The sequence below is a fragment of the Telmatospirillum sp. J64-1 genome (assembly GCF_006980715.1).
Lineage (GTDB): Bacteria > Pseudomonadota > Alphaproteobacteria > Rhodospirillales > Magnetospirillaceae > Oleiliquidispirillum > Oleiliquidispirillum nitrogeniifigens.
The window spans coordinates 1-48,254 of sequence record NZ_SBHN01000029.1; the positions used below are offsets into that span (position 1 = coordinate 1).

Below are 48,254 nucleotides of genomic sequence, written 5' to 3' on the forward strand. Positions count from 1 at the left end.
AAACGTAGACCGCCGCCAGAGATCAAGCTCTGGCGGCGGTTTTGTTAAGGGCAAAGCAGCCTCGATTTGCCACCTAAAAGGCCGATCCTCCCCCGCGCAAAGGTCTCCATGCTGAGGAGGCCCGCAGGGCCGTCTCGAAGCATGGCCGCTTTTCAGACTATGATCCACAGTAAGAGCATCACGATCTAGTGATCCGAGCCGTGCAGGATCACGTCACGCAGGCCGGTATCATATTCCAGCCCTTCCTTGGTCATGATCAGCGCCATGGGGAAACCCGAGCGGATCAGGCCCTTGCGCTCCAGCGCCAGCCACACCGACTGGTTCTGCAAGCCGGTGGCGTCGCGCGACAGCACCACGCGATGGCCCACATGGAAATGATCGCCATGGGGACGGGGCAACTGCGACAGCACCACCTCGCCCGTTTCCTCGTTCCGGCTAGACATGTCGGGATGACGGGCGAGTTCCTGGAACAGGGTCAGGGTCTTGAGCTGAAGCGGATTGAGCTTGAGCGGATTCTTTTTCGGAGCCATGAAGTCTCACCCTTGCAAAGCGGGATCGTGGGCCGACCTTCCTAGCCCACTCCCCCTTCGGCGTAAAGCAAGACAAACGGGAAGTTCCGCCCTTTGTTCACCGCCGTCCCGCCCCGGCCCGCCTTCCCCTGTCCGCACCCGACGAAAAGAGCGGGAACCGGCCCCAAAGCCCTCGCTTCACTGCCGGCTGGCCATATTCCGCTTCTTAGATAATAAGAATCATAATCAGAATCGTTTACACGGCGCCCTAAAGTTGATAGTGAGAATTGCTATCAGATAGCCTTTGCTCCGTGGGGAGACGGAACAAGGGCTGCCAAGGGGGGTAACGGCGGGCCCGAGGCGCTGCCCGAGGTTGTCGATCCGAAGACGCCGCTCAATCCCTGAAACGTGAGGACTAGCCGCCCCGCCTCCCGGCTGCGGGGTTTCACACAAGAGGGTATCGATGCATCCGATGTTCAAATTCCGCCGATGCGCGACAGCAATCGGCCTTGCCCTGGCTGCGATGCCGCTGACCGTCCATGCGCAGGAAGCGCCGGTTCCCGGTATCGAGGCGAACGGGGAAGACGGAGTTTACGTGCTGGAAGGGATCGATGTCATCGGCACCGCCGAGGAAACCCTCAAGCAGGCTCCGGGCGTGTCGACCATCACCCGCCAGGACATCGAGAAGACCCCGCCGACCAACGACCTGTCCGACATCATCCGCAAGATGCCCGGCGTCAACCTGACCGGCAACAGCGCCAGCGGCCAGTACGGCAACAACCGTCAGATCGACTTGCGCGGCATGGGACCGGAAAACACCCTGATCCTGATCGACGGCAAGCCGGTGATGTCGCGTAACTCCATCCGCATGGGCCGCAGCGGCGAACGCAACACGCGCGGCGATACGAACTGGGTGCCGGCCGAGGCGGTGGAACGCATCGAGGTTCTGCGCGGACCGGCGGCGGCGCGCTACGGCTCCGGCGCGGCCGGCGGCGTGGTCAACATCATCACCCGTCCGCCGGCGGACAAGACCACCGGCTCGGTGAGCGTCTATACCAATCAGCCGCATCATGACGAGGAAGGCGATACCCGGCGCATCAGCGCCCATCTGGCCGGGCCGCTGCTCGAGAACCTGTCCTACCGCCTTTACGGCAACCTCAACCGTACCGATGCCGATGCCTTGGGCATCAATCCCATCGATCCCAATGCCACCGACCCGGATGCCGTGCCGCCGGCCGGACGCGAGGGCGTGAAGAATCGCGACATCAACCTGATGCTGCGCTGGGATGCGACGCCCGACCATGTCTTCGAACTGGAAGGGGGCTACAGCCGCCAGGGCAACATCTATGCCGGCGACCGCGCCGTCAGCGCGAACGGTACGCCCCTGCTCAACCAGTTGGCCGAGGAAGGCGCCGAGACCAATATCATGCGGCGCCGGACGATCGCCCTGACCCATCGCGGGACATGGGATTTCGGCACGTCGCGGATGCTGTTCCAGTACGAGAAGACCGACAACACCCGCCTCAACGAGGGCCTGGCCGGCAGTGTCGAGGGCAGCATCAACACCGATGGCGAATTCTCGACCTCGACCCTGGACAACTACTTCACCCAAGCCGAAGTCAATGTTCCCTTCACCCTGGGCGTCTCGCAAATGGCCACGGTCGGCGTGGAGATGCGGAACGAGAAGCTTCACGATCCTTACTCGATGACCCAGGGAATGGGAACCGGCGGCCCCATCCCCGGCCTGCCCACCGGTGAACGCAATCCCAATTCCAGCGCCGATAACTACGCGCTTTACATCGAGGACAACATCCTCGCCACGGACCAGTTGATCCTCACTCCCGGCCTGCGCGTCGATCATCACAGCAAGTTCGGCACCCATTTCAGCCCCTCGCTCAATGCCTCCTATACGGTGACCGAGGGCCTGGAGATCAAGGCCGGCATCGCCCGCGCCTTCAAGGCGCCGAACCTCTATCAGTCCAACCCCAATTACCTCTACTACACCATGGGCAATGGCTGCCCGGTGGATTTCCCCAGCCTGGGCACCGGCTGCTATGTGATGGGTAATGACGACCTCGATCCGGAAATCAGCCTGAACAAGGAAATCGGCATCAGCTACATGAGCGGCGGCTGGGCTGCCGGGATCACCTATTTCCATAACGACTACGAGAACAAGATCGTCTCCGGATCCGTTCCCGTCGGCTTGACCCCGGACGACGGCCGTATCTTCCGCTGGGACAATTCGTCTGATGCCATCGTCCAGGGCCTGGAAGGCAACCTGACGATCCCCCTGGCCGAACGCTGGACCCTGACCAACAACTTCACCTACATGATCGAGAATGATGACAAGCGGACCGGCCAGCCGCTCTCGGTCATTCCCGAATACACCATCAACAGCTGGCTGGATTGGGAAGCGCGGGAAGACCTGACCCTGACCGTGAGCATGACCCATTACGGCAAGCAGGAACCGCGCAACCAGACCATGACCGGGGCGCCCGCCACGGGCAACGCACTGAAAGCCCGTGATCCCTATTCCATCTTCGGCATCAGCGCCACCTACGACGCCAACGATCACCTGCGTGTGACCGGCGGCATCAGCAATATCTTCGATGAACGGCAGTTCCGCGAAAGCACCGGCAGCTCGGCCGGAGCCGCCACCTATAACGAACCGGGCCGGGCCTATTACCTGACCCTGACGACCCACTTCTAACCCTCTGCCGCCTTACCATCGCTCCGAAGCCCGCCGGTCCTGCCGGCGGGCTTTTTTTTCAGAGGCTGACACCGCCGGTTCCGCCCGCGACACATCGTCACCCCCGCGCAAGCGGGGGTCCATGTTGGGGCGCATGGAGATGTAAGCCGCCAGCTAGGGGTACTCGCGGTTCCATGGATTCCCGCTTACGCGGGAATGACGAGAAAGAATCTGCCCATCACTCCAAAGCCCGCCGGCCCTGCCGGCGGGCTCTTGCGGTGTCAGGCCTGCGGCAACACGCCCATGCGCCGCCAGGACGGCAGGATGCGTTCGCTCCATGGCCCCAGGGCCTGGACCAGTTCGTTCAGGCGCTGAGAACGATTGCCGGTGCGGGTGGGGAAGAGGCCGGCGCGTTCGGCCAAGGGCAGGACCGCCTCGGCCAGGGCCTGCCCGTGCAAGGCGGGCGTGTCGAGCAGCACCCGCACCGCCGCCATTTCCAGCCGGTTGGCGGCGACCGCCGAACCGATGCCGGGGGCGGCGAGATAGCGGTCGTCATGGCCGTCGAGCACCCTTTCGGCAATGACCCGGTTCAGGCGTTGCGCCGGTTCCTCCTGGGCCAGCGGCGGCAGGGGATGGGCAAGCCCGGCCCATTGCAGCATCTGCAGCGCCTGGTTCAGCATCCCCGGCTGCTCGTCCAGCCCCGTCTGCCGCGCCAGCTCGTCGAAACGGCCGGGGCCCTTGGCAAGGGCGGCCAGCAGCGGACCGAACAATGCGGCGGCTCCCTCGACCGGACCGATGCGCGTGTCGAAGGTCAGCCCGCCGCCCGTGGGCGCCCCCGGCAGGGCCTGCCAGACGATGTCCCCCAGGGCGGCCAGATGCTCCGCCACCGTCAACGGCAAGCGGCCGCGCTGGTAGAGATCGCGGCGATAGGACTGGTTGCGCGCCAGATCCTTGATCGTCTCGCGCTGCGCCGTGTCGGCGACGTCCTTCAGCAGCGGCAGCAGCTTGGCCGGCAGGGACAGGGCATCGATATTCTCGCAGGTGGTGGCACTGCCGAGATAATGGCAGCGGACGGCATCAAGGTCGCCGATGACATCGGCCACATGCTGGGGCGCCCAATGCTCGCTCATGAACTCATGGGCGGCATAGAGCCCGCCCTCCTTCCGCGCATTATCGAGACGCGCCGCCTCCCGGGGATGATCGACGAAATAACCGGCCCCGGCTTCGGCCATGCGGTGCAGGAAGTCCAGCCCGGACGAGGCGGCGAGATCGGACGGGCCGCCCCGGCCCTGGGCTTGCAGGCGCATCAAACGCTGGGCCGAAGCGAAGGAGGACAGCCCCGGATGGGACATGTAATTGAGATAGACGATACCGCCGGGGGCGAGGAAACGGTCGATGAAGCGCAGCACGGCCTGCCGGTTGGCTGGCGAGATCCAGGAATAGACGCCGTGCATCACGATGAAGTCGAAGCGCGGATAGGATTCGGGCGCGGCCTCCGCCAGCCCGGCAAAGCTGTCCTCGACGAAGACCAGGTTGGACAGGCCCGCCGCCTCGGCGAGGCGCCGCCCTTCGGCCACATGGGCCGGGTTGAAATCCACCGCCGTGAACTGGGCATGGGGATGGCTGGCCGCCGTCAGGGCCGTCCCCAGGCCGGGGCCGCAGCCCAGGTCGCACCAGGTGAAGGGGGCCGCGATGTCAGGGGCGCGATAGCCCAGCGCCGTGACCGTGGACGTCAGCCAGCAGGGCGTCATTTCACGGTGGAAGGTGCTGACATAGGCGACGTCGGCGATATAGCCATCTGTCCAGGACATGCGGTCTCCCTGATATGGATGCGCCGTCCCTCGGTCGGGCGCTGATGAAACGGAGACGCCCAAAATACCTGCAATTAATTCTCAGTACCATGCCCATCCTGCCGCCTGGACGCGAAAGAGGAGCATGAAATGCGAAACGGCCCGGCGACAGGGCCGGGCCGTTCCACGTCTTGCGGGGTCCGCCTTTGGTTTAGGCGGCGACCGCGTCGTCTTCCAGCGGCACACGGATCAGGTAGTCGAAGGCGGACAGAGCGGCCTTCGAGCCTTCACCCATGGCGATCACGATCTGCTTGTAGGGCACCGTGGTCGCATCACCGGCGGCGAAGACGCCGGGCACCGAGGTCTGGCCGCGGGCATCCACCTCGATCTCACCGCGCGGCGACAGGGCGATTGTGCCCTTCAGCCATTCGGTGTTGGGCACCAGACCGATCTGGACGAAGATGCCTTCCAGTTCGATACGATGCACCTGATCGGTGGTGCGGTCCTTGTAGGACAGGCCGGTGACCTTGTTGCCGTCGCCATGCACTTCCGTGGTCTGGCCCGAGGTGATGATGGTCACGTTGGGCAGGCTGCGGAGCTTGTTCTGCAACACGGCATCGGCACGCAGCTGGACATCGAACTCAATCAGCGTGACATGGGCGACGATGCCCGCCAGGTCGATGGCCGCCTCGACACCGGAATTGCCGCCGCCGATTACCGCCACGCGCTTGCCCTTGAACAGCGGGCCGTCGCAATGCGGGCAGTAGGCCACGCCCTTGTTGCGGTACTCTTCCTCGCCCGGCACATGCATCTGGCGCCAGCGCGCACCGGTGGACAGGATCACCGTGCGGGACTTCAGCGAAGCCCCGTTGGCCAGCTGCACTTCGATCAAGCCGCCCGCATGCGGCGCCGGGATCAGCTTCTCGGCACGCTGCAGGTTCATGATGTCCACGTCATAATCCTTGACGTGCTGCTCCAGCGCCGCGCCCAGCTTGGGGCCTTCGGTATGGGAGACCGAGATGAAGTTCTCGATCGCCATGGTGTCGAGCACCTGGCCGCCGAAGCGCTCGGCCGCGACGCCGGTACGGATGCCCTTGCGCGCCGCATAGATCGCCGCCGCCGCGCCGGCCGGGCCGCCGCCGATCACCAGGACGTCGAAGGCGGCCTTGGCCTTGATCTTCTCGGCCTCGCGGGCAGCCGCGCCGGTATCGAGCTTGGCGACAATCTGCTCAAGGCCCATGCGGCCCTGGCCGAAATTCTCGCCATTCAGGAAGATGGTGGGCACGGCCATGATCTTGCGCGCCTCGACCTCGTCCTGGAACAGCGCGCCGTCGATGGCGACATGCTTGATCCGGGGGTTCAGCACGCTCATCAGGTTCAGCGCCTGCACCACGTCGGGGCAGTTCTGGCAAGACAGCGAGAAATAGGTTTCGAAGACATAGTCGCCCTCGAGATTCCGGACCTGCTCGATCACTTCCTGCGAGGCCTTGGACGGATGGCCGCCAACCTGCAGCAGGGCAAGAACGAGCGAGGTGAATTCGTGGCCCATGGGCAGACCGGCGAAGCGCACGCTGATATCGGTGCCCACTCGGGTAATGGCGAAGGACGGCTTGCGCGCATCGTCGTCGCGGCGGACATAGCTCACCTTGTCCGACAACGAGGCGATCTGCTTGAGCAGGTCCTCCATTTCCTGGGACTTGGCGCCATCATCGAGGGAGGCAACCAGTTCGACCGGCTGCTTGATGTTCTCGAGATAGGCCTTCAACTGGTCTCGGAGATTGTTATCCAACATGATGGCGATGGCTCCCGTGGCATTCTTTCGGAGTGAGGCAGGCGCGCACCCGGAAGGGACAGGGCGTCACAGCCTTGGGGCGACTGGGCCCGGAAAAATCCGGGCCCAGAGCAGGAACTTAGATCTTGCCGACGAGATCCAGCGAGGGAGCGAGGGTCTTCTCGCCTTCCTGCCACTTGGCCGGGCAGACTTCGCCGGGATGCGCGGCGACGTACTGAGCGGCCTTGATCTTGCGGAGCAGTTCCTTGGCGTCACGGCCGACACCGCCGGCGGTGATTTCGATGATCTGGATCTTGCCTTCCGGATCGATCACGAAGGTGCCGCGATCGGCCAGGCCGACTTCTTCGATCAGCACTTCGAAGTTGCGGCTGATGGTGCCGGTCGGGTCGCCGACCATGGTGAATTCGATCTTCTTGATCGCTTCGGAGGTGTCGTGCCAGGCCTTGTGGGCGAAGTGGGTGTCGGTGGAGACGCTGTAGATTTCCACACCCAGCTTCTGGAATTCGGCGTAGTTGTCGGCCAGATCCTCAAGTTCGGTCGGGCAGACGAAGGTGAAGTCGGCCGGATAGAAGAACACGACGGACCACTTGCCCTTGAGGTCGGCATCCGTCACGTCGAAGAACTGACCCTTCTTGAAAGCGGTGGCCTTAAACGGCTTAATTTCGGTGTTAATCAAAGACATAGGTTTCTCCACTGCGTTGATGCGTTGGTGACCAGAGCACGAGGCAGATACTAAGCGCAGGCTCGTCATTCATCAAATTGGTTTTTTGCCCGCAACATATCGAGAAAATCGATATGTCTCTTGCCCCATCCACGCGAAAGCGAAGACAGCAAGACCTTACGATTTCCCGGGGCTTGCGCAAGCATGACTGCACTTTCTCCGACAGAAGGAGGAGTTTGCCCGGCCCTGCCTGGACAAGAGACATATTCAATGCGAACGAGGTTCCCCAAGCGTAAGGTCCCGCACTGACACTGCTCCGCTCCCTTTTGTAGATAAGACGGACGGTCATCGACAGACCCCATTCTTGTCCTGCCTCTGTTCCGCCTTATGTTCTCCCTTGATGAAAGAAAGAGCGGAAACGCCGGCGGGAATATTCGCCCCTTCGGGACAGGCATATTTCTTCCATGGCCAAGGATAATCCTCCTCTTCATGGGCCAGGAAAAATCCCGACAGCATCCCGCGCGGGCTTTCCTCCCCTGGGGAAAAATGCTTTTATTATTGCTGTATAATCATTGCACTTAAGGGTGAACGCGCGTGCTTCGGGGCAACCCCGCAGGGTCTGACAGAATCTTCGTGGCATCATTGCTGCTGGTTCTGCTCACCCTATTCATAGGGTTGGGCCAGGTACAATTGCCGCGTTTGGCGGCAGCCGTTCCCGAGATCGGAGCCGACCAGCTTTCCGAAACCGACGGAAGACCGGAACGGCGGCTGGATGCCAGCCGCAGCACGCTTTCCGCCGCTTTTTCCCCTCGGGAAAGCAGCATACCGCGCATCCTGACCGGGACAGGGGGGCATCCCGATTCCTCGCCCGACTGGCTTGCCCTCGCCCCGAACAGCGAGATGCCCCGCCCGTCCCTGTCCTGTTCCGTCCCCAGGGCGTCCCTTTGCGGCTCCCTCCTGACCAGCGGCTTCCTTTCCGCCCGCTTTCCTCTCGGCCCTCCCGCGGCCTGACCCCTCTCCGCCCTCGCGCGGAACAGCCATGATTCCCTGATCCCTTCCCTGCGGCCCCTCGGACCGTACGGCGGCAAGCGTCTGCCTCCGCACGGCGCCGCAAGGCAGGGATTCCCGTCTTTTCATGTGCTTGGCGGCCCGGAGCATTGCCGGCCGTCCATGGGTAAGGAAACGAAATAAATGATCGAAGCGATGAGCTTGATCATCCTCATTGCCGCAGGTCTGGTGACGATCAGTATTTTTACCAGCGTGGTGTCCTTTCGGATCGGCGCGCCCTTGCTGCTGGTTTTTCTGTCTGTCGGCCTGCTTGCCGGTGTCGACGGAATAGGGGGCATTCAATTCAGCAATGCCGGAACCGCCTATTTCATCGGCTCTCTGGCCTTGGCGATCATTCTGTTCGACAGCGGCTTCGGCACAAGGCTGCAGACCGTGCGTGTCGCCGCATGGCCGTCCCTGACCCTGGCGACCATGGGTGTGCTGCTGACGACCGGGCTGGTTGGGGCGGCGGCTCATTACGGGATGGGAATGCCATGGCTGGAAAGCCTGCTGATCGGCGCCATCATCAGTTCCACCGATGCCGCCGCCGTCTTCTTCCTGTTGCGCGTCGGCGGCATCACCCTGAAGGACCGGGTGCGTTCGACGCTCGAGATCGAATCGGGCAGCAACGACCCGATGGCGATCTTCCTGACCATTTCCTTGGTCGAACTCATCATCTCCGGCGCGGGCGGAGGCAATATCGGCTGGGGATTGGCGGAAGCCTTCCTCCTGCAGATGGGCTTGGGCGCCCTGGCCGGGGTGGCCGGAGGATGGATCGTCTATCAGGTGGTCAACCGGATCGAGCTCGAACCCGCCCTTTATCCCATCCTGGTGATGGCGTTGTCCCTGTGCCTTTTCGCTGCCACCAGCATGATCGGCGGCAGCGGCTTCCTGGCTGTCTATATCGCCGGCATCTATGCCGGAAATTCCCGGCTGCGCTTCGCCGCCTCGCTCCGCCGTTTCCAAAGCGGCATGACATGGCTGGCACAGATCGCCATGTTCCTGACCCTGGGCTTGCTGGCGACACCCTCGGAATTCCCGGAGGTCGCCCCCTTCGCTATCGGCTTGGCGCTGTTCCTCATCTTCATCGGCCGCCCCATCGCGGTATGGCTGTGCCTGCTTCCCTTCGGCTTCACCCGCAACGAAATCACCTTCATCGCCTGGGTCGGGCTGCGCGGCGCCGTCTCGATCCTGCTGGCCCTCTTGCCCATCCTGGGAAACCTGCCAGGCGGGCAGACCTTCTTCAACACCGCCTTCATCATCGTTCTGGTCTCGCTGCTGGTGCAGGGCTGGACCATCCGGCCAATGGCGAAATGGCTGGGATTGATCGTCCCGCCCCGCATCGGGCCCGTCGAGCGCATGGAACTGGACCTGCCCGGGCAAGCAACCCATGAATTGGTGGCCTATCGCATCTCTCCCGAAAGCCCGGTCGCCGAAGGCGACCGTCTTCCCCGCTGGGCGCGCCCGTCCCTGATCGTCCGCGACGGGCGGTCCATGGCCCCGCATGGGGCGGGGAAAATGCAGCCGGGAGACACCGTCTTCATCTTCACATTGCCCAAATATATCCACCTGCTTGACCGGCTTTTCGCGCGGCCGGCCAAACTCGACGTGCTGGATCGCGAACTCTTCGGCGATTTCAGCCTTCCGCCGGACACCAAGCTCCAGGCGCTGTCCGCCACCTACGGCTTCTCGATCCGCCCCGAGGATACGGAGAAAACCGTGGCCGAGTTGGTGCAGAAGAACCTGCGCGGGCAGATCGAGATAGGCGACAGACTTTCCTACGGGCCGATCGAAATCATCGTCCGCGACATGGTCAAGGACGAGATCACCGAGATGGGACTGGCCCTCGAACCGACCCGGCCCTCCCAACCGCGATTGCCGCTGTTCCAGACGAAAAAGGATCTCAAGGATTTCTGGCTGCGGCTGACCGGCAGAAACAAAGAATAACCGAAGAACACGAGCTTTCCCGGTTACGGGAAAGCCATGTCTGAACGAACCGGAATTCGCAGAAAATTCCGAAGGAGAAAGAGAAATCGATATGGATAACTTCGTTATAGAAAATCCATCTGGAGGAGATATCGAGTTCAGGGGCGAGCTTCTGCATTCCGTGTCTTCCCCCGAACTGGGGCAGGTCTGGGTTTATCGCGCCGCCAGCGGAAAATTCGTCGTGAAACAGACGCGGCGGGCCTTGCGCGGCAGAACGGCGCGCGACGCAGTCGCCGTCATGGACAGCCTGGAGCAGGTCATCGACTGGTTCGAAACGGCTTTGGAAAAGAGTGCCATGCTGCGTGCCCTGGGACTGGCGAAGCGCTTCACGATCTAGCAGGTTGCGGAACGCCATGTTGCCGCAGCATCGGTATTGAGCCGCCTGCCCAAAAGCGGCCATGCTTCGAGACGCCCCTGAGGAAACCGCAGAGCGGTCGTCTCGGAGCATGGGCCGGGCCCGGCCTGGACAAACTACAATTTCACTCTGGTCATTTTCCTCACCCCTGCATAGTATGCGAATGATTCTTAGAATCAGTTGCGTATAGACCAAGGGGGGATTTCGTGACCACCGATTTGGCTTCTTACCCGCCCGCACGGGCCTGGGCGGCGGCGATCATGCTTGGCCTCGCCTGCCATGCGGGGCCTGCCTTCGCCCAGGCGCAACCGGCTGCCTCCGGCGCAGGCATGACGGAAAACCGCGTGGGCGGCTTCGATATGATCCGCAGATTCGACATTCCCGCTACGACGCTGGAAAAGGCCCTGCCGGAACTGGCACGGCAATCGGGCCTGCGGATCAGGACGGCGGAGGGGGTGCCGCCCGATACCGCAACGGCAAGAATTTCCGGAGTGATGACGGTCCGCGAGGCCCTGCACCGCGTGCTGACCCCGTCCGGCCTGGCCTATGGACTGGCCGCAGACGGCATCGTCGTCACCACGGCGGGCGGATTCAGGGATGAAAGCGGCGCGGTCTCCCTTGCCCCGATCTCCGTCGAGGGCTCCGACCGGCCCGTCCTTCCTTCCGGGGGAAGCAGCGGCCTGTCGGTCCTGGACGAGAGCGCCATCCGCACCATGGGAACCGGCGACAAGGACCCCATCCGCCTGCTGCGCACCCTTCCCAACGTCCATTTCGACAACGGCCAATTTGCCACCAGCCAATATGGCGAACAGGATCTGACCCCCGACAAGGTCAGCATCTCGGGCGGGCGCTTCTACGAGAACCGCTTCCTTCTCGACGGCGTCGACAACAACTCGGTCTTCGACGTGGCCGAGGGCAATTCCGAGGCCCATGCCGACCGGATCGGCATCTCCAATTCCATGAACCTGTTCGTCAATTCCGACATCCTGCGCGAAGTGGCCGTCCATGATTCCAACATTCCGGCGGAATTCGGCGGCTTCACCGGGGGCGTCGTGGCGATGAACGTGCGCAATCCGGCCCATGAATTCCATGGCCGCGTCGGCGGCACCTACCAGACCCATCGCTGGGTCGACTACCGCCGCGAGGACCATTCCAGCGCCACCGCATCGAAACCGACCGCCTTCGAGAAGATCGGCAAGGAAGCCTCGGTCGATATACCGGTCACGGACCGCCTGCGCGCCCTCGCCGCCGTTTCGCAGCTTTCCTCGGAAGTCACGCGCATGAACAATGCGAATTGGGGCGGCGACGAGCGGGGCAGGACGACCAGCAAGAAGGAATCCTATCTCGCCAAGTTCGAATATGATGCGACCGACGCGACGACGTTGTCCTTCCAGGGGCTCTACAATCCCTATTCCAGCGAATTCACCCGCGAGAACCAGGCCGGCGACCTCCAGACCACCACCGGCGATGCCTACAGCCTGCTGTCCCGGATCGAGCACAAGCAGGACGGCTGGGACGGCAATCTTCAGGTCAGCTTCGGCGAAAGCGGCTTTTCCCGCAATGCCCCGGCAACCGGCTTCACCTGGCGTTCCATCGGCAGCAAGGCCTTGTGCGGCGCCACCAACTGCCCCGAAGGCGGCTTCGGCGACATCGAGGACCGGCAACGCGACTTCCAGGTCAAGGGAAGCAGCACGGTCTATTCCGTCCTCGCCACGGACTGGACCGTCGGCTTCGACGCCAAGCACACCCATGCCAACCGGAACCGGCCGACGGACAATTACTTCTACCTGAACTCCGTCGCCGGAGCCGACGTCCAATGCGCAGATCCCAGCGACCCGGCCTGCATCGCCGGCGAGCAGGTCCTGACCCGGCGCCAGGTCCGCCTGGCCCGCGACGTCTCCGCCCATGTCACCAGCCTTGGAACATGGGCCGAGGCCCGCAAGACCGTCCCCCTGGACCTGACGCTGCTGAAAAGCCTCGACCTGCGCGGCGGCCTGCGCGCGGATTGGGAAACCTACCGCCAGAATTTCGACATCGCGCCGCGCCTGTCGGGCACGCTGAACTTCCCCGGCGAGATCTCGTTGAGCCTGGGCCTCAACCGCTATTATTCTACCGCCCAGACCCTGGCCTATGCCCTGTACGAGCAGACGCCCGATCTCGTCACCGAAACCCGGGATGCCGCGGTGGGAAATCTCTATCCCAATAGCTGGAGCGTCACTTCGGTCAACAATGCCTGGCGCTATCGTGCGAACAGGGGCCTGAAGACTCCCTATTCCGACGAACGCACCGCCGCCCTGACCTTTCCCATGCCGCTGGGCATGGGCCGCCTGAAATATGTCGACCGCCAGAACCGCAACGAAATCGCCCGCGCCTCGGAAGTCGTCGGCACCATCCGGACCTATGTCCCGACCAATGACGGCTGGACGGATTACCAGGGCGCATCGCTGGAATGGGCGGGACGCTACGGCAATCACGATTTCGCCCTCAACGCCGCCTGGTCGGACACCAAGCGCAACTCCAACACCTATTTCGATCCGACCGTCGAGGATGATCTGACCGACGTCTGGTATGACGGCCAGATCCGGAATTCCCGGGACCTGCGCGTCCTGGCGACGAATTTCGCCCAGCCCTGGACCCTCAATGCCAGCCTGGCCTCGCGCTGGCTGGACGACGCCCTGACCATCGGCCTGACCGGAAAATACCGCTTCGAACGCGACGAGATCGTCGATAGCGGCAGGAACATCACCGTCGACGGCGTCGCCTACGACGTCTACGAGAAGCGGACGCTCAAGCCGACGGTCAATGTCGACATGACCGTCACCTATCTTCTGGAGACGGTTCCCGACCATCATGTCGAGCTGAAGGGCTATGTCGAGAATCTGTTCGATAGCCGTACGCGCACGGCGACGGCGAGCAATCCCTACGAACGCGGCCGCTCCTTCTGGTTCGGCTTGGCCTATGTCTGGTAGGCGGCGCCTTTTTCTCGCCGCCCTCCTCTGCCTCGGCCTGGGCGGCGGCACGGCGGCGGCGCACGACCCCCAGGCCCTGCGGAAAGCCTATGCCGGGCCGGTCGAGACATGGCCGGCCCCCTGGGTGCCGGACGGCATCGCCGTGAAGGAGATGGGACCGGTGCCGCCTCCCCGCCATCCGCATGACAATCCGGGCACGCCCGAGAAGATCGAGCTGGGCCGCAAGCTGTTCGAGGACCCGACGCTGTCGCTGTCGGGCCAGTTCGCCTGCGCCGACTGCCATTTCCGCGAAATCGGCTTCACCGACCGCCTGCGCCGATCCTTCGGCCATGACCGCCAGATCGGGCGGCGCAATGCGATCTCGATCCTCAATGCCGGATTCTACGACCTGCATTTCTGGGACGGAGGAGCCGAGACGCTGGAACGGCAGGCCCTGATGGCCATGACCAATCCGGTGGAAATGGCCGCCGACGCGGCGGAAATTGATGCCCGGCTGAAGGCCGGTCCCTATCGCGATGCCCTGCGCGCGGTCTTCGGCACTCCCGAAGGTGGCGGGCTCGAGGACGCGCTCAAGGCCCTCGCCGCCTTCGTCCGCGCCCAGACGACACGCTCGCGCTTCGACACCTTCCTGAACGGCCGCCGCGAGGTCCTGACCGACCAGCAGCTTCACGGGTTGCACCTGTTCCGCACCAAGGGCCGGTGCATGACCTGTCATCACGGGCCGCTGCTGACCGATGGCGGCTTCCACAATCTCGGCCTGCACCGTTTCGGCGAGGAGGACGAGGATCTCGGGCGCTACGAGGTGACGGGCGATCCCGCCGACCGCGGCGCCTTCCGCACCCCGACCCTGCGCGGCGTCGCCGCCACGGGGCCGTGGATGCATACCGGGCGGTTCCGCGACCTCCGCGTCGTGGTCGCTTTCTACAATGCGGGCGGGCTCAAGTCGTCCAGGCCGGGGGCACCTCCGCTGTCGCCCCTGCTGCAGCCCTTGAACCTCACGCCCGAGGAAATGGATGCCCTGCGGGCCTTCCTCGAAGTCCTGTAGCGGCGCGACGGCATTGACAGAACCCGGAAGGCTGGGGATAGTCTGTCCCGTCATTCGCTTGGAATGACGCTATTGCTTGTTCTCAGGGCAGGGTGAAATTCCCTACCGGCGGTATTTCCCTCGCAAGAGGGGAGAGCCCGCGAGCGCCCATGGCTCCCGCCATGGGGTCAGCAGATCCGGTGAAATGCCGGGGCCGACGGTTACAGTCCGGATGGAAGAGAATGAGTCGACCCGACCTTCCCGCCCAGCGGGGAGTGCGCGGGTCCGCGCCGACGCACCGGAGGATGACCTGCGGTGCGGAGGAGGTTCTTTCTGCGCCCTGATTCAGGCTCGCCCGTCAAAGGAGTGAGTTTCATGAATCACGTTTCCCCTCAACACACCGACCTGCTTGCCCGTTTCGGCACCCCGGAAGAACGTGTCCGCCGTGCCGTCGACGCCCTCCGCCAGGGCGAAGGCGTCATCGTCGTCGATGACGAAGACCGCGAAAACGAAGGCGACATCATCTATCCGGCGGACAGCATCACGCCCGAACAGATGGCCCTGCTCATCCGCACCTGCTCCGGCATCGTCTGCCTGATCCTGACCGAGGAACACGCCCGGCGCCTGGAGCTGGCCCCCATGGTTCCGGCCAATACCTCGCGCTACGGCACCGGCTTCACGGTCTCGATCGAGGCGGTGGAGGGCGTCACGACCGGCGTGTCGGCCGCCGACCGCGTCACCACCATCAAGACCGCCGTGGCCGAGGACAGCGTGCCGTCCGACCTCGCCCGCCCCGGCCATGTCTTCCCCATCATCGCCCGCCCGGGCGGATTGGCGGTCCGCCGGGGGCATAGCGAGGCGACGATCGAACTGATGATGCGCGCAGGCCGCAAGCCCGCCGGAGTCCTCTGCGAGGTCATGAATCCCGACGGCACCATGGCCCGCCTGCCGGACCTGATCTCCTTTGCCGAAACCCACAACTTCCCCATCGTCACCATCGAGGACCTGATGACGACCCAAGCCCTGCTGGCGGTCGCCTGACACAGCCCTCCCCCTGCGTCACCCCCGCGAAAGCGGGGGTCCAGGACGGATAAATACAAAAAGGCCCGGGAGCCTGCGCTTCCGGGCCTTTTTCCTCTGCCGGGCCGCCGTCTTAAACGTCCAGATTCGCCACCTTCAGGGCGTTGTTCTGGATGAAGTCGCGGCGCGGTTCGACGACGTCGCCCATCAGGGTCGAGAAGACCGATTCGGCGTTGTCGGCATGGCTGATCTTGACCTGGAGCAGCGAGCGCACATTCGGGTCCAGCGTGGTTTCCCAAAGCTGTTCGGGGTTCATCTCGCCCAGGCCCTTGTAGCGCTGGATGGCGATACCCTTGCGGCCCGCTTCCATGATCGCGTCCACCAGGGCGACGGGACCGGTGATGGTCGTCTCGCGGTCCTTGGACTTCAACACACCATGGCTGCCGAAATTGTCCTTCAGCGAGGCGGCGATGGAATCGAGGTGGCGGGCCTCGGCGCTGCGGACGATGGCGTCGTCGATCATGTGACGCTCGGTGACGCCGCGCAGGGTGCGCGAAAGCTGGATGCCTTCGCCCTCGATCCAGGTGCCGGTCCAGCCCTTTTCCAATTCCGAGGCCACGGCATTGAGGCGCCGGGCGATTTCCTCGGCCAGCGGACGGCCCAGCTCTTCCTTGGTGATGGCCGGGCCGGACAGGGCGCCGGAGATGGCGGCCTGTTCCACCACGAACATCGGCACGCGATGCGAGATCGGGCCCAGCAGGTTGCGCACCTGGCGGGCGGTCTCGGCCAGGGCGCGCAGGTCCTGCCCACCGATCTGGAAACCACTGTCGGTGGTGTAGAGGGTATCGACCAGTCCGCCGTCGATCAGGTAATTCTCGAGGGCGCGATTGTCCTTGAGATAGACCTCGGAATTGCCGCGCTTGGCGCGATAGAGCGGCGGCTGGGCGATATACAGATAGCCCTTCTCGATCAGTTCCGGCATCTGACGGTAGAAGAAGGTCAGAAGCAGGGTGCGGATGTGGCTGCCGTCCACATCAGCGTCGGTCATGATGATGATCTTGTGGTAGCGGGTCTTCTCGATATTGAAGTCCTCGCGCCCGATGCCGGTGCCCAAAGCGGCGATCAGCGTGCCGATTTCCGCCGAGGACAGCATCTTGTCGAAGCGCGCACGCTCGACGTTCAGGATCTTGCCGCGCAGCGGCAGGATGGCCTGGAAGGCGCGGTTGCGCCCCTGCTTGGCGGAGCCGCCGGCCGAGTCACCCTCGACGATGAAGAGTTCGGACAGGGCCGGATCGCGTTCCTGGCAATCGGCCAGCTTGCCCGGCAGGGTGGCGATGTCCAGCGCGCCCTTGCGCCGGGTCAGTTCACGCGCGCGGCGGGCGGCCTCGCGGGCGGCGGCGGCCTCGACCACCTTGCCGACGATCTTGCGCGCCTCGGCCGGATGTTCCTCGAACCACTGGCCCAGGCGGTCGGAGACGATGCTTTCCACCACCGGACGGACTTCCGAGGACACCAGCTTGTCCTTGGTCTGGGACGAGAATTTCGGGTCCGGCACCTTCACCGACAGCACGCAGGTCAGGCCTTCGCGCATGTCGTCGCCCGAAAGCTGCACCTTCTCCTTCTTCATCAACCCGCTGTCCTGGGCATAGGCGTTCAGCGTGCGGGTCAGGGCGGCGCGGAAGCCGGCCAGATGGGTGCCGCCGTCGCGCTGCGGGATGTTGTTGGTGAAGCACAGCGTGGTCTCGTGGAAGCTGTCGTTCCACTGCATGGCGACCTCGACGGTGATGCCGTCGCGCTCGCCGGTCGCGGCCACGGGGGTGTGCAGGCTGACCTTGGAGCGGTCGAGCCAGTTGACGAAGGCTTCGATGCCGCCCTCGTAATGCAGCTCCACCGTCTGGGTTTCCTCGTGGCGGGCATCGATCAGGCGCAGATAGACCCCCGAATTCAGGAAGGCCAGTTCGCGCAGGCGATGTTCCAGCGTGGCGAAATCGAAATCGGTCTTGGTGAAGGTTTCCTTCGACGGCAGGAAGGTGATTTCCGTGCCCGTCTGCGGCCGCCCCCGGCGCTCGTCGAAGGGCGCGTCGCCGACCTCGGCGAGCGGCGCTTCGGCCTCGCCATGGCGGAAGCGCATGAAATATTCCTTGCCGTTGCGCCAGATGCGCAGCTCCAGCCATTCCGACAGGGCATTCACGACCGAGACGCCGACGCCGTGCAGGCCGCCCGAGACCTTGTAGGAATTCTGGTCGAATTTACCGCCGGCATGCAGCTGGGTCATGATGACCTCGGCCGCCGACACGCCTTCTTCCTTGTGGATATCCACCGGAATGCCGCGGCCGTTGTCGCGCACGGTGACCGAGCCGTCGCCGTTCAGCTGCACATCGGTGCGGTCGCAATGGCCGGCCAGGGATTCGTCGATGGCGTTGTCCACGACTTCATAGACCATGTGATGCAGGCCCGAGCCGTCATCGGTGTCCCCGATATACATGCCCGGCCGCTTGCGCACCGCTTCGAGCCCGCGCAGCACCTTGATGGAATCCGCGCCATACTCGGCGGACGTCACGGCTTCGGGGGTCTGATCGCTCGACATATCGCCACTCACCTTCACTGTTGCCGCGTCACACAGGCGTCATCGACGCGGAAGAATTGCGCACGGCTTCCGAAACCCGCGAACAAAGCCGCGTCGGTTCCGGTCAGCCAGCTCTGCGCGCCCAGGGCGCACAACTCGTCGAACAAGGCATTGCGGCGCGTCTCGTCCAGATGCGCCACCACCTCGTCCAATAGCATCAGCGGCGCCGCGCCCCGCAACTCGGCCTGGACCCGCGCCTGGGCCAGGACGATGGAGACCAGCAACGCCTTCTGTTCGCCGGTCGAGCACAGGCCCGCCGGCATGTCCTTGGGCCGGTGGCGCACCGCCAAATCGGTGCGATGCGGCCCGTCTGCCGCTCCGCCGGCTTCGCTGTCGCGGCGGCGCGAGGTCGCGAAGAAGGCCTGCAGACGCCGCACCACCTCTTCGCCCGGCTCGTCCTCCAGCCAGCGCTCCACCATACCCGACAATTCCAGCCCGGCCGCCGGGAAGGGACCGATCCCGGCGCGGCAGGCCTGGTCCAGCCTTCCGACCCAATCGCGCCGGGCCGCCGCGATCTCGACCCCGCGCAGGGCCATGGTTTCTTCCAGCACCGCCAGCCATTGCGGATCGCCGCCCGTCTTCAGCAGCCGCGCCCGCTCGCGCAGGGCATGCTCGTAGGCATTGACCCGCCCGGCATGGGCCGGATCGAGGCCATAGACGAGGCGGTCGAGGAAGCGGCGCCGGCCCGAGGCGCTTTCCTGGAACAGCCGGTCCATGCTCGGCGTCAGCCACACCACCGACAGGATCTCGGCCAGGGCGGATTGGGTGCGGGCCGGCTGCCCGTCGATCCTGACCACCCGGCGCTCGGTTCCCGCCTCGCGGCCGGTACCGATTTCCGTCTCGTCCACTCCGCCGCCCATGGCCGGGCGGCACAGCACCGCCGCCACCGCCCAGGGCGCCCCTTCGCCCGCCGCCTGCCGCGCCATTTCCGAGAGCTTGGCCCGCCGCAAGCCCCGCCCGGGCGTCAGCAGCGACAAGGCTTCCAGCAGGTTGGTCTTGCCTGCGCCATTGGCTCCCGTCAGCACCACAGGGCGGGATTCGGTGTCCAGCCTGAGAAAGGGGTAGCAACGGAAATCAGTCAGCGTCAGGCGCCTCACCGCCAGCCAGGGCGTATCGGCAGGGATGGAACAGGCGTCTTGGCTCACACACGCATCGGCATAAGAACATAGATAGCACTGCCATCGGCGACTTCCCGCACGACGGTGGGGGAGGCGGCGTCCGACATGGCGAAACGGGCGGATTCGCCTTCCACCTGCCCCAGGATGTCGAGCAGATAGCGCGAATTAAAGCCGATTTCCATGGGCGCGGAATCGTAGGACACCTCGACCTCTTCCATCGCGCTGCCATTCTCGGGGCTGGAAGCCGACAGGGTCAGATTGCCCTTCTCGACGCTCAGCTTGATGGCCCGCGACTTCTCGGTGGAAATGGCCGACACGCGGTCCACGGCCTGGGAGAAGAGCTTGCAATCCACTTCCAGGATCTTGTCGTTGTCGGACGGGATCACCCGCTCGTAATCGGGGAAGGTGCCGTCGATCAGCTTGCTGGTCAGCACCGCATCGCCGAAGGCGAAGCGGATCTTGCTGTCCGACATCGAAACGGTGACCTCCACCGCGCCCTCGTCGACCAGCTTGCGCAGTTCGCCGACCGTCTTGCGCGGCACGATGACACCGGGAATACCCGCCGCGCCCTCGGGCAGCGGCACCTCGATGCGGGCCAGCCGGTGGCCGTCGGTGGCCACGGCGCGCAGCACCGGCACGCCGTTGCTTTCCGTGGCGTGCAGGAAGATGCCGTTCAGGTAGTAGCGCGTCTCTTCCGTCGAGATGGCGAATTTCGTGCGGTCGATCAGGGCCTTCAGCTCTTCCGCCGCCAGGGTGAAGCTATGCGGCAATTCGCCCCCCGACATGACCGGGAAATCCTCGACCGGCAGGCAAGAGAGGGTGAATTTCGAGCGGCCGGAGCGCAGGGTCATCTGGCCGTCGCCGCCGCTCTGTTCCAGCTCGACCTGGCTGCCTTCGGGCAGCTTGCGGACGATGTCATAGAGCGTATGGGCGGGGGCGGTGATGGTGCCCGGCTCGGCGATGTCGGCGGGGACCGCTTCCAGAATATCCAGGTCCATATCCGTCGCATTCAGGCTGAGCTGGCCGGCGCGCCCCTCGAGCTTGACATTGGACAGGATCGGAATGGTGTTCCGGCGCTCGACCACGCTCTGAACATGGGCCAGGGACTTGAGCAGTGCGGCGCGTTCGATGGTCAGTTTCATGGCGTATGCGAGCTACCATTCTTGCGAATTCGACACCGTGAAAACACGGGGCCGCGCAGTATAGCATAAGCCGATTGATTCCAAAGCCGTTTGAAGGGGAAGGAAGGAAAAGCATGCCGGGCGGCGAGGCGGGGATGGCCCCCCTCCCGCTTCGCCGCCGCGGCCGGTGCGCCCTACTTGACCAGGGGCGCCACGACCGGCGTCATCAGGGTTTCCCGCACCATCATGCGCCCCGCCAGCTCGCCGCGCAGATGGTCGGCCAGGCGCAGGGCCAGGGCCAGCAGCGTGAAGGTCGGCATGGCATGGCTGCCGGTGGGGAAGACGGAACTGCCGGCGATATAGAGGTTTTCGATGCCGTGGACGCGGCAATTGCTGTCCACCACGCCCTGGCTGGGATCGTCCGACATGCGGGTGGTGCCCATATGGTGGAACGCGCCCACCACATCGCCGTCCCAGGGGGCGTTGTCGTCCATCAGCCAGTCCTCCACGCGCAGGCGCAGGAAGCCCAGCCGCCCCAGCTCCTCGCCCATCACCTGGGTGGCGACCCGCAGGGTATGGCGGTCGATCTCGTTGAGACGCCAATGCAGGCGGATGCGCGGCACCCCCAGGGCATCGCGCTCGTCGCTCAGCACCACCCGGTTGTCGCGGTCGGGCGCCTGTTCCAGCCGCCAGCGGACCCGCACCGTGTCGCCCATGCGCAGGGACGGGCGGTAGTGGCGTCCGCGCAGCCAGCGCATGGTGCCGTTGGCGGCATCATTTAGGTCGGTCAGCACATGCCAGACATCGCTGGTGAAGTTTTCCGGCATCTGCATCTGGCGAAAAGCCAGGAACAGGCGGCGCAGGGCGAAATAGCCGGTATTGCGCTGGAACTGGGCCAAAGGCTCGATCCCCGCCGCCGCCGCCAAGCATTGGTGGCGGCGCTGGACCTCCTCGCTCAGGGAAAGGGCGGGCATCATGTCGATGCCCCAATTGTGGAATCCGGCATACCACGGCACCTTGGCGCCATCGGCCTGGACCACGCCGATCGCCGGACCGGCTTCGGGATGTTCCATGAAATAGCGCCCGACCAGGTCGCGGCCATTGCCCAGCCCGGCCGTCTGCACGCTGTTCGAGGCCAGCAGCAGGCGGGGATTTTCCAGCCCGCCGCAGGCCAGCACGAAGGTCTTGGCCCGCACCCGGGCCGTGTTGCCGGTGATGCTGGCCAACTTGGCACCGATCACGCGACGCGCGGTGTAATCGCTCTCGATCTCGGTGACATTGGCGAACAGCAGCACGCGCACATTCTCGGCCTCGCGCAATTCGCGGCGATAGACCTGGCCGAAGCGGGTGGGCGGGCTGAACTGCCAGACCTTGCCCTCGATCTTCTCGGGCAGGAAATCGTGCAGTTTCAGGTCGCTGGGCAAGGCGTCGGCCAGGTTGTAGTTGAAGGGGCCGATCTGGCACAGTTCCTGGCAGCGCTGGTAATAGGGCTCCAGCGTGGTGTAGTCGATGGGCCAGCCGCTGTCGGGCACCCAGTCGCGGCGCTGGAAATCCAGCTCGTTGAAGGGAATGCAATAGCCCGCCCAGTGATTCGAGGCGCCGCCGAAGAAGCGCAGCCGCGTCACGTCGAGGGGATAGTATTCATGCCCTTCCGTCTCGCCCACATACATGTCGGCGGTTTCGCTGTCGAAATCGAATCCGCCGCTCTCGATCAGGCAGACCCGGAGCCCCGACAGGGCCATGTCCGGCTTGGCGAATTCGCGGGCGATGGAAATGCCGGCGGGGCCGGCACCGATGATGCAGAGGTCAGCTTCGATGACACTCCCATCGGGATGGTTGCGAAGATCATCGATCACGAGGATGTCACCACCGTCAATGCGCAGAGCCGTGCTTCGCAGCGAGCCAGCATCCAGTTGTCGACATAGAGCGTGTTCCCGGCCCGGAAATCGCGCTCCAACAGGGAAGGCAGGAGGTCCGCCAGATCGTCCCAGCCGATGTCCGGAGGCAGATCCAGCGCCGCCAGCAGCGCCTCGCGGCTGGCCTCGCCGGGATTCCGTTCCAGATATTGGCGGCCCACGCGCCGGGCGCTGTCGAGATGGGGAAACAGGCGCTGGGCCCCCTGCGCCCTGGCCGTGTCCCCCGAAAACAGGAAGGCGGCGCCGGCTGCCAAACCAGTGCCGAGCAAGCTGCGTCTGCTGAGTTTCATGATCCCCCTCTTCACCGATGCCGTGTCCTTATGTGCAGTTGCAACAGGCACGGGGCAATCAGCCGAAAGAGCGGAGAAACACACGCAAATGGGCTGCGCTGGACAGCGTACTGACGAAAGTAGCGGGGCCGTTCCCAACGAAAGTCCTGGCCTCATGCCGCGCGTCATGGACTAGTCTAGGAGAAGCTAGGGTTGCGCCAGGCTATCCGGCGCCCATGAAGGAGAAGCGCGTCTTGTGGAGCGGCAGAAGGATCCGTGCGCTCAGGGGACCCCGATGCCCCCGGCTGCAGCTGTATTTGTGGGGCGCAACGGCGCTGGTGATCGTGGCGCTGCTTTTCTCGACCGGCCGCACCCTCTGGCACGGCTATCAGCGGAGCCTGGCCGAGGCCGGAGAGCAGGCCTCACGCCTCGCCCGCGCCCTCGAGGAACATGCCGCCCGCAGCTTCGGCGCGATCGACGGGACGCTGGCGAGCCTCGCCGCCCCCGCTTCGGACCCGCGGCTCCTGCAGCCCCGGCTGCAAGCCGCCCTGCGCACCCTGCCGCAGGTGGACCGGCTGGCCGTGCAGGATACCGGCGGACGATGGACGAGCGCAGGCCTCCTTCCCTTCGATCCCGCCGAGTGGGCGGATTCGTCCGACTTCCCGGAAACAGGGCTGCTGATCGGCCGGGTGGTGGAGGAGAACGGCGAGGGGATCGTCCTCGTCGGGCGGCGCCTGCATGACGCCACGGGCCGTTTCGCCGGTCTGGCTGTGGCGGGGATGGCGCCATCCTATTTCGACGGCTTCTACCAGGACCTCGCGGCGGACGGGCAGGGGCTGGTCGCCCTGCTGCACCGGGAGGGCGACATCCTGTTCCCCTCCTCGGCCCGGAGCAGTGATCTGCCGCAGGATCCGGACCGCGCCGTCCGGGCCGAACACGGCGTCCACGGCTATCCGCTGGCGGTGCTGGTGGCCCTGCCCCGCGACCGCACCCTGGCGCCCTGGCGGGACCAGGCTTGGCCGCAGGCCCTGCAAAGCCTAGCGGTGACGGCCCTGCTGCTGCTGGCGGCCTTCCTGCTGGGAAGCTGGCTGCGCCGCAGCCATGCCAGTGAAACCTATTTCCGCGCCGCCGCCGAGGGCCGCCTCGACGCCTTCCTGCTGCTGGGCTGCCTGCGCGACGACAAAGGCATGGTCCGGGATTTCCGGCTGCATTACATCAACGAGCGCGGCGCCGCGCTGCTGGCCCGCCCGGTCGAGACGCTGATCGACCGACCGCTGTCGCAAAGCCTGCCCAACGCCCCGGAACTGCTGCGTGCCTGCCTGGCCGCCCTGACCCTGCCGGGGCCGCAGAAGAGCGACATCGCCCTATCTTCTCCCTCCGGGCGGATGCTGCTGCGCTGCCAGATCGTGCCGCTTGCCAACGGCCTGGCGGTATCGGCGCGCGACATCACGGAAATGCGGGCGGCCACCCAGCGGCTGGAAGAAAGCGAGGAACGCTTCCGCTCGCTGGTGGAATTGTCGCCCGACGCCATCCTGGTCCATGCCGGTGGACGCATCGCCTTCGCCAATGCCGCCGCCTTGCAGGTCTTCCGCGCCGCCGGTCCCGAGGAATTGACCGGCCGCTCGCTGCTGGACCTGGTGCATGAGCACGACCGCGCCGCCCTGCGCGCCCGCATCCTCGGCCGGGGCCGCTCGAAGGGGCCCTTTGAGGAACGCTATGTGCGGCTGGACGGCCAGGTCTTCGAGGCCGAGGCCATGTCCGCCGACATCACCCTGCAAGGCATGCCCGCCCATCAGGTGGTGATCCGCGACGTCACCGAGCGGCGCCAGATGCAGGCGCAGCTTCTGCAAAGCGCCAAGCTGGCGATCCTGGGCGAAATGGCCGCCGGCATGGCCCATGAACTGAGCCAGCCGCTCAACATCATCCGCATGGCCGCCGACGGCACGCTGATGATGATGCGCAACGGCCGCAGCGACGAGGCCCATCAACGGCGGCAATTCACCCTGATCTCGGAGCAGACCGGGCGCATGGCCGAGATCATCGACCATATCCGCATCTTCAGCCGCAAGGAGCAGGGCAGCGTGGTGGTGTTCGACGCCGTCGCCACCGTCAAGCGGGCCCTCGACCTGGTGGAGCAGCAGATTCGCGGCGAGGGCGTGACCCTGCGCATCTCGCTGCCCGCCGAGGTGGCGCCGGTGCAGGGCAGGCCGGTACAACTGGAACAGGTGGTGGTCAACCTGCTGACCAATGCCCTGGACGCCCTGCGCGAGCGGGCGGCGCAGGAGGGACGCCCGGCGTCCTGGCAGCCCGCCATCGTCATGACCGCCGAACTGGGCCCGGACATGCTGCGCCTGGGCGTCTCGGACAACGGCACCGGCATCCCCAATCATCTGCTGGACCGGTTGTTCGAGCCCTTCTTCACCACCAAGGCGGCGGGGCGCGGCACCGGGCTGGGCCTGTCGGTCAGCTTCAGCATCGTCGATGCCATGGGTGGCCTGCTTTCGGCGGGCAACAACGACGACGGCGCCACCTTCACGCTGACCCTGCCGCTGGTGAAGGAAAACAGCATCGGCTCGGGCACGGCCAGCCCGCTGGTCAATATCCTGCCCTTCCCCGCCGCCCAGCCCGGCCGTCACCTGCTGCTGGTCGAGGACGAGCCCGCCGCCCTGGCGGCCATGGCCGCCTTCTTCGAGAATGCGGGCTACCGGGTCAGCACGGCCCGGGGCGGCAACGAGGCATGGCGAAGCTTCCAGGCCGACCCTCCCGACCTGATCGTCACCGACATCCGCATGGCCGAAGGCGACGGCGAAACCCTGATCGAGCGCGTGCGCGACTTCGACCCCTTCCTGCCCATCGTCGTCGTCACCGGCCATCTGGGCGCGACCGACCAGATCGGCGACGAGCACCGCGAACGCCTGCTGGTGATGAAGAAGCCCGTCTCGCTGCGGGATCTGGCCGAGGGAATCGAAAGCCTGCTGGCGATGCCCGTCTGAGCTTCTCGCTTTCCCTAGCGCCGGAACTGGTCGCCGCTGCGGAAGCTGTCGCGGGCGCTCGCGACCTGGTCCTCGCGCGGCCAGCGGGAAAAGGCGAAGATCCAGACCCCGATGAAATAGGCCAGCGGGAACAACATCAGCAGCGCCCACCAAGCCGAACGCCCGGCCTTGCGCAGGATCTGGATATTGGCCCAGACGGCCAAGACCAGGAAGACGAAGCCGAAGATGGCCGGAAACCAGGAGACGGCACCGGGATCGGCATCGGGGCCCATCATATGCCCGTCTCCCCGCTTTCCAGGGCGGGCCAGCGCGACAGGGCCAGCATCAGCAGCACGGCGATGAAGCCGATGCCGGGGATGAAGACCAGCAGGGAAAAGATGGGCTGGAGCCCGGCCCGGCGGAAAATGCGCCACAGCGGAAAGACGAGCAGAAGCCCGGTCACCAGGGCCGAGCCGAAGACCTCGACCATGATGGTTTGGGTATAGTCCATGCGTCACCTCCACCCCCCGACATGAGAGGCGGAAGGCGGAAGTCAACCATACCCGAAAAGAGCGGGGATTTTCCCGAAACGCCTTCGGCCCGCTTGGCCCCTCATGCTGCGGGATGAGCCCTGCTTTTATCGTCATTCCCGCGAAAGCGGGAATCCAAGCGGTTCCATGGACCCCCGCTTCCGCGGGGGTGACGATTCGGTGCAGACAGCGCCGTCTTTTTCCGCCGTCTGTTACACCGCCGGCTGAGGCTTGTGATGCTCGTCGTCGGGGATGCCGGCCTTGATGCGCTCGGCCATGCGGGTCAGGCGGGCGCGTTCGCTGTCGGATTTGAGCTGGCCGCAGGCGGCCAGGATGTCACGGCCGCGCGGCATGCGGATGGGGGCGGAATATCCCTGCTCGAACAGGAAGTCCGAGAATTTGCGGATATCGTCCCAATCCGAGCATTCGAAATCCGAGCCCGGCCATTTGTTGAAGGGGATCAGGTTGAACTTGGCCGGAATGCCCTTGGTGATGCGGATCAGCTCGCGCGCATCGGCCAGGCTGTCGTTGATGCCCTTCAGCATGACGTATTCGAAGGTGATGCGGCGCGCATTGCTCATGCCGGGATAATCGCGGCAGGCCTGCATCAATTCCTTGATCGGGTATTTCTTGTTGATGGGCATGATGCGGTCGCGCACCTCGTCGGTGACCGCATGCAGCGAGACCGCCAGATTGACGCCCAGTTCCTCGCCGCAGCGCTTCATCTCGGGCACCACGCCCGAGGTCGAAAGCGTGATCCGGCGCTTGGACACCGAGATGCCCTCGCCGTCCATGATGATCTTCAGCGCCTTGGCGACGTTGTCGTAATTGAACAGCGGCTCGCCCATGCCCATCAGCACGATGTTCGAGATCATCCGCCCGCCATCCATGGGCGAAGGCCATTCGCCGTAGGAATCGCGCGCCACCATGAACTGGCTGACGATTTCCGCCGCCATCAGGTTGCGGACCAGAAGCTGCGTGCCGGTATGGCAGAACTTGCAGGTCAGGGTGCAGCCCACCTGCGAGGAGACGCAGACCGAGCCGCGATCCTCCTCGGGGATGTAGACCGTCTCGGCCTCGTTGCCGTCGGGGAATTTCAGCAGCCATTTCCGCGTGCCGTCCGACGAGGTCTGCTCGCGCGTGATCGTCGGGCGCTGGGCCACGAAATGATCCTGCAGCTTGACCCGCAGATCCTTGGCCAGGGTCGTCATCTTGGCGAAGTCGGTCTCGCCCTGATGATAGAGCCAGTGCCAAAGCTGCTTGGCGCGAAACGGCTTCTCGCCCAGGCTGGCGAGGGCCTCGATCAGTTCCTGACGCGACAGGCCGATCAGGTTCGGCCGCTCGGACGCCGTGGCGTCGGACGCTTTTTCGGGGGCGATGGTGCTGTTCATGACCGCTTCATATAGGCGGAAGGACCCAAAAGGCAACGACTTTACGCGGGCTTTCCAGATACTCGGAAAGCCCGCCCCATGACACCGTTCTTCTCTTGCCCCGCGCCCTACCGGATATTGCAGGCTTGGCTGATGGCGCGATAGGTGGCTGTGAAGCCCATGAGCGAGAAGCTGTCCAGGGTCTCTTCGCCATTGGCGGGCTTGCCGCGCACCTCCATGACCCGTCCCCGGATCATTTCCTTGGTGAGCTCGGCATCGTCCTCGCTGCGATAGGTCCAGGCCGTATCGTCGCGGGTGAACAGGGTATAGTCCTTGCCGTCCAGCTTGACCAGGACCTCGCTGCCTTCGGCAAAGGGATAGCCGGCATTGATGCTGATCACATCGCGGCTGTCATTGCCGGGCCGATGGGTCACGGCCACATAGACCGGCCCGCGATCGCTGACGCTGCCCTGGCTCTTGCTGGGGCGGCTGGCCATGTAGCAGACCTTGCCGTCTTCGGCTTCGAAGACATAGCCTTCCCAGGCGCCGTTCCGGCCCAGCGATTGAGCCGTCGCCTGGGCCTCGGCCGGGGACGAGGCGAGCAACGCGGGCGCGGCGGCAAGGATACTGGCGGCCATGGCAGCCAAAATGGGAAGACGACGCGTCCCGAGCATGATTCTCCTCCGTATTCTCCGCCTGCTACCCTTGAACCATTCGGGGCACGAACTGTCAACTAGCCCCTTGTCCAACGCGGAGGATGTTCCACATCCCTCGAAATTCAAGGGAGGAGAGACAGAAATGGGCGAGGCGGCGAATCCCATCCTGGTCGAAATCATCCGCGGCGGACAGGTTGAGAGTTACCACCGAGGTGTAGTCTGCGTCTCTAACGCGAAAGGGGAAGTCGCCCTTTCCTTAGGCGATATCTCGCGTCCCGCCTATCCCCGCTCGGCCGTGAAGCCCCTTCAGGCCCTGCCGCTGGTCGAGACCGGCGCCCTGGATCACTGGCATCTCGGTCCCCGGGAACTGGCGCTGGCCTGCGCCTCGCATACCGGCGAGGCCCGCCATACCGAAGCGGTGGCGGCCTGGCTGGAACGGATCGGCCTGGGCCCCAAGGACCTGGAATGCGGCAGCCATGCCCCGGTCGATCCGGACACCGCCCGCCGCCTCGTCCATGACGGTATTCCGCCCTGCCCGCTGCACAACAATTGCTCGGGCAAGCATGCCGGGATGCTCACCACGGCCCGTTTCATGGGCGAAGAGACGCGCGGCTACATCCTGCCCGACCATCCCGTCCAGCGCCGCGTCACCGAAGCCCTGGCCGAAATGACCGAGACGCCGCTGGACAACCCCGCCGTCGACGGCTGCGGCATTCCCACCTTCGCCCTTCCCCTGTCGGCCCTGGCGCTCGGCATGGCCCGCCTCGCCGATCCCGGCGGCCAGAGCCCCGGCCGCCGTGCCGCGCTGGAGCGCATCCGCGCCGCCATGACCGCCCATCCCGAAATGGTCGGCGGCTCGGTACGGATGGATACCAGGCTGATGCAGCCCGGCCGCCCGCTGGTCACCAAGGGCGGCGCCGAGGCTGTCTATGCCGCCGCCCTGCCCGCCCAGGGGCTGGGAATCGCGGTGAAGATCGACGACGGCGCCAGCCGCGCCTCGGATGTGGCCATGATCGAAATCCTGCGCCGCCTGGGGGCCCTGTCGCCTGACGACGAGGCCCGCCTCGCCGGCCATGCCCGACCGGCCCTACGCAACGCCGCCGGGCGCGTGGTCGGGGAAATCCGGCCGGGGAAAGGCTGGGCGTAAGAGAGGGGCTGGCAGCCCCTGCATATTGCCGACACACCCTTTGTCCTCGTCATTCCCCCGAAAGCACCGGAGCAGCCAGTTTCTCGGGAACCATTTTCCCGCCCACGTTCCTACAATGAGGAGATCCACTCATGGCTTAGGACTGAAATGTTGGATGAGAGTAACGCCCTGATAAGGGAATTGGGCCGAACGCTGGGCTTCGAGGACTTGGCCTTCGACGATGCGGGCACCTGCGATCTGCTTTTCGACGGGGCCATTCAGGTAAAGCTGGCCATTGATGCGCAGCAAGAAGAAATCCTGGCAATTTCCCCCTTGGCGATACTCGATCAGACGGCAGGGGAGGAACTGCTCGAAACCCTGCTGGAAGCCAATTTCCTCTGGTCGCGGACGGCGGGCGGAACGCTTTCCCTGCGCCCCGATGATGAAGCGGTGCTGATGCGCGCCTGGCCCCTGAAGGGGCTGGATCAGGCGGCCTTCGAAGAGGACTTGCGCCACTTCATCGATGCCGCCGAACGCCTGGCCGAGATGATCCTCGCCCAAAGTGTTGGCACCCCCTCCATCCCCGCCCTGGACACGGCTCCGGCCATGCCCGGCCACGCCATCCGCATCTGAGGAGACAGGCATGAGCGTTTCAGTGGATCTGGCCCCGCGCCTGACCGATTTCGCCCAGGACCTGGGTGTGGCCCTGACCTGGGATGACGCAGGAATGGCCAGCCTGGTGATCGACAAGCACCCGATCACGCTGGTGGCGAATTTTCCCGTCGGCCATGTGACGATCTACACCGTCCTCGGCCCCGTCGCGGGGCCTGCGCGGGCCTCGGTCCTGCGCCTGATGCTCCAGGCCAATTGCGGCTGGGCGGCAACGCGCGGGGCGACCTTGTCGCTGTTGGGGGGATCCGGCGATACGGTGCTGGCCATCCGTCTGCCCGCCGTCTCGCTGGACGCGACGCGGCTGCGCACGACGCTGGGCGACCTGTGCGACACCGCCGAAACCTGGCAGGCCGTCCTGGCCAGCGCCGAGCATGACAACAATACCCAACCGCCCGCTTCCGTGGCGATCGGCACTCTGGCCTGACCACAGGGGGAAAAGATGATCCAGTCAATCCGCGACTTCAGCTCCGCCGCCGCCATCGGCGGCCAATTGAACATCCAGGGGCCGGATAAAAACGCCCAGATCGTCAACAGCAATACCAATTTCTTCAGCCGCGCGGTGAGTTGGATCAAGTCCCAATTCGCCAGCGCCGAGACCAAGGCCGCCCAAGGGACCGAGAACCAGCGCGCCAACGATGCCTTCGTCACCGCCATGCAGAAGGAATACGGCCAGTCCGTGGCCGATAGAATTCTTCGAGAGTTCGGCATCGATTCCAACAGCACCAAACCGCTGGAAGCTCGCGACATCCGCAGCGCGATCAAGGCTGCCGACGATCGGAAAGTCGAGATACAGCGCACCAATGGCGGCTTCAAGGTGATGTATGAGCCCGCCCTCCCGGCCATGACACAGATCTTCGATTCCCTGGACCCGCGCGTCAGGATCGAGGATCTGAGCAAGGCCCAGCACGACTTCATCAAAAGCGAGTTTTCGGCCCGGCTGGATGCCGCGTCGGGCGACAACAGCAAGATCGTCTCGCCCGAGGAAGCCAAGGAACAGGCCGTCCGCGTGGCCCAACTGACCGTGGCTATCGGCGAGGCCGGGGCCACCGCCGCCCTCGACGGCCAAAAACGGATCGCCGAGAATGCCGCCGACACCGTCAAGATCATCCGTCAAGGAGGAGATTTCACCTCCGAGAAAGCCATGCTCCTGGTCGACGGCCTGCTGGCGACCAAACGGGCCGCGGAAGACTCCGCCACGGCCAGGCAGCGCCCGCTGAACGGTGCCGAAGACACCTTGATGGAACTGCGCGCCCCGATGGAGAAGATGATCAGCTCCATGTCCAAAGAGGACGCCCAGGCCTTGCGCAACGAGATGCTGCGCCCCGATGGGCTGGTGAAAGAATTCATGCTGGGATCGCTGCTTGAAGGAAAGGATAACCGCGTCGACACCTCGACCGACCGGTCCCGTACCGTACTGCTGACGATGGTGGATCTTCTGGGCCAGAAGATCGGTCTGAAGGCTGCTGAACGGATCAAGGATGTGGAGATGTTGGTGGACCAGCCGCCGGTGCCATCGGAGAATGCCAGCTTCATGGGCGAGGTCATGGCCTATCGCCTGCTCGACAAGACCTATGATGCCGCCAATCTGCGGCCCCATGACTTGCTGAGCAGCGACAATGAACGCTTTGTCTCGGACTTCTGCTTCTTTGCTGAGAAAAAGGCCTTCAGCCCGGAATATGGTCCCTTCCTCGAAGCCGCGCGGAATTTCGAGAAGGCTCCCAGCCTGGAGATCCTGTCCTCCATGGAGGGGAAACTCGACGAATGGAACCTGTCGGGAGCAGACAAGAGGCATTTCCTTGAAGGCCTCGCAACTTTGCGCACGGCCCATCCGGACAACGCGGCCCCGGAGGAGCAGTTGACAGAAGTCTTCCAGCCGGTCCGCAAAAGGATGCTGGAAAATATCGGCGACCTCTTTCCCCGCTTCCGGCAGGATGCGGCCCTGTCGCGCCACCTGCTGGGTTAGCCTGGAACCGGCAGCACTTTCCGTGGGGCGGCCCTGAGGCCGTCCCATGCTGCTGACGAAACCGATACCGCCCGCAGCAAATCGTCATTCCCGCGAAAATGGGGCCCATACTGGGGCTGATGGCGATGTGAGCCGTCAGATATGGATGAAGCTGCTCCATGGGCTCCCCTTTTCACGGGAATTCAGGCGGTCAGACCGTGGGAATCGTGCCGCCGTCGATCACATATTCCGTGCCGGTGATCGTGGCCGCGCGATCCGATGCGAGGAACGCGATCAGATTGGCGATCTCGGCGGGTTTGGAGGGACGCCCGATGGGAATGCCGCCCAGGGACTCCATGATGATCCTTTTGCCGCCCTCGTAATCCGTGCCGGCCTCTTCGGCCAGCCGTTGCGCCAGACGGACCGAGGAATCCGTCTCGATCCATCCCGGTGAAACCCGCAAGACGCGGATTCCCTTGGGCGACACTTCCTTCGACAGGCTCTTGCTATACGTCGAAAGCGCGGCCTTGGCGGCGGCATAGCCGGTCGTCGCTTCGGGCAGGGGAAGCGATCTCTGAATGGAAGAAACATGGATCACGACCCCGTGTCCCTGCGCGATCATGCCCGGAACAAGCGCGCGGTCGAGGCGAACCGCCGGAAACAGATTGAAGTCGAACTCCTTCCGCCATTCGTCATCGGTCAGCGCCATGAAGCCGCCGCCGGGGGCCGATGAACCGCCGAGCATATGCACGATGATGTCGACCCCGCCCAGCCGCTGACGCGCCGTCCGGGCGACCGTGGCGCATCCTTCCACGGTGGTCAGGTCGGCGGCGACGAAAAGGTCTTCCGGCAGCGTCTCCGGCCGCGAGCGCGCCGTCGTCAGCACCTGCGCGCCCAGTTCGCGGAAAAGCGCGACGGTCGCGGCACCGGCGCCCTTCGTGCCGGAGGTGATAAGGGCGCGCTTCCCTTCGAGCGTGAGGAAGTCCGTCATCAGACGATCTCCAGCGCCACGATCTTGTCGTTCTCGAGCGTGAAGACGAATTCCAGTCTCGCGGGGCTGCTCGGGAACTGTCCATGCACCTGGGCCCGGACCGAAATCAGGTCACCCGTCTCCGTCATTTCCAGCGGCTGGGCGACGTGATGGTATTTTTCCTTCGCGTCAAGCCACCATGCCCGTATCGCCTCAATCCCCTCGTAGGTCCTGCCCTCGTCTGTCACCACGGCGTTCCTGGAGAAAATTCGAGCGAACGCATCGGCGTCCTCGCCCCTATCGGCCTCGAAATAGGCTTTCACGACTGGAGGAAGTTTCATTCTTCTGCCCCTTCTTGACGTGGCGATCAAAGTTACCGCCGGAAGATAGGGCTGGATCATTATCCGGATAATAGGGATAAACCGGCATGAAGAATTGAAAGATTCAGGATAATGGAACGTGCAGGCCTGAACGAGCTGAATGCCGTCATCGCCATCGCGCGGAGGGGCTCCTTCCGCGCCGCTGCGATCGATCTGGGCATGTCCACCACCGCCTTGAGCCATGCAATCGGCAAGTTGGAGGCGAATCTGGGGGTCCGGCTGTTCAATCGCACGACCCGCAGTGTCTCGCTGACCGATGCGGGCCGGCTCTTCGTCGAGCAAGTCGGCCCTGCATTGCGGGATATTCACGACGCCATGGAAGCGGTGCGCGCGCAACGCGAGACGCCGTCGGGAAGGCTGCGGATCAATGCCGCCACGTTCGCGGCGCGCGAGATCCTCTCCCCGCTCGTGATCGCGTTCCTCCGCCGTTATCCGGAAATGAGCGTCGATCTGGTCACCGAAGGGCGGCTGATCGACATCGTCGCCGAAGGCTTCGACCTGGGGGTGCGGGTCGCCGATCTCGTGCCCAGCGACATGATCGCCCTCCCTCTCGGCCGCCCGCAACGCTATGCCGTCGTGGGCTCTCCGGCCTATTTCGGGAAACGCGCGAAGCCTCGCATTCCTCCGGACCTTCTCGATCACGACTGCATTCGCGTGCGATTGCCGAACGGAGCGCTCTACCGGTGGCAATTCGAGAAGCGGGGCGAGGCCGTGCAGGTCGATGTGCGCGGCCCCATCATCCTTGATGAAGCGAGCCTGGCGCGCATTGCCGTCCTCGAGAGCATCGGCCTTGGCTTTTTCATGGAACAAGATGTCCGGGAAGATATCGAGACCGGGCGCCTCATCCGGGTGCTGGAGGATTGGACTCCTCCTTTTCCCGGCCTCTGCCTCTATTATCCCGGCCGGCGCAATTTGTCCGCCGGCCTGAAGGCCTTCCTTGCCATGGCGCGCGAATTCGCCGGGCGGCCAGGCCCGGCGTCATAGCTAAGTTCCCCTACAGCGCTTCCCCGCGCATCATCCGGGGCAAGGTACCGATCTCGCCCATGGCGTGGCGCATGAAGACCTTCTTCAGGGGCGTCATGCGGTTGACCAGGCCCAACCCGATATCGCGGGCCAGCCGGATGGGACCGATATCGTTGGAGAAGAGCCGGACCAGGGCGTCGGTCAGGCCCAGCATCAGCATGTTGTCGAAGCGGCGCAGGCGCTGGTAGCGGTCGAGCACCGCCGGGCTGCCCAGGTCGAGGCCCAGGCGATGGCTTTCCACCAGGACCTCGGCCAGGACGGCGACATCGCGCAGGCCGTAATTCATGCCCTGCCCCGCCACCGGATGCATGCCATGGGCGGCATCGCCGATCAGGGCGAGGCGACGGGCGATATAGCTGTCGGCGAACTGGACCGACAGCGGATAGGAAAAGCGCGGCCCCTCGACGGCGATGTCCCCCAGGAAATCGCCGAAGCGCCAGGACAGCTCGCTCAGGAAGCCCTTGTCGTCCTGGGCCATGATGGCGGGCACCAGATGGCTCTTCTCCGTCCAGACGAGGGAGGAGCGGTTACCGGTCATCGGCAGGATGGCGAAGGGCCCGGCGGGCAGGAAATGTTCCTGGGCGATGCCGCGATGAGGCTTTTCGTGAGCCACGGTGCAGACGATGGCTGTCTGGCCGTATTCCCATTTCCGGATGTCGATCCCGGCGGATTTGCGGGTGGCCGAGCCGCGCCCGTCGGCGGCGATGACCAATTGCGCCTCGATGCGCCGCCCGTCGGACAGGGTGGCGACGGAGGAAAGCGGCCCACGCTCGACCCCGACGACCTGGGCCGGGGCGATCAGTTGCGCCTTGTCCAGTTGCGGCAGGGTCGAGAAGATGGCCTTGCGGGTCGTGCGGTTCTCGACGATCCAGCCGAAGGGTTCGTCTCCGACATCCTTGTGGTCGTAATGCAGGAACATCAGCGACGGGCCGTCCGAGACGCGGATTTCCAGGATCGGCCCGGCCTCGGGGGCGATCGCGTCCCACAGCCCCGCGACCTCCAGCACGCGCTTGGGTCCCAAGGCGATGGCCGAGGAACGGCCGTCGAATTCGGCGGCCATGGCGGCCGCCGGGCCTTCGTGATCCACCACCGCGACCGAAATACCGGCCTTGGCCAGGGCGCAGGCCATGGCACCGCCGACAAGGCCGCCGCCGATGACCAGGATGTCGGCGCGGATATCCACGCCATGAGGGCTGTGTATCGTCATGGGGCGAATTTGCGCTTACCACGCGGTCTTGTCCAGAGGCCACACAACAGGCAGATGCTGCCCAAAGTTTAGGCTGCCCGATCTCCGGAAGAGCGGCGTCTCGGCGGCAAATCCCGGTTTTCCGGCCTTTCCGTCAAACGGCACGGCTCTTGAAAAGGGGAAGGGGCAAGTGAATCACTATGGTTACCCGGGGCCGTCGGCGCCATACCGCGCCACAGGCCGCCATGGAAGGGAGGTGCGAAAGATGAAGCTGGTCATGGCCATCATCAAACCCTTCAAGCTGGACGAGGTGCGCGAGGCGCTGATGCCGCTGGGCATCCAGGGGCTGACGGCAAGCGAAGTCAAGGGATTCGGGCGCCAGAAGGGGCAGACCGAAATCTATCGCGGCGCCGAATACCTGGTCAGCTTCCTGCCCAAGGTGAAGATCGAGGTCGCCGTTCCCGACGACATGGTCGAGCGCGTGATCGAGACCATCCAGCAATCCGCCTATACCGGAAAGATCGGTGACGGCAAGATTTTCGTCATGGACCTCAACCAGGCGATACGCATCCGTACCGGCGAAACGGATGTCGCCGCCCTATGACCCTGTAAGTGCCGGTTTTTCATCCTAAATATTCTAGGCCGGACTGTTCCTGTACCTGCGTTGATCTCCTCCCTGATCCTCGGCCCGGAAGCCCCCGCTTCCGGGCCATTTTTTTATGTTCCCTGCCTTGCCCTTTTTCTCGGCAGAAATCCCCGGATTTGCCCAAAGCTATACCAGACGGTTTAGTTCCTCGTCCGCCAGCCCCGGCCAAAACCGCGGGAAACCGCCCCTGCGGCCCGTGGCACGGATTTTGGTACAAGGCGGCCAACTGGCCCGCTGGGCTATGCCTTCAAGGGGAAATGATGAAGACGATTTCGAAATCGGTGTTGCGCGGTGGTGCCGTGGCAATGGCGATGACTGCCTTCGCCTCGCTCGGCTGGGCGCAGGAAGCCTCCGACCTGGCCGTGGCCGCCGAAGAGGTGGCGGAACTGAATTCGGGCGATACCGCCTGGATGCTCATCTCCACCGCCCTGGTGCTGATGATGACCCTGCCCGGCCTGGCCCTGTTCTATTCGGGCATGGTGCGCAAGAAGAACGTCCTGTCCATGATGATGCAGTGCTTCGCCGTGGCGGCGCTGGCCAGCGTGTTGTGGATGATCGTCGGCTATTCCCTGGCCTTTTCCGAGGGCAACGCCTTCATCGGCGGTTTCGACCGCGTGATGCTGGCCGGAATCGGTGTCGATACCCTGTCGGGCACCATCCCCGAAAGCATCTTCGTCGTCTTCCAGATGACCTTCGCCATCATCACCCCGGCCCTGATCGCCGGTGCCGTGGCCGACCGCATGAAATTCTCGGCACTGCTGTGGTTCACCGGGCTGTGGCTGCTGATCGTCTACGTGCCCGTGGCCCATTGGGTCTGGGGCGGCGGCTTCCTGGGCGATGACGGCGTACTCGACTTCGCCGGCGGCACGGTGGTTCATATCAATGCCGGCGTGGCCGGTCTGGTCGCCTGCATCGTGCTCGGCCCGCGCAAGGGCTGGGGCGTGGACAACATGGCGCCGCACAATCTGGGCCTGGCGGTGATCGGCGCCTCGCTGCTGTGGGTGGGCTGGTTCGGCTTCAACGCCGGCTCCGCCGTGGCCGCCGACGGCGCCGCGGGCATGGCCATGCTGGTCACGCAGATCTCCGCCGCCGCCGCCGCCCTGTCCTGGATGTTCACCGAATGGGCGCTGCGCAAGAAGCCGAGCGTGCTGGGCATCATCTCGGGCGCCGTGGGCGGCCTGGTCGCCATCACCCCGGCAGCCGGCTTCGTCGCCCCCGGCGGCGCCCTGGCCATCGGCCTGATCTCGGGCGTGGTCTGCTATTGGGGCGCCACATGGCTGAAACATACCCTGAAATACGACGACAGCCTGGATGCCTTCGGCGTGCACGGCATCGGCGGCATCGTCGGCGCCGTCCTGACCGGCGTCTTCGCCATCGAGGCCATCGGCGGCACCGCCGGCCTGATCGACGGCAATCCCGGTCAGGTCGTCACCCAGATCTGGGGCATCCTCGCCACCATCGTCTGGTGCGCCGTCGCCTCCTACGTCCTGCTCAAGGTCATCGACCTGGTCATCGGCCTGCGCGTCACCCCCGAGGAAGAACGCGACGGCCTGGACCTGACCCAGCACGGCGAAGTCATCCACTAAGGGACCTTCTTGATTTCTTCGCGAACGAAAACCTGGGGGGCGCTGCGGCGCCCCCTTTTTTTTGTTCAGTTCTCGACGCGAAGCTTCGCCGCCTGAAAAAAGCGGCGCAGATCCTTGAAGTCCGCTGCGATGTCAACGCCCGGGAATCTCGGGCTGCTGACGAAGACCGGCAAGGGGCGGGAAATATCACTCTTCACTCTCAGCCGCCCCCCTTCACGAGAGGAATTGACCAAAGTCTGGGAAAGGGCTGCGGCCTCCCGTTCATTGAACCCGACCGCATGAAGCTCTTCCGTCAGTTGAGCCAGCAGTTTTTCTCGTCCGGTTTTTGCGACTTCAGCCGCCGGCTTGCGGGTGAAATCGCCTTCGCTCAACAACTCGAAGGAACGGCTGTTGGCTCCTTTGTCCCGGATGTCGATATTGACTGAGGCGAGTTCCAACCGCGTCACCATGCTGGCTATTTCGACCAGCGTCATCATGTTGCCATCCTGCAACGAGTGAGCATTGCGCACCATATCCGCCACCTGACGATGATCGATGCCAGCCAAACCCAATTCCCAATCGACGGCCATCGCATCATCCAAGTCGACCTTCATCTGCAAGTCGATCCTGCGGTCGCGGGACGTGATCTTATAGCCCAGCATTGCCGAACCGGTCATCGTCCCGTAGCCCATGCCGACCAGCAGGTCGAGTTCGGCATCCATCTCACCGCTGCGGGCAATTGCCGTCACCGGAATCTCTATCCCCTCGGCCGCCAATTTCACCGAGACCAGATTGCCTTCCTCCTCTTTATAGTCGGAGAGGGTCAACCTCTTGATGAGCACAGGCTTTTCCAGAGAGGGGCCAGAGGTCAGGGTGACATTGTTCAGCGTCGCGCTGCCCGATAGGACGGAAGCCGAAACGCCGTCATAACGCACGAAATCGCGCAGCTTGTTGTCGTAGATGAAATCCTCGACCCGTCTTTCGGCTTCCTTGGAGGCCATGTTGTTCGCAATGACCAGCCCTCCCCCCAACAGGAGAGCACCGGCAATTACGGCGGCCCCAACCACTTTGATGTTCATGATCATTCTCCTTGGGCCGCTCATTGCCCGGCTTCGGCGTCGATCTCGGCGATACGACGCTGGACCAGGGCTTCCACATCCTCGGCTTCCTCGCAGCCATCCTTGGCGCAGACCACCATCTTCCGCACCTTGATGCTGCCTACGGGCAGGGATCGTCCCTCCTGCGCCGTCAGGTCGCCGGAAATGACGTACCAGCGTCCTTTCTCGAAAGCCTCCTGGCCTTCTTCGGCCGACAGGCGCAGATTGGCCGGCCAGCGGGTGGGGACGTCGCCCCGGCCATTGCCATCGGCCTGAACCAGCAAGGCGACGGGCTGCGGCTGGCCCGTGATGATGGCGCGCCCCACCACGGCGCGCGACAGGCTCAGCTTGTCGGCGCCGATCATGTAGGCAACGCGGCTCTGAAGCGACGCATAACGCAGGCGGCTCATGTCCCTTTCCACGCGGCGCAGGGCAGCCATGCGCTTCTCTTCCGCTTCAGCCTTCTCCCGCTCCAGCCGCAGCTTTTCGGCCTCGGCCAGGGCACGGGCCTTGGCTTCCCTCTCCAGTTCGGCGAGAGTCGCGCCATCCCAGCGGAACAGGGGCTTGGTCAGCTTCTCATCGTCATAGACGGTAATCTCGCGCGGCATCAACGTAACCGAGGCTCCGGCATAAGAGCCCGACAGGATTTCGTCTTCTGCAAAGACCGGGGTCAGGATGATTTCCGTAAAGACCTGGCGCTGATTGCTGGAACGTTTCTGCCGGTCGCCGAGGAAAGGCTCGGCCTGTTCCCGAGCCATCGGCAGATGCGTGATCATCCCGGGGACGGCCCAGTTCCAATTGAAGTGGTAAGGAAAGGGAGCCTCTTCGTATTCCCGGTAGCAAGCGCTCCATTCTGGGTCAGAGCTTCCTTGACCGCTGACCGGAGAGAATTCGAATCCCTTCTTCTCGTTGTCATAGCGCCCGAATTCCGAACGCAGAACCATCCGTAGATAGGGATTGCCCTCAGCCAGACTGGCTTTGATGGTCTCCGTGCTCTTCTTCAAATAATCAGGCAGGACGAATTCATTCTGCGCAGCCTTCTGGAAAGCAGAGCAATCCCGGTTGGCGAGGATGGAACGCATCAGCTTTTCATCCTCCAGCCGTGCCAAATCGGCCTTCAGATAAAGCATGAGCAGTGCGTCGTGGGTAAATGGCGTCGATAGCTTGCGCAGATCGACAGGTGGCTCGGCCGCCGCAACGGGGGGAACAGGAGCCGACGGAGTTTCTTCAACGACCGGCACCGTTTCGGCAGAGGGAGCCTCGGCGACGGACGCCTCCGAAGGTGGCGGGCTATCTGCGACAAGCGCCCAATTCCCGGCCTTGCCGGTCGTCCCGCGATAGAGGGTCTTTCCACTCGCTTCCTCGATGCCCGTGAGACTGATCCGCTCGGCAACGGGGCATTCACTGGGCAGGATACGAGTCCCGACCGTCTGCATCAGATTGGGGAAATCGGGTGTCGTGAAGAAGTCCGCGCTCTTCGCCTTGATCACCAGCGACAAATCGGGCTGGCACCAGCCCGAACCGGCATCTTGCGCCAGGATCTCGATTCCAAGACGTTCCGAGAAAGCAAGGCGGGTTTCCTTCGCCTGGACCGGGAGGGAAACTGAAGCGGCAAGGATCCCTGCCAAGCCCCATGTCGCGGCGTTTCGGGAGGGAGTGCCCATCACAAGATCTCCCAGCTGCCGTCACCGCTCTTGCAAGCATTGATCGTGTCGCTGGCACTTTCGTTATTGCGCGAGATATTCATTTCCATGGTGCGGCACTGGGTATTCACCGCCACGGTTTCGGCAATCAGGCCTTCCGCGTCGAGATCGATACCCCCAGCGGATTGCAGCTTATCGAGGTCGATGGCAGGACGCAGGGCCGCTTCCTGGTCGGTGACCGGCTGACTGACCGCAGCCTGCTGTTCCGGCGCGGCCTGCCCCGAGGACGTTTCGGCACTGGCTGGCTGAACGGCAGGGGCGGGCGAAGACGGCGGCGCCTTGGCGGCCAGCGAGCCATGGACATAGCCGATCGAGCGGTTGTTGCGCCCGACCATGATCCAGTCGCTGCCGGAAACCCGGCCAATCGCCTGGAACCTTTCGCCCGGCTGAAGCCCGCCGACGACTTCGGAGTCGGTCCCGGGAGCGGCACGCAGATTGGCGCTTTTGGTGGCGTGCCAGGTCTCCCCGATCAGATCGAGAGCCGGCGGAGCCGCGACATTCTTCTGGCGCAGCAGGGGGACTTCCCGGCTTTCCGTCCTGGTTTCCAGGGGCGTGAGCGTCGCGCTTGCCCCCGTCTCGGGATTGCTCCAATTGATCGTCTCGCCATCCCTGGCGCTGGCCAAGGCCATTCCCGCTCTTTGGCTGACCGCCTGCTGGTCGGCCTCGTCGAGCATCCGGCCGATCTGGTTGCCCAAATAGCCGCCCAGCGCCGTACCAAGAGCCACACCGATGATCTGGCCGCTTCCCTTGCCGAATTGCGCACCGATCACCGCCCCAAGACCGGCACCGACAAGTGTCCCGATATCCTGCTTCGTCGTCTGGCACCCCGTCGTCAGCAGAGCCACGGAAAGGGCACCGGCAGTCACTGCTCTTTTCATCATTCCCCCTTCGGAAACGTCGTCTCGGCAACACTCCCGGCATGTCGGACAGACACCCAGAAAGCTCCAGCCAGGGAAATCTTTTCTATTTGCGCCGTTTTAACAACATTAATTTAATAAGAACACTAATAATAAAATCATAAGAACTCTAATTTCATTTGCTCTTGCAAGAAAACTTTCGGTCCATGAAAAGGAAACCGGCAGATGTAGGAACCACACGCCTGCCCGGCACGGCGGCGTCATCCGCTGAGGAGCCTTCTTACTCTTTGCAGGCAGACCCCTGGGACGCTACGGCGCTTCTCTTTTTTTGGCGCCCCTCGCCCGGACAGAGGATGACCCAAGTCAAGGACAGGAAGCACGGGAAGTCCTATTCTAAAAACAAACTGGAGATTTCCCTGGAGGGCCTTCCACCAGCGCGGACGGTGACACGGCCGCGTTTCCCAAGATGGGGCGGGCGAAACCACCGGGGGTCCACCCCTCTCCAGCCCCTTGGCCTCTCGCCGGTTCCTCTTTGCCCCCGATCACGGGGAGTGGCTTTCCGTTCTTCCGGGCCTCGCAACCCCGACCTGCGGAAGGACAGTTCCCCGGACCCGTTTTGTCGATTTCGGCCCGCACCAGCCAGGACATTCTCCGGCGGGACCTAGAAGGAGGAGCATGACATGAAGAAAACCGGAAAGAACTGGTTGCTGGGGCTCCTCGCCTTTCTCCTGGTCGCTCTCGGCTATTACGCCTGGACCAGCCCTTTCGGCCAGGGCTTGCCGCCCGGCATCGTCAGCGGCAACGGGCGTATCGAGGCCGTCGAGATCGACATCGCGACGCGAACGGCCGGGCGCATCCGCGACATCTTCGTCAATGAAGGGGATTTCGTGGAAGAGGGGCAGGTGCTCGCCCGCATGGATACCGAACAGCTCGAGGCGCAGCGCCGCCAGGCGGAAGCGCAATTGCGGCGCGCGAGGATCGGCATCGATACCGCGAAAAGCCTCGTCATCCAGCGCGAGGCGGAACGGAATGCCGCGCTGGCCGTCGCCGTGCAGCGCGAGGCGCAGCTGAATGCCGCCGAACGGAAGCTGGCACGGTCCGAGCAGTTGGCGAAGACGAGCACCGTTTCGCAGCAGGTGCTCGACGACGATCTTTCCGCCGCCCAGGGGGCGCGGGCGGCCGTGAATTCGGCCAAGGCCCAGATTGCCGCCTCGGAAGCGGCGATCGGCGCGGCCAAGGCGCAGGTGATCGATGCGGAGGCGGCTGTCGATGCGGCCCTGGCCGCGATCGAGAGCATTACCGCCGACATCGACGACAGCACGCTGAAATCGCCGCGGGCCGGGCGCGTCCAATACCGCATCGCCCAGCCAGGAGAGGTGCTTTCGCCGGGCGGGCGGGTCCTCAACCTCGTCGACCTCACCGAGGTCCACATGACCTTCTTCCTGCCGACGGCGCAGGCGGGACGCATCGCCATCGGCACCGAGGCCCGCATCGTCCTCGATGCCGTCCCGCACTATGTCATCCCTGCCAGGATCAGCTTCGTCGCGGATGTCGCCCAATTCACGCCGAAGACGGTGGAGACCGAAGAAGAGCGGCAGAAGCTGATGTTCCGCGTCAAGGCGCAAATCTCTCCCGAATTGCTCAGGAAGCACATCCAGCAGGTCAAGACCGGCCTGCCAGGACGGGCCTATATCAAGCTTGATCCGCAGGTCGAGTGGCCCGCCCAGCTGCAAGGCGTGGTGTCATGACAAGCGGGCCGGAGACCGCCGGGGGCGGCCCTTCCGCGGCGCCGGTCGTCCGCCTTGAGGGAGTCGGCCTCTCCTATGGCAGGACGCGGGCCCTGGCGGGAATCACCCTCGACCTTCCCCCGGGCCGCATGATCGGCCTGATCGGCCCGGACGGCGTGGGGAAGTCGAGCCTGCTTTCGCTGGTCGCGGGCGCGCGCGCCGTGCAGGAGGGGCATGTCGAGGTGCTTGCGGGCGACATGGCCGATTCCCGCCATCGCAGGTCCACCTATCCCCGCATCGCCTACATGCCCCAGGGATTGGGCAAGAACCTCTATCCGACCCTCTCCGTCTTCGAGAATATCGATTTCTTCGCCCGCCTGTTCGGGCATGACAGGCAGGAACGCGAGCGCCGCATCCGGGAGCTTCTGGAACGGACCGGCATGGCGCCCTTCGCGGACCGCCCGGCGGGCAAGCTCTCGGGCGGCATGAAGCAGAAGACCAGCCTGTGCTGTTCCCTGATCCATGACCCGGACCTGCTCATCCTCGACGAGCCGACGACGGGCGTCGATCCCCTGTCGCGCCGGCAATTCTGGGAATTGATCGAGGATATCCGCGCCAACCGCCCCGGCATGAGCGTCATCGTGGCGACCGCCTATATGGAGGAAGCCGCGCGTTTCGACTGGCTGATCGCCATGGATGCGGGCCGGGTTCTCGCCACCGGCACGCCTGCGGAGCTTTTGGCGCAGACGGCGACCGGGACGCTGGATGCGGCCTTCATCGCCCTGCTGCCCGAGGACAGGCGCCAGGGACATAGGGAGGTCGTCATCCCGCCGCGTCCCGAGGCAGAGAAAAGGGAAACCGCCATCGAAGCCGAGCATCTCACCATGCGCTTCGGGGACTTCACGGCGGTGGACGATGTCAGCTTCGAAATCTCGCGCGGCGAGATCTTCGGCTTCCTGGGATCGAACGGCTGCGGCAAAACGACCACCATGAAGATGCTGACCGGCCTTCTGCCCGCCAGCGAGGGCAAGGCCAGCCTGTTCGGCGCGCCCGTCGATCCCCATGACATCGCCGTGCGGCGGCGTGTCGGCTATATGTCCCAGTCCTTCTCGCTGTATAGCGAATTGACGGTCCGGCAGAATCTCGACCTGCATGCGCGCCTGTTCGGCTTGGAACCGGCCAGGATTCCCGGCCGGATCGACGCCATGGCCGAGCGCTTCGACCTTCACGAGGTCATGGAGGCATTTCCCTCCGCCCTGCCGCTCGGCATCCGCCAGCGCCTGTCGCTGGCCGTGGCGATGATTCATTCGCCCGAGATACTGATCCTCGACGAGCCGACCTCCGGCGTCGATCCCGTCGCCCGAGACGGCTTCTGGCAGATTCTCTCCGACCTGTCCCGCCAGGAGAATGTGACGATCTTCGTCTCGACGCATTTCATGAACGAGGCGATGCTCTGCGACCGCATCTCGCTGATGCATGCGGGGCGGGTTCTCGCCAGCGACACCCCGGCCTCCATCATTGCGAACAAGAATGCCGCGACGCTGGAGGAAGCCTTCATCGCCTATCTGGACGAGGCGATGGGCAATGAAGGCAAGGCCCCGGCCCGCCTTCCGGCCCAGGACGAGGACGAAGCAAGAGCCACTCCCCCAGCCGCGCAAAAGGCGGGCGGCGGCTTCTTCGACATCCGCCGCATGTTTGCCTATACGCGGCGCGAAACGCTGGAACTGAGACGGGACCCGATCCGCGCCGCGCTGGCGATCCTGGGGACCGTGCTGCTGATGTTCGTCCTCGGCTACGGCGTCAACATGGATGTCGAGGATCTCTCCTTCGCCGTTCTCGACCGGGACGATACGACGGTCAGCCGCGATTACGTCCTTCAGATCGCAGGCTCGCGCTATTTCACGGAAAAGCCGCCGCTCAGCGACTATGACGACCTCGACCGGCGCATGCGGAACGGCGAGATCAGCCTGGCGCTCGAAATCCCGCCCGGCTTCGCGCGCAATGTGGCACGGGGCCATGCGGTCGAGGTCGGCGCCTGGATCGATGGCGCCATGCCGACACGGGCGGAGACGATCCGGGGCTATGTGCAGGGCATGCACCAGGCCTGGCTGATGCAGAAGGCCCGGGAACTCTATGGCGATGCCGCCACGCGGGGGAATTTCCAGCTCGCCGTGCGCTATCGCTACAACCCGGATGTGCAAAGCCTCGTGGCCATCGTCCCGGCGATCATCCCGCTGCTGCTTCTGATGATTCCGGCGATGCTCGCGGTACTCAGCGTCGTGCGCGAGAAGGAGTTGGGGTCGATCATCAATTTCTACGTGACGCCCGTAACGCGCCTGGAATTCCTGCTCGGCAAGCAGTTGCCCTATATCGGGCTGGCGATGCTGAACTTTTTGATGCTGACGGCCTTCTCGGTCTTCGTCTTCGGCGTCCCCTTCACGGGCAGCTACCTGACCTTCGCCACGGCCGCCCTGCTCTACGTCATCTTCACGACCGGCATGGGCCTCGTGATCTCGAGCTTCATCAACAGCCAGATCGCCGCTATCTTCGGCACCGCGCTGATCACCCTCATTCCCGGCGTGCAATATTCCGGGATGATCGATCCCGTGTCCTCGCTGGAAGGCATCGGCGCCTTCATCGGGCAGATCTATCCGACCACCTATTTCATGATGATCTCGCGCGGCACCTTCTCGAAGGCGCTGGAATTCGGCGATCTGGCCGACACCTTCCTGCCGCTGCTCGTGGCCGTTCCCGTGCTGCTGGGGCTCGGCGTCGCCCTCCTCAAGAAACAGGCGAGATGATCATGCGTATCGGCAACATCCTGCAATTGGGCGTCAAGGAATTGCGCGGGCTCATCCGCGATCCCATGCTGCTGGTCCTGATCGTCTATTCCTTCACCCTGGCCATCTACACGGCGGCAAACGCCATGCCCGACACCCTCAACCGTGCCGCGATCGCCATCGTGGACGAGGATCGGTCGCCGGTTTCCTCCCGCATCATCACCGCCTTCTACCCGCCCTATTTCGTCGTGCCGCGGCTGATAGACCAGCCGGAGATGGACAGCCGGATGGATGCGGGGCTGGAAACCTTCGCGCTGAACATTCCGCCGAATTTCCAGCGCGACCTTCTGGCCGGGAAAGCGCCCACGGTACAGCTCAACATCGACGCGACCCGCATGTCGCAGGCTTTCAGCGGTGGCGGCTATATCCAGGCGATCGTTTCAAGCGAGATCGAGGAATTCCTCAACCGTCATCGCGCCCATCCCGAACTGCCGGTCGACCTGACCTTGCGGTCCCGCTTCAATCCGAACCTCAACAAGGGATGGTTCGGCGCCATCACCAATGTCATCTCCTCCATCACCATGCTTTCCATCGTCCTGACCGGGGCCGCCCTGATCCGCGAGCGGGAGCACGGCACCATCGAGCATCTTCTCGTCATGCCGGTGACGCCGCTGGAAATCATGGTGAGCAAGATCTGGTCGATGGCGCTCGTCGTGCTGATCGCCTCCGGCGCGTCGCTGGTCTTCGTCGTGCAGGGGATCCTGTCCGTCCCGATCGAGGGATCCCTGGCCCTGTTCATGCTCGGGACGGCCCTGCATCTGTTCGCCACGACCTCCTTGGGCATTTTCCTGGCGACCGTCGCCGGGTCGATGCCGCAATTCGGCTTGCTGCTGATGCTGGTGCTGTTGCCGCTTCAGGTCCTGTCCGGGGGGATGACGCCGCGTGAAAGCATGCCGGAGGTCATCCAGACCATCATGCTCGCCGCGCCGAACACGCATTTCGTCATGCTGGCGCAGTCCATCCTGTTCCGCGGTGCCGGGCTTGAGGTCGTCTGGCCGCAATTCCTGGCCCTGATGGTCATTGGAACCGCCCTGTTCCTCTTCTCCCTGCGGCGCTTCCGCAAATCACTGAAATAGGGGCCCGGCCTGCCCGGCCTTTCCCGATGCACCCTTATTTTGCGGCGCCTTCCATTTGCTGCTAGAACCAAGGCGGCTTTTCCCCTGGATATGCGACGCTGGTGATGTTCAACGACCGCCTCGACCTTCTGACCGATTATCCCTTTCAGCGGCTGACCGCCCTGCTGGCCGGCATCGAGCCCGATGCGGCCGCCGGTGCGCCCATGGTCATGTCCATCGGCGAACCCCAGCACGCGCCGCCGGCCTTCGTGCCCGCGATCCTGACCGAACAGGCCGCCGGTTGGGGCAAGTACCCGCCCATGGCCGGGACGCCGGATTTCCGGAGCGCCGTCGCCGACTGGCTGACGCGGCGCTTCTCGCTGCCGGAAGGAATGGTCCAGCCCGACCGCCATGTCGTTCCGGTGGCCGGCACGCGCGAGGCGCTGTACATGATCGCCCAGGTGGTCTGCGCCACCTCGGGCGAGCGGCCGGTGGTGCTGATGCCCAATCCCTTCTACCAGGTCTATTACGGTGCCGCCGTCATGGCCGGGGCCGAGCCGGTGCTGGTGCCCGCCGGGCCGGAGACGGGCTTCCTGCCCGATTTCGCCGCTCTGCCCCAGGAGGTGCTGTCGCGCACGGCGCTGGCCTATCTCTGCACGCCGGGCAATCCGCAAGGGGCGGTGGCCAGCCGCGAAATGCTGGAGGACGCCATAAAATTGGCGCGAATCCATGGTTTCGTCCTGGCCATGGATGAATGCTATTCGGAAATCTACGACAGCGAAATTCCCGCCGGCTCGCTGGAAGCCTGCGCGGCCCTGGGCGGTTCCATGGACAAGGTGGTGATCTTCCACAGCCTGTCCAAACGCTCCAGCGCGCCCGGCCTGCGCTCGGGCTTCGTCGCCGGGGATACCGAGATCATCGCCCGTTTCTCGCGCCTGCGCGCCTATGGCGGCGCGGCCCTTCCGCTGCCGATCCTGGCGGCCTCGACCGCCCTGTGGCGCGACGAGGCCCATGTCGAGGAGAACCGCCGCCTTTATCGCGCCAA

General features: G+C 64.3%; 38 protein-coding genes and 1 riboswitch. Of the genes, 19 read left to right on the forward strand and 19 right to left on the reverse strand.

Annotation, left to right across the window (positions count from 1 at the left end; all coding sequences use genetic code 11):
- Positions 1–185: 185 nt before the first annotated feature.
- Positions 186–530: a hypothetical protein gene (locus EPD66_RS21325; protein ID WP_142850591.1), complete on the reverse strand. Its 345-nt coding sequence runs from the start codon at positions 528–530 to the stop codon at positions 186–188.
- A 442-nt stretch (positions 531–972) separates the two neighbouring features.
- On the opposite strand from EPD66_RS21325, the gene EPD66_RS21330 reads away from it, so the two are divergent.
- On the forward strand, positions 973–3,219 hold the full coding sequence (locus tag EPD66_RS21330; protein ID WP_142850592.1) for a TonB-dependent siderophore receptor: 2,247 nt from the start codon (positions 973–975) through the stop codon (positions 3,217–3,219).
- A gap of 260 nt (positions 3,220–3,479) precedes the next feature.
- Here the strand turns inward: EPD66_RS21330 and EPD66_RS21335 are convergent, their stop codons facing one another.
- From EPD66_RS21335 to ahpC, 3 genes are all read right to left on the reverse strand, one after another.
- Positions 3,480–5,009, reverse strand: coding sequence for a methyltransferase regulatory domain-containing protein (locus EPD66_RS21335; RefSeq protein WP_142850593.1), 1,530 nt, complete (start codon positions 5,007–5,009; stop codon positions 3,480–3,482).
- Positions 5,010–5,199: 190 nt separating this feature from the next.
- On the reverse strand, positions 5,200–6,780 hold the full coding sequence (gene ahpF / locus EPD66_RS21340; protein ID WP_142850594.1) for an alkyl hydroperoxide reductase subunit F: 1,581 nt from the start codon (positions 6,778–6,780) through the stop codon (positions 5,200–5,202).
- A 118-nt stretch (positions 6,781–6,898) separates the two neighbouring features.
- A complete protein-coding gene (gene ahpC, locus EPD66_RS21345) occupies positions 6,899–7,462 on the reverse strand; it encodes an alkyl hydroperoxide reductase subunit C (protein ID WP_142850595.1) in 564 nt (187 codons plus the stop codon).
- Between the two features lie 612 nt (positions 7,463–8,074).
- Here ahpC and EPD66_RS21350 point away from each other — a divergent pair.
- The 6 genes from EPD66_RS21350 (at position 8,075) to ribB (ending at position 15,863) form a co-directional block, all read left to right on the forward strand.
- Positions 8,075–8,452 carry a hypothetical protein gene (locus EPD66_RS21350; RefSeq protein ID WP_142850596.1) on the forward strand — a complete coding sequence of 126 codons (378 nt, stop codon included), beginning with the start codon at positions 8,075–8,077 and terminating at the stop codon, positions 8,450–8,452.
- A gap of 180 nt (positions 8,453–8,632) precedes the next feature.
- Complete coding sequence (locus tag EPD66_RS21355) at positions 8,633–10,435, forward strand: potassium/proton antiporter (RefSeq protein WP_142850597.1); 1,803 nt, start codon at positions 8,633–8,635, stop codon at positions 10,433–10,435.
- Between the two features lie 91 nt (positions 10,436–10,526).
- Positions 10,527–10,811, forward strand: a complete 285-nt coding sequence (locus tag EPD66_RS21360) for a hypothetical protein (protein ID WP_142850598.1) — start codon at positions 10,527–10,529, stop codon at positions 10,809–10,811.
- A gap of 224 nt (positions 10,812–11,035) precedes the next feature.
- Positions 11,036–13,798, forward strand: a complete 2,763-nt coding sequence (locus EPD66_RS24170; RefSeq protein ID WP_185961557.1) for a hypothetical protein — start codon at positions 11,036–11,038, stop codon at positions 13,796–13,798.
- A complete protein-coding gene (locus EPD66_RS21370) occupies positions 13,788–14,843 on the forward strand; it encodes a cytochrome-c peroxidase (RefSeq protein WP_142850599.1) in 1,056 nt (351 codons plus the stop codon). Before EPD66_RS24170 ends, EPD66_RS21370 begins: the two co-directional genes overlap by 11 nt.
- A gap of 74 nt (positions 14,844–14,917) precedes the next feature.
- Positions 14,918–15,070: riboswitch (FMN riboswitch) on the forward strand.
- Positions 15,071–15,197: 127 nt separating this feature from the next.
- Complete coding sequence (gene ribB / locus EPD66_RS21375; protein WP_142850600.1) at positions 15,198–15,863, forward strand: 3,4-dihydroxy-2-butanone-4-phosphate synthase; 666 nt, start codon at positions 15,198–15,200, stop codon at positions 15,861–15,863.
- Positions 15,864–15,975: 112 nt separating this feature from the next.
- Here the strand turns inward: ribB and gyrB are convergent, their stop codons facing one another.
- From gyrB to EPD66_RS21400, 5 genes are all read right to left on the reverse strand, one after another.
- Positions 15,976–18,429, reverse strand: a complete 2,454-nt coding sequence (gene gyrB, locus EPD66_RS21380; protein ID WP_142850601.1) for a DNA topoisomerase (ATP-hydrolyzing) subunit B — start codon at positions 18,427–18,429, stop codon at positions 15,976–15,978.
- Positions 18,430–18,443: 14 nt separating this feature from the next.
- A complete protein-coding gene (recF, locus tag EPD66_RS21385; RefSeq protein ID WP_142850602.1) occupies positions 18,444–19,613 on the reverse strand; it encodes a DNA replication/repair protein RecF in 1,170 nt (389 codons plus the stop codon).
- Positions 19,610–20,728: a DNA polymerase III subunit beta gene (dnaN, locus tag EPD66_RS21390; protein WP_142850603.1), complete on the reverse strand. Its 1,119-nt coding sequence runs from the start codon at positions 20,726–20,728 to the stop codon at positions 19,610–19,612. The genes recF and dnaN overlap by 4 nt, the downstream gene beginning before the upstream one ends.
- Before the next feature lie 173 nt (positions 20,729–20,901).
- Positions 20,902–22,563, reverse strand: a complete 1,662-nt coding sequence (locus EPD66_RS21395; RefSeq protein WP_142850604.1) for an FAD-dependent oxidoreductase — start codon at positions 22,561–22,563, stop codon at positions 20,902–20,904.
- Positions 22,560–22,913: a hypothetical protein gene (locus EPD66_RS21400; RefSeq protein ID WP_142850605.1), complete on the reverse strand. Its 354-nt coding sequence runs from the start codon at positions 22,911–22,913 to the stop codon at positions 22,560–22,562. Before EPD66_RS21400 ends, EPD66_RS21395 begins: the two co-directional genes overlap by 4 nt.
- A gap of 296 nt (positions 22,914–23,209) precedes the next feature.
- Here EPD66_RS21400 and EPD66_RS21405 point away from each other — a divergent pair, with 296 nt between their 5' ends.
- Positions 23,210–25,885, forward strand: a complete 2,676-nt coding sequence (locus EPD66_RS21405) for an ATP-binding protein (RefSeq protein ID WP_221931073.1) — start codon at positions 23,210–23,212, stop codon at positions 25,883–25,885.
- Between the two features lie 14 nt (positions 25,886–25,899).
- On the opposite strand, the gene EPD66_RS21410 is transcribed toward EPD66_RS21405, so the two are convergent.
- From EPD66_RS21410 to EPD66_RS21425, 4 genes are all read right to left on the reverse strand, one after another.
- Positions 25,900–26,160, reverse strand: a complete 261-nt coding sequence (locus tag EPD66_RS21410) for a DUF805 domain-containing protein (protein ID WP_142850607.1) — start codon at positions 26,158–26,160, stop codon at positions 25,900–25,902.
- A complete protein-coding gene (locus tag EPD66_RS21415) occupies positions 26,157–26,375 on the reverse strand; it encodes a hypothetical protein (protein WP_255448608.1) in 219 nt (72 codons plus the stop codon). The genes EPD66_RS21410 and EPD66_RS21415 overlap by 4 nt, the downstream gene beginning before the upstream one ends.
- Positions 26,376–26,606: 231 nt before the next feature.
- Positions 26,607–27,785: a 23S rRNA (adenine(2503)-C(2))-methyltransferase RlmN gene (gene rlmN / locus EPD66_RS21420; RefSeq protein WP_142850608.1), complete on the reverse strand. Its 1,179-nt coding sequence runs from the start codon at positions 27,783–27,785 to the stop codon at positions 26,607–26,609.
- Positions 27,786–27,892: 107 nt separating this feature from the next.
- Complete coding sequence (locus tag EPD66_RS21425; protein ID WP_142850609.1) at positions 27,893–28,438, reverse strand: invasion associated locus B family protein; 546 nt, start codon at positions 28,436–28,438, stop codon at positions 27,893–27,895.
- Between the two features lie 124 nt (positions 28,439–28,562).
- Here EPD66_RS21425 and EPD66_RS21430 point away from each other — a divergent pair, with 124 nt between their 5' ends.
- The 4 genes from EPD66_RS21430 to EPD66_RS21445 all read left to right on the forward strand — a co-directional run bounded on the left by EPD66_RS21430 (position 28,563) and on the right by EPD66_RS21445 (position 32,181).
- On the forward strand, positions 28,563–29,567 hold the full coding sequence (locus EPD66_RS21430; protein ID WP_142850610.1) for an asparaginase: 1,005 nt from the start codon (positions 28,563–28,565) through the stop codon (positions 29,565–29,567).
- A gap of 147 nt (positions 29,568–29,714) precedes the next feature.
- The gene (locus EPD66_RS21435; RefSeq protein WP_142850611.1) at positions 29,715–30,179 is read left to right on the forward strand and encodes a type III secretion system chaperone; all 465 of its coding nucleotides are present in this window, start codon (positions 29,715–29,717) and stop codon (positions 30,177–30,179) included.
- Positions 30,180–30,189: 10 nt separating this feature from the next.
- Positions 30,190–30,642 carry a type III secretion system chaperone gene (locus tag EPD66_RS21440; RefSeq protein ID WP_142850612.1) on the forward strand — a complete coding sequence of 151 codons (453 nt, stop codon included), beginning with the start codon at positions 30,190–30,192 and terminating at the stop codon, positions 30,640–30,642.
- 15 nt (positions 30,643–30,657) lie between these two features.
- Positions 30,658–32,181, forward strand: a complete 1,524-nt coding sequence (locus tag EPD66_RS21445; protein ID WP_142850613.1) for a hypothetical protein — start codon at positions 30,658–30,660, stop codon at positions 32,179–32,181.
- Positions 32,182–32,371: 190 nt separating this feature from the next.
- On the opposite strand, the gene EPD66_RS21450 is transcribed toward EPD66_RS21445, so the two are convergent.
- Positions 32,372–33,151 (reverse strand): SDR family oxidoreductase, encoded by a 780-nt coding sequence (locus EPD66_RS21450; protein ID WP_142850614.1) that lies wholly within the window; start codon positions 33,149–33,151, stop codon positions 32,372–32,374.
- Positions 33,151–33,471 (reverse strand): nuclear transport factor 2 family protein, encoded by a 321-nt coding sequence (locus tag EPD66_RS21455; RefSeq protein WP_142850615.1) that lies wholly within the window; start codon positions 33,469–33,471, stop codon positions 33,151–33,153. Before EPD66_RS21455 ends, EPD66_RS21450 begins: the two co-directional genes overlap by 1 nt.
- 111 nt (positions 33,472–33,582) lie before the next feature.
- Here EPD66_RS21455 and EPD66_RS21460 point away from each other — a divergent pair, with 111 nt between their 5' ends.
- A complete protein-coding gene (locus EPD66_RS21460; protein ID WP_142850616.1) occupies positions 33,583–34,494 on the forward strand; it encodes a LysR family transcriptional regulator in 912 nt (303 codons plus the stop codon).
- 10 nt (positions 34,495–34,504) lie between these two features.
- Here the strand turns inward: EPD66_RS21460 and EPD66_RS21465 are convergent, their stop codons facing one another.
- Positions 34,505–35,740, reverse strand: coding sequence for a UbiH/UbiF/VisC/COQ6 family ubiquinone biosynthesis hydroxylase (locus EPD66_RS21465; protein WP_142850617.1), 1,236 nt, complete (start codon positions 35,738–35,740; stop codon positions 34,505–34,507).
- Between the two features lie 244 nt (positions 35,741–35,984).
- Between EPD66_RS21465 and glnK the strand changes: the two genes are divergently transcribed.
- Both glnK and EPD66_RS21475 read left to right on the forward strand, forming a co-directional pair.
- Positions 35,985–36,323, forward strand: a complete 339-nt coding sequence (glnK, locus tag EPD66_RS21470; protein WP_142850618.1) for a P-II family nitrogen regulator — start codon at positions 35,985–35,987, stop codon at positions 36,321–36,323.
- A 299-nt stretch (positions 36,324–36,622) separates the two neighbouring features.
- Positions 36,623–37,951 (forward strand): ammonium transporter, encoded by a 1,329-nt coding sequence (locus EPD66_RS21475; RefSeq protein ID WP_370511909.1) that lies wholly within the window; start codon positions 36,623–36,625, stop codon positions 37,949–37,951.
- 65 nt (positions 37,952–38,016) lie between these two features.
- On the opposite strand, the gene EPD66_RS21480 is transcribed toward EPD66_RS21475, so the two are convergent.
- From EPD66_RS21480 to EPD66_RS21490, 3 genes are read right to left on the reverse strand one after another with little or no spacing between them, the layout of a single operon-like run.
- The gene (locus tag EPD66_RS21480; protein ID WP_142850619.1) at positions 38,017–39,009 is read right to left on the reverse strand and encodes a hypothetical protein; all 993 of its coding nucleotides are present in this window, start codon (positions 39,007–39,009) and stop codon (positions 38,017–38,019) included.
- A 20-nt stretch (positions 39,010–39,029) separates the two neighbouring features.
- Positions 39,030–40,691, reverse strand: coding sequence for a DUF4852 domain-containing protein (locus tag EPD66_RS21485; protein ID WP_142850620.1), 1,662 nt, complete (start codon positions 40,689–40,691; stop codon positions 39,030–39,032).
- Positions 40,691–41,611 carry an SH3 domain-containing protein gene (locus EPD66_RS21490; RefSeq protein ID WP_142850621.1) on the reverse strand — a complete coding sequence of 307 codons (921 nt, stop codon included), beginning with the start codon at positions 41,609–41,611 and terminating at the stop codon, positions 40,691–40,693. Before EPD66_RS21490 ends, EPD66_RS21485 begins: the two co-directional genes overlap by 1 nt.
- Before the next feature lie 656 nt (positions 41,612–42,267).
- On the opposite strand from EPD66_RS21490, the gene EPD66_RS21495 reads away from it, so the two are divergent.
- From EPD66_RS21495 to EPD66_RS21510, 4 genes are all read left to right on the forward strand, one after another.
- Entirely contained in the window at positions 42,268–43,335 is a 1,068-nt protein-coding gene (locus EPD66_RS21495; RefSeq protein WP_142850622.1) for an HlyD family secretion protein, read from the forward strand.
- Entirely contained in the window at positions 43,332–46,115 is a 2,784-nt protein-coding gene (gene rbbA / locus EPD66_RS21500; protein WP_142850623.1) for a ribosome-associated ATPase/putative transporter RbbA, read from the forward strand. Before EPD66_RS21495 ends, rbbA begins: the two co-directional genes overlap by 4 nt.
- A gap of 2 nt (positions 46,116–46,117) precedes the next feature.
- Positions 46,118–47,230 (forward strand): ABC transporter permease, encoded by a 1,113-nt coding sequence (locus EPD66_RS21505; RefSeq protein ID WP_142850624.1) that lies wholly within the window; start codon positions 46,118–46,120, stop codon positions 47,228–47,230.
- A gap of 104 nt (positions 47,231–47,334) precedes the next feature.
- A partial coding sequence (locus EPD66_RS21510) for an aminotransferase class I/II-fold pyridoxal phosphate-dependent enzyme (RefSeq protein ID WP_142850625.1) occupies positions 47,335–48,254 on the forward strand: 920 nt, incomplete at its 3' end.

What these genes read in the sequence shown, in the direction of transcription:
- EPD66_RS21490 (WP_142850621.1), bottom strand. Translation starts at nt 41,611, where the DNA reads ATGATGAAAAGAGCAGTGACTGCCGGTGCCCTTTCCGTGGCTCTGCTG.
- EPD66_RS21450 (WP_142850614.1), bottom strand. Translation starts at nt 33,151, where the DNA reads ATGACGGACTTCCTCACGCTCGAAGGGAAGCGCGCCCTTATCACCTCC.
- EPD66_RS21325 (WP_142850591.1), bottom strand. Translation starts at nt 530, where the DNA reads ATGGCTCCGAAAAAGAATCCGCTCAAGCTCAATCCGCTTCAGCTCAAG.
- EPD66_RS21465 (WP_142850617.1), bottom strand. Translation starts at nt 35,740, where the DNA reads ATGACGATACACAGCCCTCATGGCGTGGATATCCGCGCCGACATCCTG.
- EPD66_RS21505 (WP_142850624.1), top strand. Translation starts at nt 46,118, where the DNA reads ATGCGTATCGGCAACATCCTGCAATTGGGCGTCAAGGAATTGCGCGGG.
- EPD66_RS21460 (WP_142850616.1), top strand. Translation starts at nt 33,583, where the DNA reads ATGGAACGTGCAGGCCTGAACGAGCTGAATGCCGTCATCGCCATCGCG.
- EPD66_RS21415 (WP_255448608.1), bottom strand. Translation starts at nt 26,375, where the DNA reads ATGGACTATACCCAAACCATCATGGTCGAGGTCTTCGGCTCGGCCCTG.
- EPD66_RS21440 (WP_142850612.1), top strand. Translation starts at nt 30,190, where the DNA reads ATGAGCGTTTCAGTGGATCTGGCCCCGCGCCTGACCGATTTCGCCCAG.
- EPD66_RS21355 (WP_142850597.1), top strand. Translation starts at nt 8,633, where the DNA reads ATGATCGAAGCGATGAGCTTGATCATCCTCATTGCCGCAGGTCTGGTG.
- EPD66_RS21485 (WP_142850620.1), bottom strand. Translation starts at nt 40,691, where the DNA reads ATGGGCACTCCCTCCCGAAACGCCGCGACATGGGGCTTGGCAGGGATC.
- EPD66_RS21330 (WP_142850592.1), top strand. Translation starts at nt 973, where the DNA reads ATGCATCCGATGTTCAAATTCCGCCGATGCGCGACAGCAATCGGCCTT.
- dnaN (WP_142850603.1), bottom strand. Translation starts at nt 20,728, where the DNA reads ATGAAACTGACCATCGAACGCGCCGCACTGCTCAAGTCCCTGGCCCAT.
- EPD66_RS21335 (WP_142850593.1), bottom strand. Translation starts at nt 5,009, where the DNA reads ATGTCCTGGACAGATGGCTATATCGCCGACGTCGCCTATGTCAGCACC.
- EPD66_RS21425 (WP_142850609.1), bottom strand. Translation starts at nt 28,438, where the DNA reads ATGCTCGGGACGCGTCGTCTTCCCATTTTGGCTGCCATGGCCGCCAGT.
- EPD66_RS21435 (WP_142850611.1), top strand. Translation starts at nt 29,715, where the DNA reads ATGTTGGATGAGAGTAACGCCCTGATAAGGGAATTGGGCCGAACGCTG.
- EPD66_RS21475 (WP_370511909.1), top strand. Translation starts at nt 36,623, where the DNA reads ATGATGAAGACGATTTCGAAATCGGTGTTGCGCGGTGGTGCCGTGGCA.
- EPD66_RS21370 (WP_142850599.1), top strand. Translation starts at nt 13,788, where the DNA reads ATGTCTGGTAGGCGGCGCCTTTTTCTCGCCGCCCTCCTCTGCCTCGGC.
- ahpF (WP_142850594.1), bottom strand. Translation starts at nt 6,780, where the DNA reads ATGTTGGATAACAATCTCCGAGACCAGTTGAAGGCCTATCTCGAGAAC.
- EPD66_RS21410 (WP_142850607.1), bottom strand. Translation starts at nt 26,160, where the DNA reads ATGATGGGCCCCGATGCCGATCCCGGTGCCGTCTCCTGGTTTCCGGCC.
- EPD66_RS21495 (WP_142850622.1), top strand. Translation starts at nt 42,268, where the DNA reads ATGAAGAAAACCGGAAAGAACTGGTTGCTGGGGCTCCTCGCCTTTCTC.
- EPD66_RS21480 (WP_142850619.1), bottom strand. Translation starts at nt 39,009, where the DNA reads ATGAACATCAAAGTGGTTGGGGCCGCCGTAATTGCCGGTGCTCTCCTG.
- EPD66_RS21430 (WP_142850610.1), top strand. Translation starts at nt 28,563, where the DNA reads ATGGGCGAGGCGGCGAATCCCATCCTGGTCGAAATCATCCGCGGCGGA.
- EPD66_RS21400 (WP_142850605.1), bottom strand. Translation starts at nt 22,913, where the DNA reads ATGAAACTCAGCAGACGCAGCTTGCTCGGCACTGGTTTGGCAGCCGGC.
- glnK (WP_142850618.1), top strand. Translation starts at nt 35,985, where the DNA reads ATGAAGCTGGTCATGGCCATCATCAAACCCTTCAAGCTGGACGAGGTG.
- ahpC (WP_142850595.1), bottom strand. Translation starts at nt 7,462, where the DNA reads ATGTCTTTGATTAACACCGAAATTAAGCCGTTTAAGGCCACCGCTTTC.
- rbbA (WP_142850623.1), top strand. Translation starts at nt 43,332, where the DNA reads ATGACAAGCGGGCCGGAGACCGCCGGGGGCGGCCCTTCCGCGGCGCCG.
- EPD66_RS21360 (WP_142850598.1), top strand. Translation starts at nt 10,527, where the DNA reads ATGGATAACTTCGTTATAGAAAATCCATCTGGAGGAGATATCGAGTTC.
- EPD66_RS21445 (WP_142850613.1), top strand. Translation starts at nt 30,658, where the DNA reads ATGATCCAGTCAATCCGCGACTTCAGCTCCGCCGCCGCCATCGGCGGC.
- rlmN (WP_142850608.1), bottom strand. Translation starts at nt 27,785, where the DNA reads ATGAACAGCACCATCGCCCCCGAAAAAGCGTCCGACGCCACGGCGTCC.
- ribB (WP_142850600.1), top strand. Translation starts at nt 15,198, where the DNA reads ATGAATCACGTTTCCCCTCAACACACCGACCTGCTTGCCCGTTTCGGC.
- gyrB (WP_142850601.1), bottom strand. Translation starts at nt 18,429, where the DNA reads ATGTCGAGCGATCAGACCCCCGAAGCCGTGACGTCCGCCGAGTATGGC.
- EPD66_RS21455 (WP_142850615.1), bottom strand. Translation starts at nt 33,471, where the DNA reads ATGAAACTTCCTCCAGTCGTGAAAGCCTATTTCGAGGCCGATAGGGGC.